The organism is Methylorubrum thiocyanatum, from assembly GCA_014138645.1.
GTDB lineage: Bacteria > Pseudomonadota > Alphaproteobacteria > Rhizobiales > Beijerinckiaceae > Methylobacterium > Methylobacterium thiocyanatum.
In genome coordinates this window covers 395,894-452,108 of sequence record JACJIB010000005.1, presented here as the reverse complement: position 1 = coordinate 452,108, position 56,215 = coordinate 395,894, and the positions used below count along the sequence as shown (strand labels likewise).

General features: G+C 68.0%; 51 protein-coding genes and 1 tRNA gene (2 of these 52 cut by a window edge). 18 read left to right on the top strand and 34 right to left on the bottom strand.

Annotation, left to right across the window (positions count from 1 at the left end; genetic code table 11):
- A protein-coding gene (locus HNR51_RS16555; RefSeq protein WP_182555644.1) for an XdhC family protein crosses the window boundary here: on the bottom strand, positions 1-385 show its 5' portion. 347 nt of this gene lie to the left of the window's left edge; only the first 385 of its 732 coding nucleotides appear in the window; it begins with the start codon at positions 383-385; its stop codon lies off the left edge, out of view.
- Between the two features lie 64 nt (positions 386-449).
- A complete protein-coding gene (locus HNR51_RS16550) occupies positions 450-773 on the bottom strand; it encodes an XdhC family protein (protein WP_012452917.1) in 324 nt (107 codons plus the stop codon).
- 171 nt (positions 774-944) lie between these two features.
- Between HNR51_RS16550 and HNR51_RS16545 the strand changes: the two genes are divergently transcribed.
- Positions 945-2,060: a branched-chain amino acid ABC transporter substrate-binding protein gene (locus HNR51_RS16545; protein ID WP_182555643.1), complete on the top strand. Its 1,116-nt coding sequence runs from the start codon at positions 945-947 to the stop codon at positions 2,058-2,060.
- Positions 2,061-2,395: 335 nt separating this feature from the next.
- Positions 2,396-2,671 carry a translation initiation factor IF-1 gene (infA, locus tag HNR51_RS16540; protein ID WP_003600463.1) on the top strand — a complete coding sequence of 92 codons (276 nt, stop codon included), beginning with the start codon at positions 2,396-2,398 and terminating at the stop codon, positions 2,669-2,671.
- A gap of 75 nt (positions 2,672-2,746) precedes the next feature.
- On the opposite strand, the gene parC is transcribed toward infA, so the two are convergent.
- Positions 2,747-4,993: a DNA topoisomerase IV subunit A gene (parC, locus tag HNR51_RS16535; protein WP_182555642.1), complete on the bottom strand. Its 2,247-nt coding sequence runs from the start codon at positions 4,991-4,993 to the stop codon at positions 2,747-2,749.
- 121 nt (positions 4,994-5,114) lie between these two features.
- On the bottom strand, positions 5,115-5,855 hold the full coding sequence (recO, locus tag HNR51_RS16530; RefSeq protein ID WP_012452920.1) for a DNA repair protein RecO: 741 nt from the start codon (positions 5,853-5,855) through the stop codon (positions 5,115-5,117).
- 128 nt (positions 5,856-5,983) lie between these two features.
- Here recO and HNR51_RS16525 point away from each other — a divergent pair, with 128 nt between their 5' ends.
- Positions 5,984-6,376, top strand: coding sequence for a hypothetical protein (locus HNR51_RS16525; RefSeq protein WP_182555641.1), 393 nt, complete (start codon positions 5,984-5,986; stop codon positions 6,374-6,376).
- A gap of 229 nt (positions 6,377-6,605) precedes the next feature.
- A complete protein-coding gene (locus tag HNR51_RS16520; RefSeq protein WP_182555640.1) occupies positions 6,606-7,301 on the top strand; it encodes a gamma-glutamylcyclotransferase in 696 nt (231 codons plus the stop codon).
- 100 nt (positions 7,302-7,401) lie between these two features.
- Here the strand turns inward: HNR51_RS16520 and HNR51_RS16515 are convergent, their stop codons facing one another.
- From HNR51_RS16515 to HNR51_RS16395, 25 genes are all read right to left on the bottom strand, one after another.
- Positions 7,402-8,187, bottom strand: coding sequence for a lytic murein transglycosylase (locus tag HNR51_RS16515; RefSeq protein ID WP_012452923.1), 786 nt, complete (start codon positions 8,185-8,187; stop codon positions 7,402-7,404).
- A 240-nt stretch (positions 8,188-8,427) separates the two neighbouring features.
- Positions 8,428-11,949 carry a DNA polymerase III subunit alpha gene (dnaE, locus tag HNR51_RS16510; protein WP_012452924.1) on the bottom strand — a complete coding sequence of 1,174 codons (3,522 nt, stop codon included), beginning with the start codon at positions 11,947-11,949 and terminating at the stop codon, positions 8,428-8,430.
- 431 nt (positions 11,950-12,380) lie between these two features.
- Complete coding sequence (locus HNR51_RS16505; protein WP_012452926.1) at positions 12,381-12,683, bottom strand: helix-turn-helix domain-containing protein; 303 nt, start codon at positions 12,681-12,683, stop codon at positions 12,381-12,383.
- On the bottom strand, positions 12,680-13,027 hold the full coding sequence (locus tag HNR51_RS16500) for a type II toxin-antitoxin system RelE/ParE family toxin (RefSeq protein WP_052300023.1): 348 nt from the start codon (positions 13,025-13,027) through the stop codon (positions 12,680-12,682). Before HNR51_RS16500 ends, HNR51_RS16505 begins: the two co-directional genes overlap by 4 nt.
- A 45-nt stretch (positions 13,028-13,072) precedes the next feature.
- Entirely contained in the window at positions 13,073-13,783 is a 711-nt protein-coding gene (locus tag HNR51_RS16495; RefSeq protein WP_182555639.1) for an ABC transporter ATP-binding protein, read from the bottom strand.
- Positions 13,784-13,797: 14 nt separating this feature from the next.
- Complete coding sequence (locus HNR51_RS16490) at positions 13,798-15,117, bottom strand: lipoprotein-releasing ABC transporter permease subunit (protein WP_012452928.1); 1,320 nt, start codon at positions 15,115-15,117, stop codon at positions 13,798-13,800.
- A 12-nt stretch (positions 15,118-15,129) separates the two neighbouring features.
- On the bottom strand, positions 15,130-16,455 hold the full coding sequence (proS, locus tag HNR51_RS16485; RefSeq protein WP_182555638.1) for a proline--tRNA ligase: 1,326 nt from the start codon (positions 16,453-16,455) through the stop codon (positions 15,130-15,132).
- A gap of 434 nt (positions 16,456-16,889) precedes the next feature.
- A complete protein-coding gene (locus HNR51_RS16480; protein WP_141950590.1) occupies positions 16,890-17,228 on the bottom strand; it encodes a DUF1467 family protein in 339 nt (112 codons plus the stop codon).
- Between the two features lie 174 nt (positions 17,229-17,402).
- The gene (gene mce, locus HNR51_RS16475; protein ID WP_012452931.1) at positions 17,403-17,807 is read right to left on the bottom strand and encodes a methylmalonyl-CoA epimerase; all 405 of its coding nucleotides are present in this window, start codon (positions 17,805-17,807) and stop codon (positions 17,403-17,405) included.
- 54 nt (positions 17,808-17,861) lie between these two features.
- A complete protein-coding gene (locus tag HNR51_RS16470) occupies positions 17,862-19,535 on the bottom strand; it encodes a ribonuclease J (RefSeq protein ID WP_141950591.1) in 1,674 nt (557 codons plus the stop codon).
- Between the two features lie 19 nt (positions 19,536-19,554).
- Positions 19,555-20,400 (bottom strand): biotin--[acetyl-CoA-carboxylase] ligase, encoded by an 846-nt coding sequence (locus HNR51_RS16465; protein ID WP_182555637.1) that lies wholly within the window; start codon positions 20,398-20,400, stop codon positions 19,555-19,557.
- Between the two features lie 6 nt (positions 20,401-20,406).
- Complete coding sequence (gene nuoN, locus HNR51_RS16460; RefSeq protein ID WP_141950592.1) at positions 20,407-21,846, bottom strand: NADH-quinone oxidoreductase subunit NuoN; 1,440 nt, start codon at positions 21,844-21,846, stop codon at positions 20,407-20,409.
- Entirely contained in the window at positions 21,843-23,426 is a 1,584-nt protein-coding gene (locus HNR51_RS16455; protein ID WP_012452935.1) for an NADH-quinone oxidoreductase subunit M, read from the bottom strand. The genes nuoN and HNR51_RS16455 overlap by 4 nt, the downstream gene beginning before the upstream one ends.
- Entirely contained in the window at positions 23,426-25,555 is a 2,130-nt protein-coding gene (gene nuoL / locus HNR51_RS16450; RefSeq protein WP_182555636.1) for an NADH-quinone oxidoreductase subunit L, read from the bottom strand. The genes HNR51_RS16455 and nuoL overlap by 1 nt, the downstream gene beginning before the upstream one ends.
- A gap of 62 nt (positions 25,556-25,617) precedes the next feature.
- Positions 25,618-25,923, bottom strand: coding sequence for an NADH-quinone oxidoreductase subunit NuoK (nuoK, locus tag HNR51_RS16445; RefSeq protein ID WP_003598182.1), 306 nt, complete (start codon positions 25,921-25,923; stop codon positions 25,618-25,620).
- A gap of 5 nt (positions 25,924-25,928) precedes the next feature.
- Positions 25,929-26,549, bottom strand: coding sequence for an NADH-quinone oxidoreductase subunit J (locus HNR51_RS16440; RefSeq protein ID WP_012452937.1), 621 nt, complete (start codon positions 26,547-26,549; stop codon positions 25,929-25,931).
- Positions 26,550-26,756: 207 nt separating this feature from the next.
- On the bottom strand, positions 26,757-27,245 hold the full coding sequence (gene nuoI, locus HNR51_RS16435; protein ID WP_012452938.1) for an NADH-quinone oxidoreductase subunit NuoI: 489 nt from the start codon (positions 27,243-27,245) through the stop codon (positions 26,757-26,759).
- A gap of 13 nt (positions 27,246-27,258) precedes the next feature.
- Positions 27,259-28,281 carry an NADH-quinone oxidoreductase subunit NuoH gene (nuoH, locus tag HNR51_RS16430; protein WP_012452939.1) on the bottom strand — a complete coding sequence of 341 codons (1,023 nt, stop codon included), beginning with the start codon at positions 28,279-28,281 and terminating at the stop codon, positions 27,259-27,261.
- A gap of 12 nt (positions 28,282-28,293) precedes the next feature.
- A complete protein-coding gene (gene nuoG, locus HNR51_RS16425) occupies positions 28,294-30,360 on the bottom strand; it encodes an NADH-quinone oxidoreductase subunit NuoG (RefSeq protein WP_182555635.1) in 2,067 nt (688 codons plus the stop codon).
- 34 nt (positions 30,361-30,394) lie between these two features.
- Positions 30,395-31,696: an NADH-quinone oxidoreductase subunit NuoF gene (nuoF, locus tag HNR51_RS16420; protein WP_182555634.1), complete on the bottom strand. Its 1,302-nt coding sequence runs from the start codon at positions 31,694-31,696 to the stop codon at positions 30,395-30,397.
- A gap of 10 nt (positions 31,697-31,706) precedes the next feature.
- Complete coding sequence (gene nuoE / locus HNR51_RS16415) at positions 31,707-32,945, bottom strand: NADH-quinone oxidoreductase subunit NuoE (RefSeq protein ID WP_182555633.1); 1,239 nt, start codon at positions 32,943-32,945, stop codon at positions 31,707-31,709.
- Positions 32,946-32,964: 19 nt separating this feature from the next.
- Positions 32,965-34,155 (bottom strand): NADH-quinone oxidoreductase subunit D, encoded by a 1,191-nt coding sequence (locus tag HNR51_RS16410; RefSeq protein ID WP_012452943.1) that lies wholly within the window; start codon positions 34,153-34,155, stop codon positions 32,965-32,967.
- Between the two features lie 11 nt (positions 34,156-34,166).
- Positions 34,167-34,826, bottom strand: a complete 660-nt coding sequence (locus HNR51_RS16405; protein WP_182555632.1) for an NADH-quinone oxidoreductase subunit C — start codon at positions 34,824-34,826, stop codon at positions 34,167-34,169.
- A 12-nt stretch (positions 34,827-34,838) separates the two neighbouring features.
- Entirely contained in the window at positions 34,839-35,426 is a 588-nt protein-coding gene (locus HNR51_RS16400; RefSeq protein WP_182555631.1) for a NuoB/complex I 20 kDa subunit family protein, read from the bottom strand.
- 52 nt (positions 35,427-35,478) lie between these two features.
- On the bottom strand, positions 35,479-35,844 hold the full coding sequence (locus HNR51_RS16395) for an NADH-quinone oxidoreductase subunit A (RefSeq protein ID WP_003598200.1): 366 nt from the start codon (positions 35,842-35,844) through the stop codon (positions 35,479-35,481).
- Positions 35,845-36,376: 532 nt separating this feature from the next.
- Between HNR51_RS16395 and HNR51_RS16390 the strand changes: the two genes are divergently transcribed.
- Together HNR51_RS16390 and HNR51_RS16385 are read left to right on the top strand one after the other, a co-directional pair.
- Positions 36,377-36,453 (top strand) — tRNA-Asp (locus HNR51_RS16390).
- A 223-nt stretch (positions 36,454-36,676) separates the two neighbouring features.
- Complete coding sequence (locus tag HNR51_RS16385) at positions 36,677-37,165, top strand: CAP domain-containing protein (RefSeq protein WP_182555630.1); 489 nt, start codon at positions 36,677-36,679, stop codon at positions 37,163-37,165.
- Between the two features lie 43 nt (positions 37,166-37,208).
- Here HNR51_RS16385 and HNR51_RS16380 read toward each other — a convergent pair whose 3' ends face one another.
- Entirely contained in the window at positions 37,209-37,643 is a 435-nt protein-coding gene (locus HNR51_RS16380) for a pseudoazurin (RefSeq protein ID WP_182555629.1), read from the bottom strand.
- A gap of 296 nt (positions 37,644-37,939) precedes the next feature.
- On the opposite strand from HNR51_RS16380, the gene carB reads away from it, so the two are divergent.
- The 10 genes from carB to aat all read left to right on the top strand — a co-directional run bounded on the left by carB (position 37,940) and on the right by aat (position 49,288).
- A complete protein-coding gene (gene carB / locus HNR51_RS16375; protein WP_182555628.1) occupies positions 37,940-41,413 on the top strand; it encodes a carbamoyl-phosphate synthase large subunit in 3,474 nt (1,157 codons plus the stop codon).
- 136 nt (positions 41,414-41,549) lie between these two features.
- Positions 41,550-42,026, top strand: a complete 477-nt coding sequence (gene greA / locus HNR51_RS16370; RefSeq protein ID WP_173807981.1) for a transcription elongation factor GreA — start codon at positions 41,550-41,552, stop codon at positions 42,024-42,026.
- 5 nt (positions 42,027-42,031) lie between these two features.
- Positions 42,032-42,523: a hypothetical protein gene (locus HNR51_RS16365; RefSeq protein ID WP_141950600.1), complete on the top strand. Its 492-nt coding sequence runs from the start codon at positions 42,032-42,034 to the stop codon at positions 42,521-42,523.
- A gap of 33 nt (positions 42,524-42,556) precedes the next feature.
- The gene (locus HNR51_RS16360) at positions 42,557-43,642 is read left to right on the top strand and encodes a mitochondrial fission ELM1 family protein (RefSeq protein ID WP_012452951.1); all 1,086 of its coding nucleotides are present in this window, start codon (positions 42,557-42,559) and stop codon (positions 43,640-43,642) included.
- 165 nt (positions 43,643-43,807) lie between these two features.
- Positions 43,808-44,782 carry a thioredoxin-disulfide reductase gene (gene trxB / locus HNR51_RS16355; protein ID WP_182555627.1) on the top strand — a complete coding sequence of 325 codons (975 nt, stop codon included), beginning with the start codon at positions 43,808-43,810 and terminating at the stop codon, positions 44,780-44,782.
- A 358-nt stretch (positions 44,783-45,140) separates the two neighbouring features.
- Complete coding sequence (locus HNR51_RS16350; RefSeq protein WP_012452953.1) at positions 45,141-46,031, top strand: LysR family transcriptional regulator; 891 nt, start codon at positions 45,141-45,143, stop codon at positions 46,029-46,031.
- A 115-nt stretch (positions 46,032-46,146) separates the two neighbouring features.
- Entirely contained in the window at positions 46,147-46,602 is a 456-nt protein-coding gene (aroQ, locus tag HNR51_RS16345) for a type II 3-dehydroquinate dehydratase (protein ID WP_012452954.1), read from the top strand.
- 18 nt (positions 46,603-46,620) lie between these two features.
- Positions 46,621-47,097, top strand: coding sequence for an acetyl-CoA carboxylase biotin carboxyl carrier protein (gene accB, locus HNR51_RS16340; RefSeq protein ID WP_012452955.1), 477 nt, complete (start codon positions 46,621-46,623; stop codon positions 47,095-47,097).
- 10 nt (positions 47,098-47,107) lie between these two features.
- On the top strand, positions 47,108-48,475 hold the full coding sequence (gene accC / locus HNR51_RS16335; protein ID WP_012452956.1) for an acetyl-CoA carboxylase biotin carboxylase subunit: 1,368 nt from the start codon (positions 47,108-47,110) through the stop codon (positions 48,473-48,475).
- A gap of 138 nt (positions 48,476-48,613) precedes the next feature.
- On the top strand, positions 48,614-49,288 hold the full coding sequence (gene aat / locus HNR51_RS16330) for a leucyl/phenylalanyl-tRNA--protein transferase (RefSeq protein ID WP_041371081.1): 675 nt from the start codon (positions 48,614-48,616) through the stop codon (positions 49,286-49,288).
- A 119-nt stretch (positions 49,289-49,407) separates the two neighbouring features.
- Here aat and HNR51_RS16325 read toward each other — a convergent pair whose 3' ends face one another.
- Positions 49,408-50,031 carry a TetR/AcrR family transcriptional regulator gene (locus tag HNR51_RS16325; RefSeq protein WP_182555626.1) on the bottom strand — a complete coding sequence of 208 codons (624 nt, stop codon included), beginning with the start codon at positions 50,029-50,031 and terminating at the stop codon, positions 49,408-49,410.
- Positions 50,032-50,078: 47 nt separating this feature from the next.
- Here HNR51_RS16325 and HNR51_RS16320 point away from each other — a divergent pair, with 47 nt between their 5' ends.
- The gene (locus HNR51_RS16320) at positions 50,079-50,549 is read left to right on the top strand and encodes a monooxygenase family protein (protein WP_182555625.1); all 471 of its coding nucleotides are present in this window, start codon (positions 50,079-50,081) and stop codon (positions 50,547-50,549) included.
- Between the two features lie 6 nt (positions 50,550-50,555).
- Here HNR51_RS16320 and HNR51_RS16315 read toward each other — a convergent pair whose 3' ends face one another.
- The 3 genes from HNR51_RS16315 to HNR51_RS16305 form a co-directional block, all read right to left on the bottom strand.
- Positions 50,556-51,215 carry a DUF2155 domain-containing protein gene (locus HNR51_RS16315; protein ID WP_012452960.1) on the bottom strand — a complete coding sequence of 220 codons (660 nt, stop codon included), beginning with the start codon at positions 51,213-51,215 and terminating at the stop codon, positions 50,556-50,558.
- Between the two features lie 100 nt (positions 51,216-51,315).
- Positions 51,316-52,413 (bottom strand): SMP-30/gluconolactonase/LRE family protein, encoded by a 1,098-nt coding sequence (locus tag HNR51_RS16310; protein WP_182555624.1) that lies wholly within the window; start codon positions 52,411-52,413, stop codon positions 51,316-51,318.
- A gap of 91 nt (positions 52,414-52,504) precedes the next feature.
- The gene (locus tag HNR51_RS16305) at positions 52,505-52,921 is read right to left on the bottom strand and encodes an NADH:ubiquinone oxidoreductase subunit NDUFA12 (RefSeq protein ID WP_012452962.1); all 417 of its coding nucleotides are present in this window, start codon (positions 52,919-52,921) and stop codon (positions 52,505-52,507) included.
- Positions 52,922-53,438: 517 nt separating this feature from the next.
- Between HNR51_RS16305 and HNR51_RS16300 the strand changes: the two genes are divergently transcribed.
- On the top strand, positions 53,439-56,215 hold the 5' portion of the coding sequence (locus tag HNR51_RS16300) for a vitamin B12-dependent ribonucleotide reductase (protein WP_182555623.1). Its footprint extends 955 nt past the window's final position; 2,777 of the gene's 3,732 nt are visible here — the first part of the coding sequence; its start codon is at positions 53,439-53,441; its stop codon lies beyond the right edge, outside the window.

Here is a 56,215-nt window from a genome sequence, read left to right as displayed (position 1 = left end):
CCTTGTCCGGCCATTCGGCGATCAGGCGCACGCCGGGAAAGCGCTCGGGGCTGGCGAAGGCGGTGCGGGGATCGATCACCGCGAGGTCGAGGCCGAGTTGGCCCGCGAGCGGCACCAGCGCCTGGGAGATATGCACGGCCCCCACCACGACGAAGCGCACCGGCGGTGCGTGGACGGCGACGAAGACCGGGCGCCCATCCGGACCCTCGGCGAGCCCGCTGCGGCCGCTGCGCAGGCGCTCGCGCAGCAGAGGGCCGAGCGGATCCGCGTCGATCGCGGCGGCGCGCACGAGGCGCTGGCTGCCGTCGCCGGGATCGGTGACGATCAGGGCGGCGCGGCGCGCCGCGCGCTCCGCATTGAGGGCCGACAGGGTGTCGAGGCGCATGGGGTCTGTCGTTCGATGCGAGGCGGGCCGCTCACGATGGGAGCGGAAGAGGATTTGAGGAAGATCAGTCGATGCGTTCGACGAAGACGCGGATGCGGCCGCCGCAAGAGAGCCCGGCCCGCCACGCGGTCTCGTCGGCGACGCCGAATTCCAGGGTGCGCGGACGCCCGTCCTCGATCACGTCGAGCGCCTCGGTGATGACCTCACCCTCGACGCAGCCGCCGGAGACCGAGCCGAGGAAGCGGCTGTCGCCGTCGATGACGAGATGGCTGCCGACCGGGCGGGGGGCCGAGCCCCAGGTCTCGATCACGGTGGCGAGCGCGACGGCGCGCCCCTCGCGCCGCCAGCCCTCGGCGGCGCGCAGGATGTCGTCCTCGGTGGAGAGCATGGGCAACACGTCCTAAGAAATCTTCGGTTCCGCCGCCCCCGACCGTCCCGTTCCGGAAGAGGTAGGCATGCCGGCCCCTTTCGCAATGCGGCCAACGGTGGCGCTTGCAAGGCCCGCGAGCGGGCCTCATCAAGATTCGGGGATGGTGCGGCGGCCGGACGGGAGCGTGGTGTGACGAAGCGGAGCGCGTTGGCAACCCTTCTCGCCCTGGCCCTCGCGGGCCCGGCGGGTGCCGCCGAGCCGCTGAAGATCGGACTCGCGGCCCCCTTGAGCGGTCCGGATGCCGGCTTCGGTCAGGGGGCGCGGCTCGGTGCCGAGCAGGCGGTCGCCGAGATCAACCGTGCGGGTGGCGTACTGGGCCGCCGGCTCCTGCTCGTGGTGCAGGACGATGCCGCGGACCCGAAACAGGCGGTGGCGGTCGCCCGCCGGTTCGCTTCGAGCGGCGTGCGCTTCGTCGTCGGTCCCCTCACCTCCGGCGCGAGTGCTGCGGCGAGTGCGGTCTACGAGGAGGCCGGCATCGTGTCGGTCATCCCCGGCGCGACCTGGGCGCCGCTGACGCGGCGCGGGGCCGGCCTGCTGTTCCGGCTCGGGGGCAGCGACGCGCAGCAGGGTACGCTCGGCGGCACGCTGCTCGCCGAGCGCTTCCGCGGCAAGCCGGTCGCCATCGTCCACGACAAGACCAGCTTCGGCCGCGGCCTCGCCGACGAGGCCGCCCGCGCGCTGAAGGCCCGCGGCGGGCAGGAGCGGCTGTTCGAGGGCGTCTCCCGCGACGACCGCGAGACCGCCGCCCTGGTCGCCAAGCTCCGGGCACTGGGAATCGAAGCGCTCTATTTCGGCGGCCTGTCCGCCCCGGCCGCGGGGCTGATCCGTGCGATGCGCGAGGCCGGGCTGACCACCACGATGATCGGCAGCGACGGCCTCCTCGACAAGGAGTTTGCACAGGTCCCCGGGGCCGAGGGCACGCTGATGACGGTGCCGTCCGCGCCGCCCCGGCTCCCCGAGCCGAAGGGCGCCGCGAAGGCGCCGCGGAGCCCGGAGGCCGAGATGTTCGCCGGCCCAGCCTACGCGGCGGTGGAGGTCGTGCGGCAGGGGATCGAGGGCGCCCGCTCGGTGGAGCCGGCCCGGGTCGCGGCCTTCCTGCACGGTGGGGCTCCCCTGCGCACCGTGCTCGGCGAGGTGGCGTTCGATGGCAGCGGCGACCTCGTGAAGCCGCCCTTCGCGGTCACCGCGTGGCGCCGGCTCCCGGATGGGCGGCTCGACTTTGCCGGCAACGAAGTCTCGCCATGAGCCCTCGATGAGTTCGCAATGAGGCCGCGCGCGTCGCGAAATCCCGTCCGACGTTGAGGTTAAGCGGCGCTTGCGCGGCGGTTATTCTTGCACAAAGGCCCCCCGACGCTTAAGTCGCAGGCTTGGTGCCCTTCGCGAAACGCCCGTCGTGCCGCCCGCCGGCCGGAGGGAGGACTCCCCGATCCGGGAGTTTCGCGAAAGGCGCCCGACGCCCGGCATCGCTCGCGCCTCTCCGTCAGCGGATCGGACCCGCAGCGCCGCGCGTTTCGCACGACAGACCGATTTTTGATTTTGCCGGAGCGCCCCGTGCAGGCAGCCCGGCCGGAGACAGGTGCATGGCGAAAGAGGAATTGATGCAGTTCGACGGCTTGGTCGTCGAGATCCTGCCGGATGCGCGCTACCGCGTGCAGCTCGACCAGGGTCACGAGATCGTCGCCTACACGGCCGGCAAGATGAAGAAGAACCGCATCAAGACCCTGGCCGGCGATCGCGTCACCGTGGAGATGTCGCCCTACGATCTGGAAAAGGGCCGCCTCGTGTTCCGCCACAAGGACGAGCGTTCCGGTCCCCGTCCGCCCCAGCGCGGCGGCCAGCAGTTCCGCCGCCGCTAAAGTCGCCGGACGGCTCTTCGCTCGATCGAGCCGCTGAGCGGTGCCCCGTGAGGCACCGCCCGAAAGTCCCGAAAACTACTTCCCGAACCGCTCGAATTTCGGGAAGCTGCGGGTCATCAGGGCGCCGGCATCGGACCGGTGGCCCATGAACTTCTCCAGCATGGCCACCTGATAGAGCCGCGCCTGTCCCGAGCCGTCGCGCCAGGGCAGGCCGTCCGCGAGCGTGAAGACGCAGGCGTCCGTGAGCCGGCTCTGGCGGCAGCGCTGCAGGCGCACGCCCTTGCCGCGGCTGAGTTCCGTCACCTCCGAGGCCGGGAAGACCAGCATCAGCTTGTCGGACGAGCAGACGGCGATGTGATCGCCCTCGGCCGGCACCAGCAACGTCGCGCTCGTCCCCTCGTCGAGGCCGAGGATCGCCTTTCCTTTCCGCGTGTTGGCGACCAGCGCGTCCGAGGGCGCGATGAAGCCGCGCCCGTCCGAGCCGGCGACCAGCAGCTTGCTGTCAGCTTTGTAGGGCAGAGCCGCGACGATCTCGGTGCCGTCGTCGAGATCGACCATCAGCCGCACCGGATCGCCGAAGCCGCGCCCACCGGGCAGCTTCGAGGCCTCGATGGTGAAGACCTTGCCGTTCGAGGCGAGCAGCAGGATCTTTGCTGTGGTCTCACTTAGGAAAGAGACCTTGAGCGTGTCGTCGCCCTTGAAGGTGACCCCCGACAGGTCGGCGACATGGCCCTTGAGCGCGCGGATCCAGCCCTTCTCGGACAGGATCACGGTGATCGGCTCGCGCTCGACCATGGCGGCGGTGAAGTCGATACCGGCGGTGTCTGGCGGGTTCTCGAGCGTGGTGCGCCGCTTGCCGAGCTTGGTCTCGGGTCCGAAGGTCTTCTTCACCGCGCGGATCTGCTTGGTGATCTCCGTCCATTGAAGCTTCTCGGAGCCCAGCAGCGCTTCGATCCCCTCCTTCTCCTGGGTCAGCGCCTCGAATTCGCGCTTCAGCTCCATCTCCTCGAGCTTGCGCAGCGAGCGCAGGCGCGTGTCGAGGATGGCGTTGGCCTGGACCTCGGTGAGTTCGAACCGGGCCATCAGAGCGGCCTTCGGCTCGTCCTCCTCGCGGATGATGCGGATCACCTCGTCGAGGTCGAGATAGACGATGAGCAAGCCGCCGAGGATTTCGAGACGGCGCTCGATCTGGCCCAGGCGGTAGCTGGAGCGGCGCTGGAGCACGACGCGGCGGTGATCGACCCATTCCCGCAGGCACTCGGCGAGGCCGATGACGCGGGGCACGACGCCGCCGACGAGCACGTTGAGATTGAGCGGGACCCGCGCTTCCAGCTCCGAGAGCCGGAACAGCGACTCCATGAGCAGCACCGGATCGACCGAGCGCGAGCGCGGCTCCAGCACGACGCGCACGTCCTCGGCCGATTCGTCGCGCACATCGGCGAGAAGCGGCAGCTTCTTTTCCTGAAGCAGGTCGGCGAGCTTCTCGATCAGCCGCGCCTTCGGCACGCCGTAGGGAATCTCGGTGACGACGATGTTCCAGGTGCCGCGGCCGAGATCCTCCTTCGCCCAGCGGGCACGGACGCGAAAACCGCCGCGGCCGGTGCGGTAGGCCTCGCGGATCACGTCGGGGCTATCGATCAGGATGCCGCCGGTCGGGAAATCCGGCCCCTGCACGAAGGTGCAGAGCTGCTCGGACGTCGCCTCGCGGTTCTGGATCAGGTAGAGCGCCGCGTCGCAGAGTTCGGCGGCGTTGTGCGGCGGGATCGAGGTCGCCATGCCGACCGCGATGCCCTGCGAACCGTTGGCCAGAAGGTTCGGGAAGGCCGCCGGCAGGACGACGGGCTCCTCCTTCTCGCCGTTGTAGGAGGGGCGGAAATCGACCGTGTCCTCGTCGATCCCGTCGAGCAGGAGGCGGGCGACCTCGGTCAGCCGCGCCTCGGTGTAGCGGTAGGCGGCCGGACCATCGCCGTCGATGTTGCCGAAATTCCCCTGGCCGTCGACCAGCGGGTAGCGCTGGGCAAAATCCTGGGAGAGGCGCACCAGCGCGTCGTAGATCGCCTGGTCGCCGTGCGGGTGGAAGTCACCCATCACGTCGCCAACGATCTTCGCGCACTTTTTAAAAGCCGCGGTCGGGTTGAGACGCAGCAGGTTCATGCCATGTAGGATGCGCCGGTGCACCGGCTTGAGGCCGTCGCGGGCATCGGGCAGCGCGCGCTGCATGATCGTGGAGAGCGCGTAGGCGTAGTAGCGCTCTTCCAGCGCCGTCTTCAGCTCGACGCTCTCGATGCCGTCGCCCGGCGGCGGCAGGACGGGCTGGCCCATCACTCACTCCACATCGTCAGTTTTCGTCCGAAGGCCGATGCTCACCGGCCTCCCACCCGCAACCCGTCAGGACGGATCACGGCCTTCCCGTGAGACTGGCAGGAACATAGCACGAACATCCTCAGCGCTGGCCAGTGCCGAGTGCGACGAATCGTGCCCGCTCCTCCGGCGTGTCCTGCGCCCTCGGGCGCCAGACATGCTGATCGAGGAAGTAGCCCGTCAAGGTAAACCCCTCCCGAACGTCGTGGGCGTCGGGGGTGCGCCAGCCGCTTCCGGGCTGGTCGCGGTCACGCAGGAAGGGCGGCAGGGCCAGCAGGCGATCGCGGAACGGCTCGCCCGCCGAGGCGCTGACCGCGCGCCCGCTCTTCGGCGAGACGTAGACCAGAGCGTCGTTGGCCCCCGTGGCGGCACAATGGGACAGGTCGAGGCCGAAGCCGAGCCCGGCAAGCAGGGCGAGTTCGAACCGCACCATCAGCGCGGGGGCGATCTCGGGCTCGTCGAGATGGGCGATCAGAACCTGCGCGGCCTCGTAGAGCGCCGGATGCGGGTCGCGCTCGGGCAGGAGGCGCAGCAGCGTCGAGAGATGGCCGATGCCGTAGAGCGCGAGGCCCGAATCCATCAGCCGCGAGGCGTTCAGGGTCAGGGGCTCGACCGCGTAGGAGCCGAGCGCCCCGTCGAGCCGCGCCCGCCACGTCGCGCGCAGCGTATTGCCGGGCTGGAGCATCGGCTGCATCCGCCGCGAGCGGCCGCCATGGACGAGCCCGAGATGACGCCCGTGCTCCAGCGTCATCAGTTCGAGCACGACCCCGGTCTCACCGTGCTTGCGCAGGCCGATCACGAGGCCTTCGTCGATCCATTGCATGGGGGAGAGATAAGCATGTTTTCGCCCCGCAGGAGCAGGGCCGGACGCAGGACCGCGATGTGGGCGTCGGGCCGTTTCCCGCTCTGATGGAAATTGCTACGCCTTCACCCGCAACAGGAGATTCGGCGATGCTCGGGGGGCGCGGGGGCATGGTGTTGGCGGTGGCCGTGACCGCCGCCGGATGCTCGGTGCGCGCGGCGCCGCCCTCCGCCGCCACGCCCATGGGCAGCGTGCGCGAACGGATTGCGGCGCTCGCCCGTGGCCAAGTCGCGTTCGGCTCGGTCTCGCTGCTTCCGGTGCGGTTCGAGCGAAGCCGGATCGCCGGCCCGTTCGAGGATGGCGGACGCCGGCTCTACTGCGTCTCGACCCGCATGAAGGGCCGCAGCCTCGACACGCCGGAACGGCCCAAGCTGGTGCTGCGCGAGGAAGCGGGCGCGCTCACGATCCTGCGCGAGGAGGAAGAGGTCTGCGAGGGGCACCGCAGCGAGCCGTTTCCGGAGTTGGACTCAGCGGCCGGCTGAACCGGATGTTGCCCGCTCTGGGCAGACCGTCTGGGGAAGAGCGGCGCCCATGCCTTCTCCGTCATCCCGGGGCCGCATCGCGGAACCCGGGATCCATCCGTGATGCGGCGCTGAAATCGGAGGTCGCGGCCCATCGTGGATTCCGGATTCGCCTGCGGCGCTCCGGAACGACGAGGGAGGAGCGAAACGGGTTGCACTCACGCCCCCAAAAATGGTCCGTTCGGGCCCGATGACCCCACCGCCCCTGTCCCTTTCCCTCGACCTCATCGCCCGTGCCCATCCCGACGCCATCCCCGACGATGAAACAGCGCTGACGCTGCTCTCCGACGAGGACCTCGCGCCCGAACTCGAAGCGATGCTGGCGCGGCGGGCCTCGCCCGACGGCGGCCTGTGGGTGTTCGCCTACGGCTCGCTGCTGTGGAGCCCGGAATTCACCGTCACCGAGCAGCGGCTCGGTACGCTGCGGGGCTGGCACCGCCGCTTCTGCCTGCTGCAGCGGCGGTTTCGCGGCACGCCGGAGAGTCCCGGCCTCGTGCTCGGGCTCGACCGGGGCGGCGTCTGCCGCGGCGTCGCCTTCCGCCTCGCCGACACCGACCCGCACGCGACCCTGATGCCGGTCTGGCGGCGGGAGATGAAGGGCAAGGGCTACGAGGGCCGCTGGGTCAGGGTGGAGACGGAAACCGGGCCGGTCACGGCGCTGACCTTCATGGTGAACCGGGCGAGCGACCGCTATACCGGCCGCCTGTCCGACGCCGAGATCGCGGACAGGATCGCGGCGGCCTGCGGGCATCTCGGGCCCAGCGCCGAGTACCTGTTCCGCACCGTGGAGGCCTGCGCCCGGCTCGGCATCCACGACCGGCACCTGTGGTCGCTCCAGGCCCTCGTGGCCGAGCGCCTGCACGAGCGGCGCGCGGCCTGCGCCTAGTCTCGCCTTCGTCAGCGCGAGGCGGAGCGATCCGGAGCGCCACCCTCTTCGGAAGGGTCGCGCCGCGGGACGGCCCGCTCCGCTCGCCGTGACGGACGGATTACTGCCCGTCGATCCGGGCGCCGAGGAGCGCGATGGCGCGCTGATAGACGCCGGCGGCGTTCCAGCCCTGGATCGCAGCGAAGTTCGGCTCGCCGGGCTGGTAGCCCGCGCCCCGCTGCCAGCCGTGGCCCTTCAGGAAGTTGGCGGTGGAGTTCAGCGCGTTCGGGGCGCTGTCGAGGCTGCCGCCGACGCCGTAGGTCAGGACGTTCTTGGGCAGGAACTGGGTGTGGCCGACCTCGCCATGGGCGGCGCCGCGGGTCGCAGGCGTCAGCACGCCGCTGTCGACGAGCTTGAGCGCGGCGTAGAGCTGGTCGGTGAAGTAGGCCGAGCGGCGGCAATCATAGGCGAGCGTGGCCACCGCCGAGAGGGTGTTGACGTTGCCCTTCACCGCGCCGAAGCCGGTCTCCATGCCCCAGATCGCCAGAAGCGGGCCCGGCGGCACGCCGTAGCGCTGCTCGATCGAGGCGAAGAGCGCCGCGTTCTGCGCCTTGAGCGCGCGTCCGCGGGAGACGATGGTGTTGCCGCCGCGCTTGGCCAGGAACTGGTCGAGCGAGAGCTTGAAGCTCTTCTGACCGCGATCCGCCGAGATCGTCGCCGTGGAGTAGGAGGTGTTGGCGAGCGCGGCCAGCGCCGCCGGGCTCGCACGGCCCTTGGCCTCGGCGGCGAACTCGTCCTTCCACGCCTCGAAACCGGCGGCGGTGTTGCCGCACTGCGCCGCCTGCGCCGTGCCGGCCAGCCCCACCAGGGCGGCGGCCGCGATCATTCTCAAACCGTGTCCGGTCATTCCACACTCCATCAGCGGCAGCCTTGTACGGCGCCGCGGCAATCGCAGGGCTTCGGTCGCCGCGCGGAGCCGGACGAACTCCGCCAACCGGAGTCCCCATCCGCCACCTTGGGTTTGGCCGAACCTTACCTTGGCAGAATCACCGAGCTGTGGCGGCGGTGAGGCACGACAGGTGCTGTCACGCCCATATCCTGCGAAGCTCATCGGATTGGTTACCTGAGCGTTGGGATCGAGACCGCCTCAGTTCACCTCGACCTGCACCACCCCCGGCACGGCGCGAAGCGCGCCCGCCACCTGCGGGGTCGCCTGATAACGGTCCTTCAAGCGGACCTCGACCTCGCGCTCGCCGCCGTCGAGGATCAGGATCAGCGAAACCTCGCCCTCGCCGCGCAGGGTCAGGCGCTGCTGCACCGAACTGAGCGCCCGGTCGTCGCGCAGGAAGATGCGCATGCCCTTCTGGTGGCGGGCGGCGGCCTGATCGAGGGGCTCGGCGGTGGTGATGCGGGCGCGCACGTCCTCGCCCTCCAGATTCGCCTGGATCGTCAGCACCAGCGGGCGGCCGGGTTCGAGGATGTCGCGGTACTGGTTCAGCCCCTCGGAGAAGATGATCGCCTCGAAGTGGCCGGTCTGGTCCGAGAGGATGACGATGCCGAGCTTGTTGCCGCTCTTGGTGCGCCGCTCGGAGCGGTCGAGCACCGAGGCCGCGATCCGCCCGACGCTGGCCGAGCCCGCCCGCACCGCCCGGCAGAAATCGGCCCAGGACTGGACCCGCAGCTTCTCGAGGATCGGCCCGTACTCGTCGAGCGGATGGCCCGAGAGGAAGAAGCCGATGGCGTCGCACTCGCGCTTGAGCTTGTCGGTATGGGTCCAGAATTCGTGCGGCGGGATGCGCAGGGCCACGTCGGCGGAGGCGACGCCGCCGAACATGTCGGTGATGCCCGACGTCTCGGCCTCGGCCGCGCCTTGGGCCATCTTCATCATCGGCTCGACCGCGGCCCAGGCCCGGGCCCGGTCCGGCTCGATGCAGTCCAGCGCCCCGGCCGCGATCAGGTTCTCGAGCGTACGCTTGTTAACGTGGCGCGGGTTGAGGCGCCGGGCGAAGCAGGCCAGGTCCTTGAACGGCTTGTCCCCGCGGGCGGCGACGATCGACTCGACCGCCGAGCGGCCGACGCCCTTGATCGCGGCGAGCGCGTAGAGGATGCGCCCCTCCTTCACGTCGAAGACGACGCCCGACGTGTTCACCGAGGGCGGCTCGACGGTGATCTTCAGGCGTTGCGCGTCCTGGCGGAATTCGGCGAGCTTGTCGGTGTTGTCGATGTCCAGCGTCATGGCCGCGGCCAGGAACTCGACCGGATAGTTCGCCTTCAGATAGGCCGTCTGGTAGGTCACGAGCGCGTAGGCCGCCGCGTGGGACTTGTTGAAGCCGTAATCGGCGAACTTGGCCAGAAGGTCGAAGATCTCGTTGGCCTTGGCCTGAGCGATGCCGCTCTCGAGGCAGCCCTTCACGAAGCGGTCGCGCTGGGCGTCCATCTCCGCCTTGATCTTCTTGCCCATGGCGCGGCGGAGCATGTCGGCTTCGCCCAGGGTGTAGCCGGCGAGGACTTTCGCGACCTCCATCACCTGCTCTTGGTAGACGATGATCCCGAAGGTCTCCTTCAGGATCGGCTCGAGCATCGGGTGCGAGTACCAGCTCGCCTCGTTGCCGGCGTCGCGCCCGAGCTTGCGCTCGCAATAGACCGGGATGTTGGCCATCGGGCCCGGCCGGTAGAGTGCCACCAGCGCGATGATGTCCTCCAGGCGGTCGGCCTGCATCTCGCACAGCGCCTTCCGCATGCCGGCGGATTCTACCTGGAACACCGCGACCGTCTCGCCGCGCCCCATCGGCTCGTAGGTCTTCTTGTCGTCGAGGGGGATCTGGGCGAGATCGACCTCGATGCCGCGCTGCTTCAACAGGTCGGTGCAACACCGCAGCATCGTCAGGGTCTTGAGGCCGAGGAAGTCGAACTTCACCAGCCCCGCCTGCTCGACCCACTTCATGTTGAACTGGGTCACCCGCATGCCCGTCTTCGGGTCTCGGTAGAGCGGCACCAGCTCTTCGAGGGGGCGGTCGCCGATCACCACGCCGGCCGCGTGGGTCGAGGCGTGGCGGTGCAGGCCCTCGAGCTTCTTCGAGATCTCGATGAGCCGGGCGACGATCGGCTCCTCCTCGATCGCCTGCTGAAGCTTGGGCTCGCCCTCGATGGCTTGCGCCAGCGTCACGGGGTTGGCCGGGTTCTGCGGCACGAGCTTGGTCAGCTTGTCGACCTGCCCGTAGGGCATTTCCAGCACGCGGCCGACATCGCGCAACACGCCGCGGGCGAGCAGCGTACCGAAGGTGATGATCTGCCCGACCTGCCGCTCGCCGTAGCGCTGCTGCACGTAGCGGATCACCCGCTCGCGGCCCTCGACGCAGAAGTCGATGTCGAAGTCCGGCATCGAGACGCGTTCGGGATTGAGGAAGCGTTCGAACAGCAGGCCGAAGCGGAGGGGATCGAGGTCGGTGATGAGGAGCGACCACGCCACCAGGGAGCCCGCGCCCGAGCCGCGGCCCGGGCCGACCGGGATGTCGTGGTCCTTGGCCCACTTGATGAAGTCCGAGACGATCAGGAAGTAGCCCGGGAACTTCATCTTGACGATGACGTCGAGCTCGAACTTTAGGCGCGCGCGATAATCCTCCTCCGAGAAGCCCGGCGCGGTGCCGTGCTGCTTCAGGCGCAGCTCCAGCCCAGCCTCGGCCTGACGGCACAGCTCGGTCGGCTCGTCGGCGGCGACCGCCTGAACCGGCGCATCGGCGGCCTCGGCCAGCGCCTCGGCCATGGGCGGCGCCTCGCCCGCGGCGACGCTGGCGAAGTTCGGCAGGATCGGCTTGCGGGTGCGCGCCCGGACGGCACAGCGCATGGCGATCTCGACGGAGGCCGAGAGCGCGTCGGGCAGATCGCGGAACAGCTCCATCATCGCGGCACGCGTGGTGAAGGCGTGGCGCGGGGTCAGCCGCCGGCGGCGCTCGTCGGAGACGAGGCGGCCTTCGGCGATGGCGAGCAGCGCGTCATGGGCGTCGTAATCGCCGGGCTTGGCGAAGAACGGCTCGTTGGTGGCGACGATGCCGAGGCCGTTGCCGTCGGCGAGCCGCAGCAATTCGCGCTCCACCGCGCGCTCGTCGTCGAGACCGTGGCGCTGGATCTCGACGTAGAGGCGATCTTCCCCGAAAGCGTCTTTCAGGACCTCCAGGCGGCGCGCCGCCTGGTCGGCGCGGCCGGCGCGCAGGCTGGTGTCGAGCGGCCCCGTCAGGCCGCCGGTCAGACCGATCAGCCCGTCGACATTGCCCTCCAGCGCCGAGACGGCGAGGTTGGGGGCGGCGCCGAGCGGCCCGTCGAAATGGGCCCGGCTGCCGAGCCGCAGCAGGTTGCCGTAGCCGGTCTCGTCCTGGGCCAGCAGCACGATGTTGGCGCAGCCGGCCTGCGGCATCCGCGCCATCGGGTCGGGCGCCTCGAAACAGACCGTGAGCTGGAGCCCCGCGATCGGCTGGATGCCGGTGCCGGCGGCCTTTTCCGAGAATTCGAGCGCGCCGAACAGGTTGTTGGTGTCGGTGAGCGCGAGCGCCGGCTGCCGGTCGGCGGCCGCCGCCTTGACGAGGTCGGCGACCTTCACGCCCCCTTCGAGCAGCGAGTAGGAGGAATGGACGTGGAGGTGGACGAAGCCGACTTCTTTGAGCGTGCGCGCCATCGGGATCTTTTTGCTCGGCCTCACGGGGCCGGCCAGGATCCCGATTCAAGGTTACGGAGTCGATGCGCTTCGGCGCATGGGCCGGGGATATCCACCGCCCGTGCCCTGCCTGCATCAGATCCGGCGGTCGATTTCCCGCCTTCGGCGCAGGGGCCACACTTTCCTGTGCATCCCCCGCCGCCGCAGGGAACGAAACAGGATCGATTAATGGATCGGCGCCAAGGCTACCGCCCAGAGCGCGACCGCACCGAAGAGCAGGCCGAAGGCAGTGAACTCGACGACGCTGGTGAGGAACACACGCTTGGTCATGGCTTCCACTCCGTGTTGGTGGAGTGATTTTTGTTCCTGTTTTGTTCTGTGTAAAGCCCTGAGAACGGCGCCGATCGGGATCGTGGTTAAAAACCTCCTACTGTGTCTTTGCAGCGGAAGGTTCAGGCCGCCGGCCGCTCGCGAAGCGTGACGGAGACATCAACCTGCTGTCCAAGGCGATTGAGGATGCTCATGAGACGATCGACTGTGAAGCGATCGAGCTTAGCCCGCCGGATTCGTGAAAAGTCGGCCGTCGCGATTCCCGTAGCCTCTCTCGCGGCCTGGCCCGTCAGATGACGCCGATCGAGACAAGCGATGATCTGAGCGGCCAGCAGGGCCTTGAGCTGCTCGGCATCCGCATCCTCGCGGTCAAGATCACGAAAGACATTGCCGGTTCCGCGAATGAGTTCGAAGTCCTCGCTCATGCAAGAGCCTCCTTCAGGCGCTTCAAGCGCTCACGCACGACATCGATTTCGTGCTGCGGCGTCTTGATCCCACTGATTGATTTCTTCTGAAAGGCGTGCACGACCCATAGATCGGCATCGATCTGTACGGCGTAAACGACCCGAAAGGCATCGTTGCGATGACGCAAAACGACCTCCCAGATGCCGGAGCCCAATCCCTGCAACGGCTTGACGATATCCGCCCGCTCCCCCTCCGCAGCAATGGTGAGGGCCCTCAGGCACTCGTCCTGCGCGTCACGCGGGAACGTCTCGAAAGCTTTCCGAGCCGCCTTGATCCATGAAATCGGGCGGGTTCGTCGCGCCATGCGGACGATGTTGTCATATTTGACAACGATAGCAAGCCCGCTTGTCTAAGCCAACGGCTCGATCATCCCATCGCGGATCGTCACCCGGCGGTCCATGCGCGCGGCAAGCTCCATGTTATGGGTCGCGATCAGGGCCGCGAGGCCGGAGGCGCGCACGAGTTGGAGCAGGATGCTGAAGACCCGGCCCGCGGTCTGCGGGTCGAGGTTGCCGGTGGGCTCGTCGGCGAGCAGCAGGCGCGGGCCGTTGGCCACCGCACGGGCGATGGCGACGCGCTGCTGCTCGCCGCCGGAGAGTTCGGCCGGGCGGTGCGGCAGGCGGTCCTTGAGGCCGAGAAAGCTCAGGAGTTCGGCGGCCCGCGCCTCCGCTTCCCGGCGGGCGAGTCCGCGGATGAGCTGGGGCAGCACCACGTTCTCCAGCGCCGAGAACTCCGGCAGCAGGTGGTGGAACTGGTAGACGAAGCCCATCTCCTCGCGCCGCAGACGGGTGCGCTCGGCATCCGACATGCCGGCGGTCGGCTGGCCGCCGATATAGACCTCGCCGCCGTCCGGGCGCTCTAAGAGGCCGGCGACGTGGAGCAGGGTCGATTTGCCGGCCCCCGAGGGCGCCACCAGGGCGACCAGCTCGCCCGGCCAGATCGCCAGATCGGTGCCGCGCAGGATCTCGAGCGCGCCATCGGCCTGCGCGTAGCGGCGTTGGACGCCCGCGAAGAACAGGGCCGGCACGGGCTGAGCGCCGCCGGCATTCGTCTGAGCCATATCGGGGCGTTCCGTCAGCCGTAGCGCAGAGCCTGCACCGGATCGAGCCGGGCGGCGCGCCAGGAGGGATAGAGGGTCGCCACCAGCGACAGCAGGATCGAGGTGATCACGATAATGACGACCTCGCTCGTGTTCATCTCCGCCGGGATCTCGGCGAGGAAGCGCACGGTGGGGTCCCAGGCCGTGGGAAACAGGGTGCGCTGGATCGGCTTGATGTTGAGGGTGAACAGCACGCCGCCGACGAGGCCGATCGCCGTACCGACAAGGCCGATCAGCGCTCCGTTGATGAGGAAGACCCGCATGATCGTGCCCGGCGTCGCCCCCATGGTGCGCAGGATCGCGATGTCCGAGGACTTGTCGCGCACGAGAAGGATAAGACCTGAGATGATGTTCAGGGTCGCGACGATGACGATGAGGTTGAGGATGAGGAACATCACGTTCCGCTCCACCTCGAGCGCCCCGAAGAAGGTGCGGTTGGTCTGGCGCCAGTCGGTGAGCAGCACGGGGCGCTCGGCCGCCATCTCCAGGGGCTCGCGCATCTCGCCGACCGCGTCGGCGTCGTCGAGATAGATCTCGATCACGCTGACGTCGCCGTCGCGGTTGAAGAAGGCCTGCGCTTCGGCCAGCGGCATGAAGGCCATGGTGGTGTCGAAATCGGTCACGCCGATCTCGAAGATCGCCTTGACGGTGTAGGTCTTGGTGCGCGGCGCGGTGCCGAACGGCGTGCTCGCGCCCTTCGGCGTCGACAGCGTGACCTGATCGCCCGCCTGGAGGCCGAGGGCGTCGGCGAGCCGCTTGCCCAGCGCCACGCCCTGGCCGTCGTCGAAGCCCTCCAGCGTGCCGCTCTTGATCGCGCCGGAGACGGCCGGGATCTTCGGCAGGTCGGATTCGCGCACGCCGCGCACGAGCACGCCGGAGCCGCCATAGGGCGAGGAGGCGAAGGCCTGCCCCTGCACCATCGGCACGACGGCGCGCACGCCCGCGACCTTTTCCAGGCGCTCCGAGAGATCGACGTAATCGGTGAAGAGCCGATCGATCGGCGCGGCGAAGACGTGGCCGTTGAGCCCGATGATCTTGGAGCGCAACTCGGTGCGGAAGCCGTTCATCACCGAGAGCACGATGATGAGGGTCGCCACGCCGACCGCGATGCCGAGCACCGAGAACAGGGCCACCACCGAGACCCCGCCGCCCCGGCGGCGGGCGCGCAGGTAGCGGCCGGCGATGATCCACTCGAATCCGGCGAAAGGCGGCGTCGAGGCGCTCGCGCGGGCATTCTTCAGCCGTTCCAGGGCGCCTCTCAAGGAGACGCCGCCCTTGCCCAACGCGAGTGCCATCGCGGCCGGTCCTCAGACGCGCCGGATGCGGGCGGGAAGATCGACGGGATCGAGGGTCTCGCGCTCCCCGCTGGCGCGGCGCTTCAGCTCGATCTTGCCCTCCGCCAGACCCTTCGGGCCGACGATCACCTGCCAGGGCAGGCCGATGAGATCCGCGGTGGCGAACTTGGCGCCCGGCCGCTCGTCGCGGTCGTCGTAGAGCACCGAGAGGCCGGCGGTCTCGAGCCCCGACTGGATCTCGGCGCAGGCGGCATCGCACGCAGCGTCACCGACCTTGAGGTTGATCAGCGCCACATCGAAGGGGGCGATGGCGTCCGGCCAGATGATGCCGGCCTCGTCATGGCTCGCCTCGATGGTCGCGGCCACGAGCCGGCTCGGGCCGATGCCGTAGGATCCCATATGGACCGGCCGTTCCTGCCCGTCGGGGCCGGTGACGACCGCCTTCATCGGGGTCGAGTACTTCGTGCCGAAATAGAAGATGTGGCCGACTTCGATGCCGCGGGCGGAGAGGCGCGAGGCTTCCGGCACCTCGGCGAAGACCGCCTCGTCGTGCATCTCGTCGGTGGCGGCGTAGTGCGAGGTCCAGGAATCGACCACGCCCTGCAGGCCGGCGACGTCGTCGAAATCGACGGACGGGGGCGGCACCGGCATGTCGAGATAGGCGCGGTCGCAGAAGACCTCGCTCTCACCGGTCTTGGCCAGGATGATGAACTCATGGCTGAGATCGCCGCCGATGGGGCCGGTATCGGCGCGCATCGGAATCGCCCGGAGGCCCAGCGTCTCGAAGGTGCGGAGGTAAGAGACGAAGACCTTGTTGTAGGAGTGGCGCGCGGCGGCCTGATCGAGGTCGAACGAGTAGCCGTCCTTCATCAGGAACTCGCGCGAGCGCATGGTGCCGAAGCGCGGGCGCACCTCGTCGCGGAACTTCCACGAGATCTGGTAGAGGTTTTTGGGCAGATCCTTGTAGGAGCGGGCGCTCGCGCGGAATATCTCGGTGACGACCTCTTCCGCCGTCGGGCCGTAGAGCAGCTCGCGCTCATGCCGGTCCTTCAGCCGCAGCATCTCCTTGCCGTAGGCCTCGTAGCGGCCGGATTCACGCCAGAGATCGGCGGCCTGGATCGTCGGCATCAGGATCTCGACGGCGCCGGCGCGGTCCTGCTCGGCGCGGATCACGTCGCAGACCTTGTTGAGGACGCGCAGACCCAGCGGCAGCCACGCGTAGATGCCGGCGGCCTCCTGGCGGATCATGCCGGCGCGCAGCATCAGGCGGTGCGAGACGATCTCCGCTTCCTTGGGCGTCTCGCGCAGGATCGGCAGGAAGTAGCGGGAGAGACGCATCGTTCGACCTTGGAAGACGGCGGGCGCAGCCGGGGAGGAGCCAGGCCGGCATGCGAGGGCACACAACACATTGCCCCTGCAAAATACAAGCGCCCTACGAACACAGGATCGACCTGCAATAAGGCGGAACGAAGCCGGCGAAGCGGTGACGCGCCTCGACCTTCGCGCCCGGCGGAAGCCGTTTGCCACGCGCCCTGCAAAAAAACGCTGCGAACCGTCTCTCCCCTGATGACAAAGGGAAATCTTCTTCCTATAAGCAGCGCCGTGATGGTCGCAGCCCACGAGGCAGCGCACGGTCCGGGTCTTGGGAGGAACAATCAGCCAACGCGCCGCAAGAAATGCGCGATATAATTAGGCTGGAAATACTTCGGTTATCCAAAGCAAGGCCTCGTGCCTTGCTTTTTGTTTTGGAGCTGTGCGGTGCCGCGGCTTCGTCAGAGCCGGGCGAGCGGGAAGATCAGCAGGGCCGCGAAGAACGCGACGGCCGCTAGGACCGTCGTCAGCAGGGCCTTCTCGCGCAGGCGCGGGCTCGCAGGCGCTCCCGGATCCTGGCCCGGCACCAGCCGCTGCGGATCCGCCTCGGCCGCGTTGCCCAGCGGCAGGATCGCGAACAGGAAAGTCCACCACAGCACGAAGTAGAGCGCCAGCGCGCCGAACACCGTCAGGTCGAAGCCCTTCACCGCCACCGTGGCGAAGAGCGCGATCAGCACCGCCACCGTCAGGAGGGTCAGGGGCGTCGAGGCGGTGAGGGTGCGAAGGGGCGAGCGGGTCATCGTCTGCAAACGGTCATGGAAAAACGGCCGGGCTGAGACCCGGCCGGACTTGAGCCGAACAGGGCCTGTCAGACCAAATCCGATTGATCCCTTGGGAATGGCGGATCTGGTCTTCGCTCAAGCGCCGCGCGGGCTCGCCGATCCGGTTTCCGCTTTGATCGAGCGGAAGCCGGATCAGACCTGCTCCAGCTCCACCAGCGTTCCCAGGAAGTCCTTGGGGTGGAGGAAGATCACCGGCTTGCCGTGGGCACCGATCTTCGGCTCGCCGGTGCCGAGCACGCGGGCGCCGGCCGCCTTCATCTTGTCGCGGGCGGCGATGATGTCCTCGACCTCGTAGCAGACGTGGTGGATGCCGCCGGCCGGGTTCTTGTCGACGAAGCCCTGAATGGTCGAGTTCTCGCCAAGGGGCGACATCAGCTCGACCTTGCTGTTGGGCAGTTCCACGAACACCACCGTCACGCCGTGCTCGGGCTGCGGCAGCGGCTCGGTCACCTTGGCGCCGAGGGTGTCGCGGTAGATTGCGGTCGCCGCGTCGAGATCCTTCACCGCGATGGCGACGTGGTTGAGCCGTCCGATCATTGTTCTTTCCCTCCCTGCCCGTCGGTCTCCTCCCCTGGGGGAGGAGACCCTGCTTCACACCTCCACCACCTGCACGTGGCAGGCGGGCTTTTTGCCCCAGGCCTCGTTGACGGCGGAGCGCACGGCGCGATCGACCGCGTTCTCCACGGCCTCCGAGTCCTTCATCTTGCCGCGCGACAGGCCGTTGATCGTCCGGTTGACCGTATCGACCACGGTGTCGAGCAAGGGCTCGCCGCCGCGCCCGCGATTGGGCAGGCCCATGATGTCCACCGCCGGCTCACCGGCCATCTCGCCGCGCTCGTCGATGGCGAGCGCCACCGAGACGATGCCGGTCTGCGAGAGCTTGCGCCGCTCCGGGATCGCCCGGTCCTTGGAGTCGATGAGGACGTTGCCGTCCTTGTAGAGCCGGCCGGCGCGGACGTGCTCGACCACCTCCGGCTTGCCCGGAGCGAGGCGGACCACCGCGCCGTTGCGGGCCTTCACCACCGACTCGACGCCCTGCGAGCGGGCGAAGCGCGCGTGCTCGTCGAGGTGCAGCGCCTCGCCATGGACCGGCACCACCGCCTTCGGCCGCGTCCACGAATACATCGCCACCATCTCCTCCCGGCGCGGATGGCCGGAGACGTGGACGAGTTCGGTGCGGTCGGTGATGACCTCGATGCCGTCCTCGATCAGGTCGTTGATGATGGCTCCGACATCGCGCTCGTTGCCGGGAATGGCGCGCGAGGAGAAGATCACCCGGTCGCCGGCCGTCAGCGAGATCGCCGGATGGTCGTGGCGCGAGACCCGCGACATCGCCGCCCGCGGCTCGCCCTGCGAACCGGTGAGCAGGCAGACCACCTTGTCGCGCGGCAGGTGCGAGTAGGAATCGGCCGAGAGGAAATCCGGCAGACCGTCGAGATAGCCGCACTCGCGGGCGACATCGATCACCCGGTCCATGGCGCGTCCGACGGCGATCACCTGCCGGCCGCAGGCCTGGGCGGCCTCCGCCACGGCGCGGATGCGAGCGACGTTGGAGGCGAAGGTCGTCACCGCGACGCGGTGGGGCGCGTTCTCGATCAGCTTACGCAGTGTTGCGGAGACCTCGGTCTCGCTCGGCGAGCGGCCCTCGCGCAGCACGTTGGTCGAGTCGCAGACGAGCGCCAGGATGCCCTCGTCGCCGAGCGCGGTGAAGGCCTCGGGCGAGGTCGAGTCGCCCGCGACCGGCGTGTCGTCGAGCTTCCAGTCACCGGTATGCAGCACAAGGCCGTGCTCGGTGCGGATCGCCACCGCGTTCGATTCCGGGATCGAGTGCGCCACCGGCACGAACTCGATCTCGAACGGCCCGACCGTCACGCGCCGGCCCGGCTTGATCTCGCGCAGGTCGACCTTCGGCGCGCCGGGCTCGGAGAGGCGGCGGGTCTCCAGCAACTGCTTGGCAAACCGCGTGGCGTAGACCGGGGCCTTGATCCGCGGCCACAGTTCCGAGATCGCGCCGATATGGTCCTCGTGCGCGTGGGTGATGAAGATGCCGAGAAGGTCCTTCTTGCGCTCCTCGATGAAGGTGAGGTCGGGGAACATCAGATCGATGCCGGGCAAGCCTTCCTCGCCGGCAAACCCCATCCCGCAATCGACCATGATCCACTTGCGCTGCTTCTCGGGTCCGATCCCGTAGAGGCCCGCGTTCATCCCGATCTCGCCCACGCCGCCGAGCGGCACGAAGACGAGTTCGTCCTGCCGTGTCGTCATCTTGTTCGTCTATCCAGTCTCAGGCCGCCGTCGCGGCACGTCCGAAATGCACCTCGCCCGCCGTCACGGTTCGTCGGGTTCCATCCGGGGCGAGGATCACGAGCCGCCCCCCCTCGTCGATCGTTTCAAAGATGCCCGTCAGCGTGACTTCGGCCATGCGAACCGACACGGGGGCCCCTACCCCCGCCGCGCGCTCCAGCCACTGCCGCCGGATATTCGAGAATCCGCGCCCCTTGTTCCAGATCCGGACGGCTTCGACAAACCGTTCCGACAGGAATTCGAGCAACCTCGGCGCATCCGCCGCGGAAAAAGCCGAAAGTGCGGCTGCGGGATAGGGCAAACCCTCGGGCGCCGCCGCGACGTTGACGCCGAACCCGACCACCACGGCCCGTCGCCCGCCCGGAAGCGTCTCGGCCTCCAGCAGGATGCCGGCGAGTTTCCGGCCGTCGGCGAGGACGTCGTTGGGCCACTTCAGATGGATGGCGGCGTGGGCAGCGGCAATGCCCTGCGGCAGCGCATCCCCCTCCCCTGCCTGCGGGGAGAGGGGGGAAGGGTCCAGACGGCACGCATCCCTGATCGCATCGACCAACGCCACGCCCGCAACGAAGCCGAGCGTGGCCACCATCTCCGGTGCGACACCCGCCACCGGCAGCAGCAGGCTCGCGGCGAGGTTGCCCTCCGGCGAGGTCCAGGCGTTGCCGCGGCGGCCGCGGCCCGCCTCCTGGCGCCGGGTCGTGACCCAGAGCGGGCCGGCCTCGCCGCCATGAGCGAGGCGCATCGCCTCGCTGTTGGTCGAATCGAGCCGGTCGTGGCTGTGGAGCCGATGTCCCTCGGACCGGGCCGCTTGGCTTAAGCGGAACTGCATCCGCCTTTAGAACAGCGACTTCGCGGCGTCGCCCGCCGCGGCGACGAGCGGCGCCGGGATCAGGAAAAACAGCACCACGACGGCGCTCGATACGCCGAGCACGATGGCCGAGCCCGGCGGGATCCGCTCGTAGGGGGCCTTGGCCTCATCGAAGTACATCACCTTGACGAGGCGCAGGTAGTAGAACGCGCCGACCACCGAGGTCACCACGCCGACGACCGCGAGCGTCACCAGACCCGCCTGGATCGCGGCGGAGAAGACGTAGAACTTCGCGAAGAACCCGGCGAGCGGCGGGATGCCGGCGAGCGAGAACATCATCGCGGCAAGGCAGAAGGCCAGCCAGGGATGGGTGCGCGAGAGGCCCGACAGGTCGTCGATCGTCTCGAACATCCTGTCCTTGCGGCGGAGCGACAGCAGCACGGCGAAGGCGCCGAGCGTCATGGCGAGGTAGATCACCATGTAGATGACCACGCCGCGCACGCCCTCCTCCGAGCCCGCGGCGAGGCCGATCAGGGCGTAGCCGACATTGCCGATGGAGGAATAGGCCATCAGGCGCTTGATGTTGCGCTGGCCGATAGCGGCGAAGGAGCCGAGCGCCATCGAGGCGATCGAGACGAACACGATGATCTGCTGCCAGACCGCGGTGACGTCGGGAAAGGCGCCGATGAAGACGCGCACCGTCATCGCCATCGCGGCGACCTTCGGCGCGGAGCCGAAGAAGGCGGTGACCGGCGTCGGCGAGCCCTCGTAGACGTCCGGCGTCCACATGTGGAACGGCACGGCAGCGAGCTTGAAGGCGACGCCGGCGGCCACGAACACGATGCCGAGCACGATGCCGAAGCTCGTCGGGCCGTTGAGCGCCGTGACAATGCCAGGGAAGGAGACCGTGCCGGTGAAGCCGTAGACCAGCGAGGCGCCGTAGAGCAGCATGCCGGAGGAGAGCGCGCCGAGCACGAAGTACTTCAGGCCGGCTTCCGTGGACTTCACGTCGTCGCGATGGAAAGCGGCGATGACGTAGGCGGCGAGCGACTGCAGTTCGAGGCCCAGATAGAGCGAGATCAGGTCGTTGGCCGAGGCCATCACCAGCATACCGATGGTGCAGAGCACGATCAGGATCGGGTACTCGAACCGGTCGATGCGCTCGCGCTGGAAGTAGTCGCGCGAGAGCAGGATAGTCGCCGCCGAGCCGATCAGGATCAGCGCCTTCATCACCCGTGCGAACGGGTCGGCGATGAAGGCGCCGTTCAGCGTCGTCACGTTGCCCGTCTGCGAGACGACGAGGAAGAAGGTGAAGATCAGCAGGATCAGCGCGCCGACATTCACGCCCTCGGACGAGCGCTCGCCGCGCCATGCCCCGTAGAGGACGAGCAGCAGAGCGCCGATGCTCAGGACGATCTCCGGCAGGACCGGCGTGATCGCCGGCAGGACGGACTGGATCGGGGTCATCGCGCGGCGGCCTCGACGGTTTTCTGGGAGGCGAGAACGGCTGCCTTCTCCGCCGCGGCGGATTGTGCGGCCTTGGCTGCGGCCTCGGCGGTCTGGGTATTGGCGAGCGCGGCCCGCATGTTCTGCATCAGCGCCTCGGTGGAGGGCGCGAAGGTGTCGAGCACGGGGGCCGGGTGGACGCCGTACCAGATCGTCAGCGCGACGAGCGGCGCGATGATGATCTTCTCGCGGTTATCGAGATCGAGAATGCCCTGGAGGTTGGGCTTGTCGAGCTTCCCGTAGATCACCCGGGCATAGAGCCACAGCGCGTAGCCGGCCGAGAGGATGATGCCGAAGACCGAGAAGAAGGCCACGGTCGGGTTGGCGCGGAAGGCGCCCATCATCGCCAGGAACTCGCCGACGAAGCCCGACGTGCCCGGCAGGCCGACATTGGCCATGGTGAAGACCATCATCGCCGCGGCGTAGAGCGGCATCCGCTTCACGAGGCCGCCATAGGCGGCGATCTCGCGGGTGTGCATCCGGTCGTAGACGACGCCGACGCAGAGGAAGAGCGCGCCCGAGACGATGCCGTGGGAGATCATCAGGAACAGCGCGCCCTGGATGCCCTGCTCGTTGAGGGTGAACAGGCCGAGCGTCACGAAGCCCATATGCGCCACCGACGAGTAGGCGATCAGCTTCTTGATGTCGGTCTGCATCATCGCGGTAAGCGAGGTGAAGATGATCGCGATCACCGACAGCGCGAAGACGAGCGGCGCGAAGGAGGCGGAGGCATCCGGCAGCATCGGCAGCGAGATCCGGATGAAGCCGTAGCCGCCCATCTTGAGCAGGATACCCGCCAGGATCACCGAACCCGCGGTCGGCGCCTCGACGTGGGCGTCGGGGAGCCAGGTATGGACCGGCCACATCGGCATCTTCACCGCGAAGCTCGCGAAGAAGGCGAGCCACAGCCACCATTGCAGGCCGACGGGGAAGCGGTGGGCCAGCAGCGTCGGGATGTCGGTGGTGCCGGCCTCCCAGTACATCGCCATGATGGCGAGCAGCATGAGCACCGAGCCGAGCAGGGTGTAGAGGAAGAACTTGAAGCTCGCGTAGATGCGCCGCTTGCCGCCCCAGATGCCGATGATGAGGAACATCGGGATCAGGCCTGCCTCGAAGAACAGGTAGAACAGCACGAGATCGAGGGCGCAGAACACGCCGATCATCGTCGTCTCGAGGACGAGGAAGGCGACGAAGTACTCCTTGACCCGATTCTCGACCGAGAGCCACGACGCCCCGATGCAGAACGGCATCAGGAAGGTGGTCAGCAGGATCAGCGGCATCGAGAAACCGTCGACGCCGAGCTTGAACCGGATCGTCTCGGCAAGCCACGCATGGCTCTCGACGAGCTGGAAGCTCGGGGACGCGATGTCGTAGCGGGCCCAGGCCACCAGCGAGAGCAGGAAGGTGACGACCGTCGTGATCAGCGCGGCCCAGCGGGCGTTGCGCTTCACGGCTGCCGTCTCCTCCCCCAAGGTCAGGATGAAGGCGGCGCCCGCGAGCGGAACGATCAGGAGCCCGGAGAGAAGACCGAGGCCGAGCATCAGTGGGTCCCTCCAACCGTTCCCGCCGGCACGCCGGAGACGAGGTACCACGTGATCAGGCCGGCGACCCCGACGAGCATCACGAAGGCGTAGTGATAGACGTAGCCGGTCTGGAGGCGGACCACGCCACGGGTGATGTCCACGACCCGGGCCGAGATGCCGTTGGGACCGAAGCCGTCGATGATGCGGCCGTCACCCTCCTTCCAGAGGAACAGGCCGAAGTTCTTCGCCGGCCGCACGAAGATCCGGTCGTAGATCTCGTCGAAGTACCACTTGTTGAGCAGGAAGCGGTACAGGATCGGCTGAGACTCCGCGAGGCGGTGCGGCATGTCGGGCCGGCGGATGTACATCCAGAAGGCCAGGAGGAAGCCGAGCACGAGCATCACGAAGGGCGAGGCGGCGACCCAGCCCGGCGCGTCGTGGATCTTGTGCATGATGTCGTTGCCGGACCCGTGCGGGAGCGCGTGGCCCCAGAACTTGTCCATGTCGTGCCCGATGAACCGCTCCTTGAAGATCAGGCCGGCGAACAGGGCGCCGAAGGCCAGGATCGCGAGCGGGATCGTCATCACGAGCGGGCTCTCGTGCGGCGTGTGGGCGTGGTCGTCGTGGTGCTCGATCGCGCTGTGCGAGGCGGGCTCGACGTCGTGGCCCTTGTCGTCGTGAGCGACGCCCTCGTGATGCCCCGGTGCGCCATCGGCTTGGTGGGACGAGGCGGTGTGCGCGGTCGCGGCATGGGCATGGTCATGCGCGTGATCGTCGTGACCGTGGGCGCCGTGGGCCACCCAGCGCTGAGGTCCCTCGAAGGTGAGGAAGAACAGGCGCCAGGAATAGAACGAGGTCATCAGCGCGGCGATCACGGTGGCGAGGAACGCCAGAACGTGGCCGGGGCGGTCGGACATGTAGGCCGCCTCGATGATCGCGTCCTTGGAGTAGTAGCCGGAGGTGAAGGGGAAGCCGATCAGCGCGATCGTGCCGATCGTCATCATCGCCGTGGTGAAGGGGATGTAGCGGCGTAAGCCCCCCATGTTCCGCATGTCCTGCTCGTGGTGCATCGCGTGGATGACCGAGCCGGCGCCGAGGAACAGCAGCGCCTTGAAGAAGGCGTGGGTGAAGAGGTGGAACACGCCGGTGGCGTAGGCGCCGACGCCGAGGCCGACGAACATGTAGCCGAGCTGCGAGCAGGTCGAGTAGGCGATGACCCGCTTGATGTCGTTTTGCACGAGGCCGACGGTCGCCGCGAAGAAGGCGGTGATGCCGCCGATGACCGTGACGACGGTGAGCGCGGTGGGGGCCAGCTCGAAGAGCGGCGACAGGCGCGCGACCATGAACACGCCGGCGGTCACCATGGTGGCGGCGTGGATCAGCGCCGAAACCGGGGTCGGGCCTTCCATGGCGTCGGGGAGCCAGGTGTGCAGCAGGAACTGCGCCGACTTGCCCATGGCGCCCATGAACAGCAGCAGACAGGCGAGCGTCAGAGCGTGCCAGTCATGGCCGAGGAAGTGGAAGGTCGCGTCCTTCAGCTCCGGGGCCTTGGCGAAGATCGCCTCGAAGCCGACCGAACCGGTGAGGACGAAGACGAGGAAGATGCCGAGCGAGAAGCCGAAATCGCCGACGCGGTTGACGATGAAGGCCTTCATCGCCGCGGCATTGGCCGAGGGCTTCTCGTACCAGAAGCCGATCAGCAGGTAGGAAGCCAGGCCGACGCCCTCCCAGCCGAAGAACATCTGCACGAGGTTGTCGGCCGTCACCAGCATCAGCATGGCGAAGGTGAACAGCGACAGGTAGGCGAAGAAGCGCGGCCGGTGCGGATCCTCGTGCATGTAGCCGATGGAGTAGAGGTGCACGAGCGTCGAGACCGAGGTCACGACGACGAGCATCACCGCGGTCAGCGTGTCGACCTTGAAGGCCCAGTCGACCACGAGGTCGCCGGCCGAGAACCACTGCGCGACGGGCACGGTCTCGGCGCGGCCGTCGCCGGTCACGAGGAAGAAGGCGCCCCAGGACAGTAGCGCCGCGAAGGCGAGGCAGCCCGTCGTCACGAGCTCGCTCATCCGTGCGCCGATCAGCCGGCCGAACAGGCCGGCGATCAGGGCGCCGATCAGCGGGAAGAAGACGATCGCGTGATACATGGGTCGGTCGTGCCTCGCAGCAGGCGGACGAAGGGGACGGGGCTCTCTTCGGGGAGGGAGCGTCAGCCCTTCATCATGCTCACGTCCTCGACGGCGATGGAGCCGCGGTTGCGGAAGAACACCACCAGGATCGCCAGACCGATCGCGGCCTCGGCCGCGGCCACCGTCAGCACGAACAGGGCGAAAACCTGCCCGGTGATGTCGTTGAGATGGGTCGAGAAGGCGACGAGGTTGATGTTCACGGCAAGCAGGATCAGCTCGACCGACATCAGGATGACGATGACGTTCTTGCGGTTGATGAAGATGCCGAGCACGCCGAGCGTGAACAGGATCGCGGCAACCGTGAGATAGTGGCTCAATCCGATCATGGGCCTCAGACCTCCACGCCCTGCCGCGAGGGCACCTTGATGGTATCGACCGCCATCGTCTGGGTGCGGGCGTTCTGCACGGAAATGTTCTGGCGCTTCACGCCGGTGCGCTCGCGCAGGGTCAGCACGATGGCGCCGATCATCGCGACCAGCAGAATCAAGCCGGCGATCTGGAAGGCGTAGACGTAGTCGGTGTAGAGCACGCGGCCGAGCGCCTCGGTGTTGGTGGCGGTCTCGCCATGGGCGGCCCGTCCCAGCGGCGCCTGCACGAGGCCCGGATCGATGGTCCAGGTGCCCACCACCAGCAGCAGCTCGATCAGGAAGATCGCGCCGATCAGCCCGCCGATCGGCAGGTAGCGCTGGAAGCCCTGACGGAGCGCGGCGAAGTCCACGTCGAGCATCATCACGACGAAGAGGAACAGCACCGCCACCGCGCCGACATAGACGACGACGAGGATCATCGCCAGGAACTCGGCGCCCATCATCACGAACAGCCCGGCGGCGTTCACGAAGGCGAGGATCAGGAACAACACCGAGGTGACGGGGTTCCTGGCAGCGATCACCATGAAGCCCGAGGCCACGGCGAGGCTGGCAAAGAGATAGAAGAAGGCGGCGGCTGCGGTCATGCGATTTTCAGCATCGGCCGCTCGGTCGAGCGGCTCCCTTCTGCCTCGGTGGACCCTCGGCCGCAGGCGGCGGCCCGTCTAGCGCGTCCAGAAGGACGCGCTAGGCTCCTTTCTCCGCATCGTCTTTTTCCGAAAGCCGGAGGCCACCTTTCGGGACGGTGCTCTATAGAACTCGGCCTTGCGGCGCACAACCGCGCGCCGGTCGACTCAGCGGTAGGGCGCGTCGATCGCGATGTTGCGGGCGATCTCGCGCTCCCAGCGATCGCCGTTCTCGAGCAGCTTCTGCTTGTCGTAGAGCAGCTCCTCGCGGGTCTCGACCGAGAACTCGAAGTTCGGCCCCTCGACGATGGCATCCACCGGGCAGGCCTCCTGGCACATGCCGCAATAGATGCACTTCACCATGTCGATGTCGTAGCGCGTGGTGCGCCGCGTGCCGTCGTTGCGGCGCGGTCCCGCCTCGATGGTGATGGCTTGGGCCGGGCAGATCGCCTCGCAGAGCTTGCAGGCGATGCAGCGCTCCTCGCCGTTGGGGTAGCGGCGGAGCGCATGCTCTCCGCGGAAGCGCGGCCCGCGATGGCCCATCTCGAAGGGGTAGTTGATCGTGGCCTTCGGCTTGAGGAAGTATTTCATGGCGAGGAAGAACCCCGACACGAACTCCTTCAGGAGAAGGCTTCTGGCGACCTGATCGAGCTTCACGGCGCGATCCTTCTCAAGCGCCCGGCGCGAGGCCGGTGAGTTTCAGGACGAAGGCGACCACCACGACCGAGATGAGCGAGAGGGGCAAAAAGACCTTCCAGCCGAGCCGCATGAGCTGGTCGTAGCGGTAGCGGGGCACCATGGCCTTCACCATGGCGATCATGAAGAACAGGAAGCTCGCCTTCAGCGCGAACCAGATCACGCCCGGCACCCAGGTGAAGGGCACGAACGGGATCGGCGAGAGCCAGCCACCGAGGAAGAGGACCGTGCCGAGCGCGCACATGGTCATGATCGCCACGTACTCGCCGAGCATGAACAGCAGGTACGGCGTCGAGGAATACTCGACCATGTAGCCCGCCACGAGTTCGGACTCGGCCTCCGGCAGGTCGAAGGGCGGGCGGTTGGTCTCGGCGAGCGCCGAGACGAAGAACACGCCGAACATCGGAAACAGCCAGAGCCAGTACCAGCCGAACAGGCCGAGCGCCGTGTCCTGCGCCATGACGATGCGCGAGAGGTTGAGCGAGCCGGCGCAGAGCAGCACGCAGATGATCACGAAGCCGAGCGAGACCTCGTAGGAGATCATCTGCGCCGCCGAGCGCAGCGCGCCGAGGAAGGCGTATTTCGAGTTCGAAGCCCAGCCGCCCATGATGACGCCGTAGACGCCGAGCGAGGAGATCGCGAAGATGTAGGTGATGCCGACATTGATGTCGGCGATCGCCCAGCCGTCGGCGAGCGGGATCACCGCCCAGGAGGCGAGCGCCAGCATCGCGAAGACCAGGGGCGCTAGCAGGTAGATCGCCTTGTTGGCGCCCGCCGGGATCACCGGCTCCTTCAGCACGAACTTCAACAGGTCGGCGAAGGACTGGAACAGACCCCAGGGCCCGACCACGTTCGGGCCGCGGCGCAGCTGCACCGCCGCCCAGATCTTGCGGTCGGCGAGCAGCGCGTAGGCGATGAAGACGAGCAGTGCCGCAAGCAGCACGAAGCTCTTCAGGGCGATCAGGAGGACGGTGCCGAGCACTTCCCAGAAGGTCATCGCGGGCGTCCCTTATTCCGCCGCTTCGAGGGCGCGGCCCCGGGCGAGGCTGGAGCACTCGGCGAGCACCCGCGAGGCGCGGGCGATCGGGTTGGTGAGATAGAAGTCGGCGATCGGCGAGGAGAAGGCGCCCTTGGCCCCCTCTCCCGGCAGCGCCGCGAGCGTGTCGAGGGTGCCCGCCGCGTCGGCAGGCTCGATCTGGCCGACCGCCGCGAGATGCGGATGCTCGGCATACATCGCCTTCCGGAGCGCGGCGAGCGAGTCGTAGGGCAGGCGCTTGCCGAGCACGTCGGAGAGAGCGCGCAGGATGGCCCAGTCCTCGCGGGCATCGCCCGGCGGGAAGCCCGCGCGGTTGGCCATCTGCACCCGGCCCTCGAGGTTGACGTAGGTCGCGCTCTTCTCGGTGTAGGCGGCGCCCGGCAGGATCACGTCGGCGCGGCTCGCGCCGGCATCGCCGTGGGTGCCCTGGTAGATGACGAAGGCGCCCGGCCCGATCACCCGCTCGTCGGCGCCGAGGTTGAACACGACGTCGAGCGCGCCCGGCTCCAGCATCTGCGTGAAGGTCAGACCGCCCTGCCCCGGTACGAAGCCGAGATCGAGGGCGCCGACGCGGGCCGCCGCCGTGTTGAGCACGCCGAAGCCGTTCCAGCCCTCGGCGACCGCGCCGACATCCTTCGCCAGCGCGGCGGCGGCGGCGAGCGCCCCGAGCCCGCCCTCGCCGACGAGGATGAGCGGACGCTCGGCCTTTTTCAGGACGTCGAGGAAGCTGTGCTCACCCTTGGCGATCGAGGCGAGGGTGTCGGTACCGGCGCCGAGATAGGTGTAGGGGTAGGTCAGATCCGGCTGCTCATCGAGGATCAGGCCGATCGAGACCGGGGCCATGCGCCAGCGCTTGCGGATGCGCACGTTGAGCAGCGAAGCCTCGGTGCGCGGGTTGGCACCGACGATGAGGATCGCGTCCGCCTGCTCGATGCCGGGAATGGTCGGCGCAAACGTGTAGGCGGCCCGGCCCCAGGCCGGATCGATCGCCTCAGCCGTTTGACGCGCGTCGAGATTCGTCACGCCGAGCGCGCCCATGAGCTGCTTGAGCGCAAAAATCTCCTCGGCGCCCGCGAGATCGCCGACGAGCGCGCCGACGCGCGCCGGATCCACGCTCTTCACCCTGGCGGCGATCGCCGAGAACGCCTCGCCCCAGGAGGCCGGACGCAGGCGCCCGTTCTCACGCAGGAAGGGGCGGTCGAGGCGCTGCAGCCGCAGGCCGTCCACGACGTGGCGGGTCTTGTCGGAGATCCACTCCTCGTTGATCTCTTCGTTGATGCGCGGCTCGATCTGCATCACCTCGCGGCCGCGGGCATCGATGCGGATCGCCGAGCCGACCGCATCCATCACATCGACGGATTCGGTCTTGTGCAGCTCCCAGGGACGCACGTTGTAGCTCTGCGGCAGGTGGACCAGCGCGCCGACCGGGCAGAGATCGGCGACGTTGCCCTGGAGTTCCGAGCCCATCGCCTGTTCGAGGTAGCTGGTGATCTCCATGTCCTCGCCGCGGCCGATGGCGCCGAGATCCGGCACGCCGGCGACTTCCGCGAGGAAGCGGACGCAGCGGGTGCAATGGATGCAGCGGTTCATCGCCGTGCGCACCAGCGGGCCGATATACTTCTCCTCGACCGCCCGCTTGTTCTCGCTGTAGCGGGTCGAATCGACGCCGTAGGCCATCGCCTGATCCTGCAGGTCGCAATGGCCGCCCTGGTCGCAGATCGGGCAATCGAGCGGGTGGTTGATGAGGAGGAACTCCATCACCCCCTCGCGCGCCTTCTTCGTCGTGCCCGAGCGGGTGAGCACTTCCGGCGGCTCGCCGTTGGGGCCGGGCCGGCAATCCTTGACCGCGTAGGCGCAGGAGGCGACGGGCTTCGGGGCGCCCTTCAGCTCGACCAGGCACATGCGGCAATTGCCGGCGATCGACAGCCGCTCGTGGAAGCAGAAGCGCGGGATCTCCGCGCCCGCGATCTCGCAGGCCTGGAGCAGGGTGTAGTCGGCCGGAACATCGACCTCGGTGCCGTCGATGAGGATTTTGGTCATCGGGTCATCTCGAAGGTGAGCATCGGGGCGGCGCTCACTCCGCCGCCATCGGCACCGCATCCATGTGCGGGTTGGCGCTGTACTGGTCGATCCGCTTCTCGATCTCGGGCCGGAAGTGTCGGATCAGGCCCTGGATCGGCCACGCCGCCGCGTCGCCGAGCGCGCAGATCGTGTGGCCCTCGACCTGCTTGGTGACTTCAAGCAGCATGTCGATCTCGCGCTTCTGCGCCCGGCCGGCGGCCATGCGGGTGAGCACGCGCCACATCCAACCGGTGCCCTCGCGGCAGGGCGTGCACTGGCCGCAAGACTCGTGCTTGTAGAAGTACGAGATGCGGGCGATCGCGCCGACGATGTCGGTCGACTTGTCCAGCACGATCACCGCGGCGGTGCCGAGGCCCGAGCCGAGGTTGCGCAGGGTGTCGAAGTCCATCTTGGCGTCGATGATCTGCTCGGCCGGCACCAGCGGCACCGAGGAGCCGCCGGGGATGGAACACAGGAGGTTATCCCAGCCGCCGCGCATGCCGCCGCAATGCCGGTCGATCAGCTCGCGGAAGGTGATACCGAGCTCTTCCTCGACATTGCAGGGCTTGTTGACGTGGCCCGACACGCAGAACAGCTTGGTGCCGGTGTTGTTCTTGCCCCCTAAGCCCGCGAACCACGCGCCGCCGCGGCGCAGGATCGTGCCCGCCACCGCGATCGACTCGACGTTGTTGACCGTCGTGGGGCAGCCGTAGAGGCCCATATTGGCCGGGAATGGCGGCTTGAGCCGCGGCATCCCCTTCTTGCCCTCGAGGCTCTCGATGAGCGCCGTCTCCTCGCCGCAGATGTAGGCGCCGGCGCCGTGATGGACGTAGATGTCGAAGGGGTAGTCGTGGATGTTGGAGGGACCGACGAGGCGCGCCTCGTAGGCCTCGTCCACCGCGCGCTGCAGCGCGAACTTCTCCGCCACGTACTCGCCGCGGATGTAGATGTAGCAGGCATGCGCACCCATGGCGAAGGACGCCAGCATGCAGCCCTCGATCAGGAGATGCGGATCGTGCCGCATGATCTCCCGGTCCTTGCAGGTGCCCGGCTCCGACTCGTCGGCGTTGACGACGAGGTAGTGCGGGCGCCCGTCGGACTTCTTGGGCATGAACGACCATTTCAGGCCGGTGGGGAAGCCGGCGCCGCCGCGGCCGCGCAGGCCGGAGCCCTTCATCTCGTCGATGATCCAGTCCCGGCCCATCTCGAGCAGGAACTTGGTGCCGTCCCAGGCGCCGCGTTTCTTCGCGGCGTCCAGCTCCGGCGAGTGCTGGCCGTAGAGATTGGTGAAGATGCGATCCTGATCGGAGAGCATTGTCCGCTCCTCAATCCTTGCTGCCGGCGAGATCGGCCGACTGTCCCACCCAGTTCTCCCGGTCGATGCGGCCGGGGAAGGCGAGATAGGCGCTCACCCAGGCGACCTCCTTCGGCGACCACGCGGCGATCTGGTCGTAGTGCCAGATGCCGAGGTCGTTGAGGCGGCGCTGGTTGATCGGGCCGATGCCCTTGATCTTGGTCAGGTCGTCCGGGCGATCCTCGCGCGGGGCGTCGAGCCCCTTCGGCCGGGTGCCGGCGGCGTCGGCGCGGGCTTCCGGATTCTCGCCCTCGGGTACGTCGTCGCCGGCACCGACCGCCGCCGGATGCTGCGGCGGCTCGGTGCGCAGGAGCTTATCCTCCTCGACGGCCGGGTCCTGGGCAGCGGGCGCCTGCGCGTCGCGCGCGTCGGCCTGGTCCTGCGGCTTCACCGGAGTCTCGCCGGCGCTCGCGCGCTCGGCCGGCGCATCGACGGCTTTCGATTCGTTCGCGCGGCCGGCCGAGGGCCGGGCCGGCTTGGTCTCGTCGGCGACACGGGCCTCGGTCGAGGCGGCCTCGTCCCGCTTCGTGCCTTCCTCGCTCGGGCCGGCGCCTTCGGTCTGCTCGAAGCGCTTGCGCCACGCGCCGACGCGCGAGCCGTCGAACAGGCTCGGGTCGGTCAGGGTGTTGACGGCGTCCTTCGGCTCCGAGGAGATCCGGCCGATCTGCGAACCGACCTTGACGGGGCGGCCGGCGGCGAGGTCGTCCATGAGCTTGTTCAGGCTCTCGGGCGTCAGGTCCTCGTAGTAGTCCTGATTGATCTGCACCATCGGCGCGTTGCAGCAGGCGCCGAGGCACTCGACTTCGAGCCAGGAGAAGTTGCCGTCCGCCGAGACGTGGCCGGAGGGGCCGAGGCGGTCGTGCAGGGCGGCCTTCAGCTCCTTCGCCCCGCAGCAATCGCAGGGGACGGTGCCGCAGACCTGGATCCAGTACCGGCCGACCGGCTCGAGGGCGAACATCGTGTAGAAGGTCGCGACTTCCAGCACGCGGATATGCGGCATGCCGAGCTGGTCGGCGACCGCCTCGATCGCCTTCTGCGGCAGCCAGCCGCCGTTCTGCTCCTGCGCCTTCCACAACAGCGGAATCACGGCCGAAGCCTGCCGGCCCTCCGGATATTTCGCGATCTGGCCGCGAGCCCAGTCGGCGTTCTCGGGCGTGAACGCGAAGTCCTGGGGCTGCTCGGCAGCGGGGGCTAGCCTGCGGTTCGCCATGACGTTTCGACCCGTCTCCTCAGCGGTCCACTTCGCCGAACACGATGTCGAGCGTGCCGAGCACGCAGGACACGTCGGCGAGCAGGTGGCCGCGGCACATCCAATCCATCGCCTGAAGATGGGCGAAGCCCGGCGCGCGGATCTTGCAGCGGTAGGGTTTGTTGGTGCCGTCCGAGACGAGGTAGACGCCGAACTCGCCCTTGGGCGCCTCGACCGCGGCGTAGACCTCGCCCTCGGGCACGTGGAAGCCCTCGGTGTAGAGCTTGAAGTGGTGGATGAGCGCTTCCATCGAGCGCTTCATCTCCCGGCGCGGCGGCGGCGCGAACTTTCCGTCGATGGAAGCGATCGGCCCCTGTCCGGACGGCTCGCGCAGCTTGGCGCAGCACTGCCGCATGATCTTCACGGATTCCCGCATCTCTTCCATGCGGATGACCTGACGATCGTAGGTGTCGCCGTTCTTCCCCACGGGGATGTCGAAGTCCATCTCCTCGTAGCACTCGTAGGGCTGCGACTTGCGCAGGTCCCACGGGATGCCCGAACCGCGCACCATCACGCCCGAAAAGCCCCAGGCCATGGCCTCGTCCACCGAGACGATGCCGATGTCGACGTTGCGCTGCTTGAAGATGCGGTTGGCCATGACGAGGTTGTCGAGGTCGTCGACCACCTTCAGGAACGGGTCGCAGAACGCCTCGATGTCATCGATCAGCGCGGGCGGCAGGTCCTGATGGACGCCGCCGGGACGAAAGTAGTTGGCGTGGAGACGAGCGCCGGAGGCGCGCTCGTAGAAGATCATCAGTTTCTCGCGCTCCTCGAAGCCCCACAGGGGCGGCGTGAGCGCGCCGACGTCCATCGCCTGCGTGGTGACGTTGAGGAGGTGGGAGAGCAGCCGGCCGATCTCGCAGAAAAGCGTGCGGATGAGCTGGGCCCGGCGCGGCACTTCGATGCCTGCGAGCCGCTCGATCGCGAGGCAGAAGGCGTGCTCCTGGTTCATCGGCGAGACGTAGTCGAGCCGGTCGAAATAGGGAGTCGCCTGGAGGTAGGTCTTGTGCTCGATCAGCTTCTCGGTGCCCCGGTGCAGGAGCCCGATATGCGGATCGACGCGCTCGACCACCTCACCGTCGAGTTCGAGCACGAGGCGCAGCACGCCGTGCGCCGCCGGGTGCTGCGGACCGAAGTTGATCGAGAAATTGCGGATGTTGTGCTCAGACATGACCGCAGCCCTCAGCTCGACTTCTTCTCATCGCCCGGAAGCACGTAGTCGGTGCCCTCCCACGGCGACAGGAAGTCGAAGTTGCGGAATTCCTGGGTGAGCTTGACCGGCTCGTAGACGACCCGCGCCTCGTCCTGGTCGTAGCGGACTTCGACAAAGCCGGTCAGCGGGAAATCCTTGCGGAGCGGATGCCCCTCGAAACCGTAATCGGTGAGCAGCCGGCGCAGGTCGGGATGGCCCGAGAACAGAATGCCGTAGAGGTCGTAGGTCTCGCGCTCGAACCAGTTCGCCGCCGGGAACACCGGAATCGCGGAGGGAACCGGCGTCGCGGCATCCGTCTGAACCTTCACGCGCACCCGCATATTATGACGCAGGGAGAGCAGGTGGTAGACGACGTCGAAGCGGCGCGCCCGCTGCGGGTAGTCGACGCCGCAGATGTCGATGAAGCAGCGGAAGGCGCAGTTCGGGTCGTCGCGCAGGTAGGTCAGCGCGTAGACGATGTCGCTGCCCTGGACGATCAGCGTCAACTCGCCGTGGGCGATGCTCCAATCGGTGACCGCCGGGCCGAGTGCGCCGGCAATGCGCTCGCCCATGGCCCGCAGGGCATCGTCGCCCTGCGCCGCCGCGACGGTGCGGCGGAGCGTGATGCCGTTGGTGGTGATGGCCTCCATCGCCCGCTCCCCTTACCGCTCGATCGTGCCGGTGCGGCGGATCTTCCGCTGCAGCAGCAGCACGCCGTAGAGCAGCGCCTCGGCGCTCGGCGGGCAGCCCGGCACGTAGATGTCGACCGGCACCACCCGGTCGCAGCCGCGCACCACCGAGTAGGAGTAGTGATAGTAGCCGCCGCCATTGGCGCAGGAGCCCATGGAGATGACGTAGCGCGGCTCCGGCATCTGGTCGTAGACCTTGCGCAAGGCCGGGGCCATCTTGTTGGTCAGCGTGCCGGCGACGATCATCACGTCGGATTGCCGCGGCGAGCCGCGCGGGGCGAAGCCGAAGCGCTCGCAATCGTAGCGCGGCATCGACATCTGCATCATCTCGACCGCGCAGCAGGCGAGGCCGAAGGTCATCCACATCAGCGAGCCGGTCCGGGCCCAGTTGATGAGGTCGTCGGCGCTGGTCACGAGGAAGCCGCGGTCGGCCAACTCGCTATTGATCGACAGGAAGGTCGGATCGTTGGCGCCGATCGGGCGGCCGGTCGCGGGATCGATGATCCCTTTCGGGGCCGGCGCGATATCGGGCGCGCGGGAGAAGGTCGGAGTCAGGGCCATCTCTGCCTCTGAGCGAGTGCGGAAGGGAAACGACGCGAGAGCAGCCGCGCCGCTAGTCCCATTCGAGGGCGCCCTTGCGCCACTCGTAGACGAAGCCGACGGTGAGAACGCCGAGGAAGATCATCATCGACCAGAAGCCGAACCAGCCGAGTTCCCCGAAGGTGATCGCCCAGGGAAACAGGAAGGCGACCTCGAGGTCGAAGATGATGAACAGAATGGCCACGAGGTAGAAGCGCACGTCGAACTTCATGCGCGCGTCATCGAAGGCGTTGAAACCACACTCGTAGGCGGAGAGTTTTTCCGGATCGGGGCTCGAATAGGCCACGATGAACGGAGCGATCAGCAGCGCCACCGCAATGAACAGCGACACGCCGAGGAATATGATGAGCGGCAGGTAATCTGCCAACAGGCCGGTCATGCCGCACCTCTCATGTGGTTGCGCGTGAGGATCATGAACGACGGCCCTCGCGACGGCTTCCAGCACGCGGAATCCCTCGGGTGGAATTCCTCCAATGCCAGACTGAGCGCGGGCGAGGCTTAGACGAGCCCCCCGGGGGAAACAAGGGCATTGCGCGTCGCACAATCACCGCATCGGCTGACAGTCGGGGCGTTCCTTGCACACAACCTCCGGAGGGACGAGCGCAGGCCGCTGCCACGGTTGAGCCTCGCCGTTTCATCCCCGCGCTCCTTCCGCCACCGATCTTGGTATTTGGCATACCAATGACATATCAGCGGCCGCCGTCGCAAGCGAAGCTCGGCCGTTTCCGGAGTCCCAGCCTCTCACTTCCTCTGGGAAGTTGGAGCGGGGCCATCCGGCGATTCGTGAGGCGTTTCGGCGATCCGTCGCCGAACCGTCGCATTTCGCGATTCCGCTGCTTGACAGCCCGAGGCGCCCCACCTAAACCCCGCCTCGTCGCCGACACGAGCCCAGCCGGCCGGCGACACAGAGTGCGGGCGTAGCTCAGTCGGTTAGAGTGCCGGCCTGTCACGCCGGAGGTCGCGGGTTCGAGCCCCGTCGCCCGCGCCATGTCCCCGAGGTCGATCGGACCGGGGCGCAAACGTCAAACTCCTTCTCTGCTAATCGACTCTGCTTCTCGCAGGGCGCGTTCGCCTGCATCGCGTTGGCGCCTCGTGACCGCTGCGCCACAGCCGGCGCGATGTGGAGGCCGCGACGGGCCATCCGCCCCGGTTTCGCCGCAACGGCCGGAGAAGCGGACGCATCCGCTTCAACCGTCGCCCTGCCGCCCCCGATGCCAAATCTGCGCCACTCCGCCGCCGCGGCTCTCATCACGCTGACGCTTGCCGGCTGCGGCGGATCACCCGTCCTCGACGCCGGCGCGCCGACCGTACCGGTGATTCTCGACGAGCAGGCCGCGGCGACCGCGATCTCCCGCTATCGGGCGCAGCATGGCCTGAGTCCCGTCGCGATCGATTCCCGCCTCATCACCGCCGCCTCGTTCCAGGCGCAGGCCAATGCTCGGGCGGGCCGGCTCAGCCACGAACTCGCCGGCAGCTTCGACAGCCGCATGGCGCATGTCGGCTTCGGCAAGCGCTACGCCTCCGAGAATCTGAGCGCCGGCTCCGAGACCTTCGATCAGGTCCTCGCCCGCTGGAAGGCGTCGCCCGAGCACAACCGCAACATGCTGATGCCGCAGCTCCGGCGGATCGGCATCGCCCGGATCGACGCCCCGGCGACGCGCTACAAGCGGTTCTGGGCGCTGGTGATGGCGAGCGATTGAAGCGGCGGCCCGCTGTTGGAAGAAGCCGGGCCGCCCGGGCGGATTACTGGATCTTCTCGAACAGCGGATCGAAGCGCTTCTGGGCGAGCTTGTTGTGCTGAACGCCCTTGGCCGCCTCCAGATTGTCGCGCTTGTCGCCGACCACGACGAGGGCGACCATGCCCATCATGTAATGCGGCGAGCACTTGAAGCCGTAGACGCCCTCCTTGTCGAACTTGACGACAGCTTCTTGCCCGACGGACGATTTCACGTAATCCGCGCCGTCCGGCGCCATGCCCTTGATCGTTTCGACATTGTGCCCCTTGTCGGTCGGTACGAACTTGATGCTGTCGCCGGGCTTCAACGTCACATAGGCAGGGTCGAAGACCATCATCCCACCCGGTCCGCTGTTGAGCATCTTGACCGAAACCTCGTCCGCTGCGGCTGGAAGGGCGATGGCGAGAGCGGTCGCGGCGATGAGAGCTCTGAATATCATCATTCGTTTCCTCGGAATAATTCTGAAGATCATCGACGATTCACGTCGATACCGATCGAATATCTCCTCTCGGTCGAAGCATCAAATCGGCATTTTCTTTCGAAATCGAATAATTATACTTCGGATCACACAATGAATCGCTCATCCGAAAGTGCGGGCGGACCGGCCCTTTCAAACCCGCGCGGCTGCGTGTAAACGCAGGGCTTGACGATCATCCCAGCGCCTGCGCCCCCTTGGCGCCGCCTCGACACCGGCGGTGCGCGAGGGCGAGCGCGCGCGAACTCGATTCAAGGCGCTCAATGCCGAAACGCACCGACATCTCCTCCATCCTCATCATCGGTGCGGGCCCCATCATCATCGGGCAGGCCTGCGAATTCGATTACTCTGGCACCCAGGCCTGCAAGGCCCTGCGGGAAGAGGGCTACCGGATCGTCCTGGTGAACTCGAACCCGGCGACGATCATGACCGATCCGGACATGGCCGACGCCACCTATGTCGAGCCGATCACGCCGGAGGTCGTGGCCAAGATCATCGAGAAGGAGCGGCCCGACGCGCTGCTCCCGACCATGGGCGGCCAGACCGCGCTCAACTGCGCGCTCTCGCTCAAGCGCATGGGCGTGCTCGAAAAGTTCGGCGTGCAGATGATCGGCGCGACGGCGGAAGCCATCGACAAGGCCGAGGATCGCAACCTCTTCCGCGACGCGATGACCAAGATCGGCCTGGAAACGCCGAAATCGGAACTCGCCAACGCCTCCGCCGCCAAGAAGGCCGACCGCGACCGCTACCTCGCCGAGAAGGCCCGCATCGAGTCGGCGCAGTCCGACCCGGCCGCCCGCGAGGCGGCGCTCGCCGAGTTCGAGCGGCAGTGGAGCGGCGGCGAGGGCGACCGCCGCCGCCGCTACATCGAGCATGCGCTGGGCCAAGCGCTGATCGCGCTGGCCGAAGTCGGCCTGCCGGCGATCATCCGCCCGTCCTTCACCATGGGCGGCACCGGCGGCGGCATCGCCTATAACCGCGAGGAATTCCTCGAGATCGTCGAGCGCGGCATCGACGCCTCGCCGACCAACGAGGTGCTGATCGAGGAGAGCGTGCTCGGCTGGAAGGAGTACGAGATGGAGGTCGTCCGCGATAAGGCGGACAACTGCATCATCGTCTGCTCCATCGAGAACGTCGATCCGATGGGCGTCCACACCGGCGATTCGATCACCGTCGCCCCGGCGCTGACGCTCACCGACAAAGAGTATCAGGTGATGCGCGACGCCTCGCTGGCGGTTCTGCGCGAGATCGGCGTCGAGACGGGCGGTTCCAACGTCCAGTTCGCGATCAACCCCGAGAATGGGCGGATGATCGTGATCGAGATGAACCCGCGCGTCTCGCGCTCCTCGGCGCTGGCCTCGAAGGCGACCGGCTTCCCCATCGCCAAGGTCGCGGCCAAGCTCGCCGTCGGCTACACGCTGGACGAGATCGCCAACGACATCACCGGCGGCGCAACCCCGGCCTCGTTCGAACCGACGATCGACTACGTCGTCACCAAGATCCCGCGCTTCGCCTTCGAAAAGTTCCCCGGCGCCGAGCCGACGCTGACCACCGCGATGAAGTCGGTGGGCGAGGCGATGGCGATCGGCCGCTGCTTCGCGGAATCCCTGCAGAAGGCCCTGCGCTCGCTGGAGACGGGGCTGACCGGCCTCGACGAGATCGAGATCGAGGGGCTGGGCAAGGGCGACGATCACAACGCGATCAAGGCCGCGCTCGGCACGCCGACGCCGGACCGGCTGCTCAAGGTGGCCCAGGCCATGCGCCTCGGGATCAGCCACGAGGAGATCCACGCCTCCTGCAAGATCGATCCGTGGTTCCTGGAGCAGCTCCAGGCCATCGTCGATCTGGAGAACCGGGTGAAGGCGCACGGCCTGCCGACGACGCCGGGCGCCTTCCGCCAGCTCAAGGCGGCCGGCTTTTCCGACGCGCGACTGGCTGTGCTGACGGATACCGACGAGGACGCCGTGCGCGCCGCCCGCCGGGCCCTCGGGGTGCGCCCGGTCTTCAAGCGGATCGACACCTGCGCCGCCGAGTTCAAGGCGCCGACCGCCTACATGTACTCGACCTACGTCGCCCCCTTCGCCGGCCAGACAGCCGATGAGGCGTACCCGTCGGACAAGAAGAAGATCATCATCCTCGGCGGCGGCCCGAACCGGATCGGGCAGGGCATCGAGTTCGACTATTGCTGCTGCCACGCCTGCTTCGCGCTGACCGAAGCCGGCTACGAGACCATCATGGTCAACTGCAACCCGGAGACGGTCTCGACCGACTACGACACCTCCGACCGGCTCTATTTCGAGCCGCTGACGGCCGAGGACGTGCTGGAGATCGTCGAGACCGAGCGGCAGGCGGGCCAGCTCCACGGCGTCATCGTGCAGTTCGGCGGCCAGACCCCGCTCAAGCTCGCCCGGGCGCTCGAAGGCGCGGGCGTGCCGATCCTCGGCACCTCGCCGGACGCGATCGACCTCGCCGAGGACCGTGACCAGTTCAAGCGGCTCCTCGACAAGCTCGGCCTCAAGCAGCCGAAGAACGGCATCGCCTTCTCGGTGGAGCAGAGCCGGCTGGTGGCGGCCGAACTCGGCCTGCCCTTCGTCGTGCGCCCGAGCTACGTGCTGGGCGGGCGCGCCATGGCGATCATCCGCGACGAGGCGCAGTTCGCCGAGTACCTGCTCGGCACCCTGCCGAGCCTGATCCCGTCCGACATCAAGGCGCGCTACCCCAACGACAAGACGGGGCAGATCAACACGGTGCTGGGCAAGAACCCGCTCCTGTTCGACCGCTACCTCTCGGATGCCACCGAGGTCGATGTCGATGCGGTCTGCGACGGCGAGAGCGTGTTCATTGCCGGCATCATGGAGCATATCGAGGAGGCGGGCATCCACTCGGGCGATTCCGCCTGCTCGCTGCCGCCCCGCACCCTGTCGCCGGAACTCCTCGCCGAGCTGGAGCGCCAGACCAAGGCGATGGCCTTGGCCCTCAAGGTCGGCGGCCTGATGAACGTGCAATACGCGATCAAGGACGGCACGATCTACGTGCTGGAGGTGAACCCGCGCGCCTCGCGCACGGTGCCCTTCGTCGCCAAGGTGATCGGCGAGCCCATCGCCAAGATCGCCGCGCGGATCATGGCCGGCGAGCGTCTCGACGCTTTCAGCCTCAAGCCCAAGCAGCTCGACCACATCGCGGTGAAGGAGGCGGTGTTCCCCTTCGCCCGCTTCCCCGGCGTCGACGTGCTGCTCGGGCCGGAGATGCGCTCGACCGGCGAGGTGATCGGCCTCGATGCCGGCTTCGGCGTGGCCTTCGCCAAGAGCCAGCTCGGTTCCGGCACGGCGGTGCCGCGCACCGGCACGGTGTTCGTCTCCGTGCGCGACGACGACAAGCCCCGCGTGCTGCCGACGATCCGGCTGCTCTCGGATCTCGGCTTCACCATCCTCGCGACCGGCGGCACGCAGCGCTACCTCGCGGACGAGGGCATCCCGACCCAGCGCATCAACAAGGTGCTGGAGGGCCGTCCCCACATCGTCGATTCGATCAAGAACGGCGACATCGCCCTCGTGATCAACACGACGGAAGGGGCCGGCGCGCTCTCCGACTCGCGCTCGCTGCGCCGGGCGGCCCTCTTGCATAAAGTGCCGTACTACACCACTCTCGCCGGCGCGATGGCGGCGGCCGAGGGGATCAAGGCCTATCTCGAAGGCGATCTCCGGGTGCGTGCCTTGCAGGAATACTTCGCGGCCTAAATAGACGTTCGTGTGCCGGGTGGCCCGCCGCGCGGAGGCGGGCGGCCCGGGGTCACACATCGAGAGCCGTTATCCCGGCCCGGAAGGAGCATGTCGCTCCGGCCGGGCCTCTTCATTGTGGCGCGAGACCATGAGCATCGACAAGCTTCCCATCACGGCCCGCGGCTACGCAGCCCTCGAGGAGGAGCTGAAGCAGCGCCAGCAGGTGGAACGTCCCCGGATCATCCAGGCGATCTCCGAGGCGCGCGCGCTGGGCGACCTCTCCGAGAACGCCGAGTACCACGCCGCCAAGGAGGCCCAGTCCCACAACGAGGGCCGGGTGCTCGAACTCGAGAGCATGATCGCGCGCGCCGAGATCATCGACACCTCGAAGCTGTCCGGCTCCAAGATCAAGTTCGGCGCCCGGGTCAAGCTCGTGGACGAGGACACCGAGGAGGAGAAGACCTACCAGCTCGTCGGCGAGCCGGAGGCGGATGTGCGCGAGGGCCGCGTCTCGATCTCGTCGCCCATCGCCCGCGCCTTGATCGGCAAGGCGGTCGGCGACACCGTGGAGGTCACCACGCCCGGCGGCGGCAAGTCCTACGAGGTCGTCGCCGTCGAGTGGGGAGCCTGACAGGCATGCGCGCCGCCGGCCTCGCGGCCGCGCTCGGTCTCCTCGCCGGGGCCGGTGCGGCCCTGGCTCAGGATTTCGACCGGGTCGGCGGTGTCGTCGTCGATGTCCGGCCGTTGCAGGTCTATGCCCGCGGGCCGCAGACGGAGGTTCTGCGCGCGGACCTGACCGAGGCGATGCGGCGCAGCTTCAGCGACCGCATCGTCCGCGGCGCACCGACGCTGGTGGTGCGTGTGAGCGGCCTGTCGCTCGCGGCTTATGGCGGGGCGCAGGGCGGCGACCGCAGCAGCCTCGGCGGAAGCGGCACGACGGATTACCTCGACGGCGAGGCGCTTCTGGTCGGGCGCGGGGGCGAGATCCTCGCGCGTCACCCCCAGCTCTCGGCCCTGCCCGCGAGTTCGGGGGGCGCATGGTACGACCCGGCCTCCGAGCGGCGGCGCGTCGCCGCGCTGGCCGAGCACTACGCGCAGTGGCTGCGGCGCAGGCTCCCGGCCCCGTAGGCCGGGTTTCGTGGGATCGAAGGTTTGCGTCGCGTGAACGAACAAGGGCCGGTGAAGGCCGACGGCAGCGTACCGCCAGAACTCGCGCGGGCCCGCGCCTGGATCCTCACCGACGGGAAGGCCGGCGACGAGAACCAGTGCATCGGCATCGCCGAAGCGCTCGGCATCCCCTACGAGCGGCGGCGGATCCCCGACGGGCGGCCCCTGACCTGGATGGCCCCCTGGGGACCGATCGACCCGCGGGACGCGCCGGGCCGGGCCGGCGGCCTGCTGCAGGGCCCGCTGCCCGACCTTCTGATCGCGTCGGGACGGCGCGCCGTCCCCTATCTGCGCGCCGTGCGCCGCGCCTCGGACAACAGGACCTTCACCGCCTTCCTCAAGGATCCGCGCACCGGCCACGACACGGCGGACTTCATCTGGGTTCCCGATTACGACGACCTGCGCGGTCCCAACGTCTTCACCACCCTCACCGCGCCCCATCCCGTCTCCCGCGCCCGGCTGGACGCCGCCCGCATCACGCCCGATCCGCGCCTCGCACGCCTGCCCTGGCCGCGCATCGCCGTGCTGATCGGCGGCGACAGCCGGCATCTGCGCTATCGCAAGGCCGACATGCAGCGGCTCGTGCGCGACCTGACCAAGCTCGCCGAGGGTGGCTGCTCGCTGATGCTGACGGTCTCCCGGCGCACGCCGCCGGACCTGCGCGCGGCCCTGGAAAACCTCGTGAAGGACAAGGGCGGCTTCTTCTGGGATGGCAGCGGCGACAACCCGTATATCGGCATGCTGGCGATCGCCGACCACATCGTCGTCACCTCGGATTCGGCCAACATGGTGGGCGAGGCGGCGAGCACCGGCGTACCCCTCCTCCTGTTCGATCTGCCGCGCACCTATATCCGGCACAGGCGGATGTTCGCGGGTCTCGCCATGGCCGGCGCGCTGAAGCCCTTCATCGGCCGCCTGGAGGCCCTGCGCTACGCCCCGATCGACGCGACGCCGGAGATCGCGGCGGCTCTCGCGGAGGCTTACAGGCAGCATCGCGCCCGCTGGGCGAGGGATGAGGCGACGGAATCCTCGGTTCAGCGCTCAGCCGCATCGGCATCCGCGCCGCGTGGGCCGTTCTGAAGGGCGGCGCCGGGGCGAGGCAGGACGATTTCCGTCGTCCGGGCCGTCGTCTTCGGCTTTGGGAAGAATTTTTTGTCGGCCTCGTGTCAGAGTGGGCGCGACGAGAGACAGGATAACGACAGCCGGCCCCCGATCGGGCGCGCCCGCTGACAGGAGACGGCACAGATGGCGCACACGCATGCGAGGCTCGTGATCATCGGCTCGGGGCCGGCCGGTTACACCGCCGCGATCTACGCCGCCCGCGCCATGGTCGAGCCCCTGCTGATCTCCGGCTTCCAGCCCGGCGGCCAGCTCATGATCACCACCGATGTCGAGAATTATCCGGGCTTCGCCGAGGCGATCCAGGGCCCCTGGCTGATGGAGCAGATGCGCCTCCAGGCCGAACATGTCGGCACCAAGATCGTCTCGGAATATATCACGAAGGTCGATCTCAAGGTGCGCCCGTTCCGGCTGGAGGCTGATTCCGGTGAGACCTACACCTGCGATTCGCTGATCATCGCCACCGGCGCCCAGGCCAAGTGGCTCGGCCTGCCCTCGGAGGCGAAGTTCCAGGGCTTCGGCGTCTCGGCCTGCGCCACCTGCGACGGCTTCTTCTTCCGCGGCAAGGACGTCACCGTGGTGGGCGGCGGCAACACCGCCGTCGAGGAGGCCCTGTATCTCGCCAATCTCGCCAAGTCGGTCACCGTCATCCATCGCCGCGGCGAGTTCCGGGCCGAGCGCATCCTGCAGGAGCGCCTGTTCAAGCACGCCAACGTCTCGGTGAAGTGGCACCACGCGGTGGAGGAGATCTGCGGCTCCAACACGCCGCCCTCGGTGACGCATCTGCGTCTCAAGGATCTGCGCACCGGCGAGATCGTCGAGCAGCCCACTGACGGCCTGTTCGTGGCGATTGGCCACCAGCCCGCCACCGGGATCTTCGAGGGCCAGCTGCCGATGCGGCACGGTGGCTACATCACCGTGACGCCGGGCACCACCGCCACCGAGATCCCGGGCGTGTTCGCGGCGGGCGACGTCACCGACGACGTCTACCGTCAGGCGATCACCGCCGCCGGCATGGGCTGCATGGCCGCGCTGGAGGCGGAGAAGTTCCTGGCCAACCTCGATGTCGGCGAGAGCCCGGCCAAGGCCGCCGCCGAGTAGGCGCCGCACGCGAAGACAGCCCGCAGATCGTCGAATGTTCTGCGGGCATTTCAAGTAGTGTTGAAAAGAAGGGTCGCTCCGCCATCGTGTCTGTGGCGGAGACCGGCAGGGAACGGCCGCGATCGAAGCATTCGAATGTTGTCGGTCGCGCATTTCCCTGTTGATGGCTAAAAAGACGCAACGAAATTGCAAGCTTGTCGCCCTAACCTGAATGCTGCGGGAGCCGGCAGGTTTCGCAAGGGAGCCTTCCGCCGGACTCGGCGGGGCAGCAGACTGGCGTCGTGCAACGCCCGAAGGTCGCGACCCCCGTGAGGGGCTGACCGCGACGGGCCGACCTCGACGGGCGGGAGTGACGGCCTTGGATTGGGACAAGATCCGGATTTTCCTCAACGTCGCGGAAGCCGGCAGCTTCACGCGGGCGGGCGACGACATCGGCCTCAGCCAGTCTGCAGTGAGCCGCCAGATCAGCGCCCTGGAGCGCGAGCTGAAGGCGCCGCTGTTCCACCGCCACGCCCGCGGCCTGATCCTCACCGAGCAGGGCGACCTGCTGTTCCGCGCCGCCCGCGACATGAAGCTCAGGCTCGAGAACACCCGCGCCCGTCTCGTGGAGACCAGCGAGCGCCCCTCCGGCGACCTGCGGGTGACGACGACGGTGGGGCTGGGCACCTCCTGGCTGTCGCAGCGCGTCTCCGAGTTCCTCGACCTCTATCCCGACGTGCGCATCGAACTGGTGCTCACCAACGAGGAGCTCGACCTCGCCATGCGCGAGGCCGACATCGCCATCCGCATGCGGCGCCCGGCCCAGCCCGACCTGATCCAGCGCCGGCTGTTCACGGTGCATTATCACGCCTTCGCGAGCCCCGATTACGTCAAGCGCTTCGGCGAACCCAAGACCATCGCCGATCTCGACGAGCATCGGCTCGTCTCGTTCGGCGGCAATGAGCCGTCCTACCTGCTCGCCACCCACTATCTCGCCAGCATCGGCCGCGAGGGCGACGACCGCCGCCCGGTCCACTTCACGGTCAACAACATCGCCGCGCTCCACAAGGCGATGGAGGCGGGCATCGGTGTCGGCATCCTGCCGGACTACGCCGTCGATGGGAACGAGAGCCTCGTGCAGGTGCTGCGCGAGAGCGAGATGCCGACCATGGAGAGCTATCTCGTCTACGCCGAGGAGATGCGCTCGGTCGCCCGCGTCCAGGCGTTCCGCGACTTCCTCGTGAACAAGGCGCAGCGCTGGACTTATTGAAGCTTGGCCGGACGAGCGGCCGACAAGTGCCCTTGTCGCGCCCCGACTCCCTCGTCTAAGACCGCCCCTCCCGCCGGGCGGTTCGCGAAGCCTCCGGCCGACGAAGCCGGACGGCATGATCGCGATCCACTGCCTCAACGGGCCGAACCTCAACCTCCTCGGTCAGCGCGAGCCCGGCATCTACGGCGCGGCGACCCTCGCCGATATCGAGCGCAGCCTGCAGGAACAGGCGGCCCGCCTCGATATCGCCCTGACCTTCCGTCAGACGAATCACGAGGGCGAACTGGTGACGTTCGTGCAGGAGGCGGGCGCCGCCGGGGCCGGAGTGCTCATCAACGCCGCCGCCTACACGCACACCTCGATCGCGCTGCGCGATGCGATCGCGGGGGCGGGCGTGACGGCGGTGGAGATCCACCTCTCGAACGTCCATGCCCGCGAGGACTTCCGCCACGTCTCGCGGATCGCACCGGTCTGCGCCGGTTTGATTTCGGGCTTCGGCGCCCACAGTTACGTCCTCGGGCTCGACGCCCTCGCCCACCTCCTGCGCGGACGCTCCCCGTCCGCCTCCTGACCTCAGAACTACGAGCCGATGGCCAAGAACGAACCCTTCGATCCCGAACTGGTGCGCGAACTCGCCCGGATGGTCGCCGAGACCGATCTGAGCGAGATCGAGGTCGAGAAGGGCGACCTGCGCATCCGCGTCGCCCGCAAGATCGAGGCGGTCTCGGTTCAGGTCGCGCCCGCCGCCCCGGCCGCGCTCGCGGCGGCGGCACCCGTCGCGGCGCCCCCGGCCGCCCTAGCGCCGGCACCCGCTAAATCCGGCGCCGGCCATCCCGGCGCGGTCCCCTCCCCCATGGTCGGCACCGCCTATCTGCGACCGTCGCCCGACGCGAAGCCGTTCATCGAGATCGGCACGAAGGTCCAGGCCGGCGACAAGCTCCTGCTGGTCGAGGCGATGAAGACCTTCAACGAAATCGTCGCGCCCCGCGCCGGTACGGTGACCGCGATCTTCGTCGAGGACGGGATGCCGGTCGAGTACGGCGAAGCCCTCCTCGTTCTCGAGTAGCCTCCCCGCGATGTTCGACAAGATCCTGATCGCCAACCGCGGCGAGATCGCGCTCCGCATCCTGCGGGCGGCGAAGGAGCTCGGTATCGCCACCGTCGCGGTCCACTCGACCGCCGACGCCGACGCCATGCATGTGCGGCTCGCCGACGAGAGCGTCTGCATCGGCCCGCCGGCCGCCCGCGACAGCTACCTCAACATCCCCCAGATCATCGCCGCCTGCGAGATCACCGGGGCCGACGCGGTCCATCCCGGCTACGGCTTCCTCTCGGAGAACGCCCGCTTCGCCGAGGTTCTGGCCCACCACAACATCGGCTTCATCGGCCCCAAGGCCGAGCACATCCGGGTGATGGGCGACAAGATCGAGGCCAAGCGCACCGCCAAGCGCCTCGGCATCCCGTGCGTGCCGGGCTCGGAAGGCGGCGTCTCCGATCCCGACGAGGCCAAGCGCGTGGCGGCCGAGATCGGCTATCCCGTGCTGGTCAAGGCGGCCTCCGGCGGCGGTGGTCGCGGCATGAAGGTCGCCCGCTCGGAAGCCGAGCTGGAACAGGCCCTCGACATGGCCCGCACCGAGGCCAAGGCCGCCTTCGGCGACGACGCGGTCTACCTCGAGAAGTACCTGACCAAGCCGCGCCACATCGAGGTACAGATCCTCGGCGACGGGAAGGGCCACGCGGTGCATCTGGCCGAGCGCGACTGCTCGCTCCAGCGGCGCCACCAGAAGGTCTGGGAAGAGGGCGGCTCGCCCGCCCTCAACGCCGAGATGCGGGCCGAGATCGGCGGCATCTGCGCCAACGCCATGCGCGAACTCGGCTATCTCGGCGCCGGCACCATCGAGTTCCTCTACGAGGACGGGCGGTTCTACTTCATCGAGATGAACACCCGGATTCAGGTGGAGCATCCGGTGACCGAGATGATCACCGGGATCGACCTCGTGAACGAGCAGATCCGTGTCGCCGCCGGCGGCGGGCTGTCGGTCGCCCAGGAGGACATCAAGGTCGAGGGGCACGCCATCGAGTGCCGGATCAACGCCGAGCACCCGGCCACATTCCGCCCCTCCCCGGGGCTGATCACCTATTTCCATCCGCCGGGCGGTCTCGGCGTGCGGGTCGATTCGGCCGCTTTCCAGGGCTACCGCATCCCGCCGCATTACGACTCGCTGATCGGCAAGCTGATCGTGCACGGGCGCACCCGCAACGAGTGCCTGATGCGCCTGCGCCGGGCGCTCGACGAGTTCGTGGTCGACGGCATCGACACGACGCTGCCGCTGTTCCGCACCCTGGTGCGCAACGCCGACGTGCAGAACGGCCAGTACGACATCCACTGGCTCGAAGGCTTCCTGGAGCGCGAGGGCCTGTCGGAGACCGATCAGCGACGCTGAACGCCGGCCCCGTCCTCACGAGCAACAGCCGGTCCCGTCGCGGGGCCGGCTTTTTTCGTATCCTCGGCCGTCTTCCGCATCCAGATCGCGGCGCGAGGGGGGCTGGCGTTCCCGCGCCGCCGGAGCGACAACGCTTCGATGCATGATAGGCCGCCCGTGGACATCACGCCCGATATCCTGCTCAAGGCCTACGCCGCGGGGATCTTCCCGATGGCCGAGGATGCGGACGACCCGACGATCTACTGGGTCGAGCCCCGCGCCCGAGGGGTGCTGCCCCTCGACCGCTTCCACGTGCCGAAACGGCTCGCCCGGACCGTGCGATCCGACGTGTTCGAGGTCGTCAGCGACCGGGATTTCGATGCTGTCATCGACGGCTGCGCCGCCCCGCGTCGGGACACCGCCCGCACCTGGATCAATGCCCGCATCCGCGATCTCTACGGCGCCCTGTTCGATCTCGGCCATTGCCACACGATCGAGGTCTACCACGAGGGGCGCCTCGCGGGCGGCCTCTACGGCGTCTCGCTCGGAGCAGCGTTCTTCGGCGAGAGCATGTTCCACGAGGTACGCGACGCCTCCAAGGTGGCGCTGGTCCACCTCGTCGCGCGGTTGCGGGCGGGCGGCTTCCAGCTCGCCGACACGCAGTTCCTGACCGATCACTTGAGCCAGTTCGGCGTCGAGGAAGTGCCGCGCCACATCTACAAGCGCCAGCTCGCCGCCGCGATCACCGAGCGCGCCGAATGGGGCCCGCCGGAGCGGATTTTTCGTGGAAGTGAGGCGCTGGCCGCGCTTGGTATCGGCAGCGCAGTCGCCTGATCTGGGTTTCGAAAGGACGAGTCCTTTCGCCGGTCCAGGGCGGAGCCCTGGAAAGACATCGGGGCGCTGCCCCGATGCCCCGCCAAAGGGATGATCCCTTTGGGATCTCGGTCTCTTCACTATCCTACGATGGGTTCGAGCCTCAACAAGCGGCTCGCAAGGGCTGCCGCCGCCTGCGGATCGCTGCGCACCGCCTCGCCGACCATGCCGTCGATGACGAGCGAGGCGATGCCGTGGACCAGGGCCCAGGAGCGCAGGGCTTCCTCCGCAGCCGACGCCGCCGGCACCAGGGTGGCGACGCGGTCGGACAACACCGCGTAGGCGGCCGCCGAGGCTTCGCACAGGGTCGCGGGACGCGATCCGCCGGAGCGGGCCGAGAACATCAGCCGGAACAGACCGGGCTGCGCGCAGGCGAAGGCGACGTAGGCCGCTCCCTGGGCGTAGAGCGCCTCCCGCGCGTCTGCATCACCCTCCCCTCCCCCGTCGGCGGCTTGCAGCGCACATCGCAGCCGCTCGAACCCGACGGTGGCCACCGCAGCCAGCAGCGCGTCCTTGTCGGGGAAGTGCCGGTAGGGCGCCATGGCCGAGACGCCGGCGCGTCGCGCCGCCTCGCGCAGTCCCAGGGCGGAGGCATCGCCGCCCTCCTCCAGAATCGACAGGCCGGCTGCGACGAGCGCCGCGCGCAGCTCGCCATGATGGTAGCCGCCCTTGCCTGGATCGGATCCCGGCCTCGATGCTGACACTGTAAACGCCCAACCTATGATTACGGTGCAAACATGGAGTCGATGCCATGCGGAAGTTGGACGCGCAAGGGCCACACCCTCGGCGTGAATCGGTCGATCTCTCGGCCTATCCCGGCCTCGTGGTCGTCTATCTCGGTTTCCGGGTCGGCCGGCTGCGAGGCTTGAAGACGCTGCTCGGCATCGGGCGCGGCTTGGCGCAGGTGCAGCGGGACATGCCCGATGGCCTCCTCGCGCATGAGAATCTCGTCTACGGCCTGAACCATGTCGGCATGCGGCAGTATTGGCGGGATCTGGAGAGCCTGGAGGCCTTCACCCGCTCGGAGCCGCACAAGACGTGGTGGCGGGCATTCGGCCGCGATCCGGCCGGAAACGGCTTCTGGCACGAGGCCTACCGTCTCTCCGGCGGGATGGAAGCGATCTATGTCGGCATGCCGAACCCGATCGGACTCGCCGCCTTCGCCGCCGCGCGTCGGCCGGAGGGACCATTCATGACGTCGCGGCAGCGGCTGGCGCCGTAGGGGCGATTACCGGAAGATCGCGTCGAAGATCGATTGCGGCTCGCGCGGGGGCGGCGGAGCCGGTGCCGGGCCCTCGTTGTTCGGGAAGAACTTTCGCGAAGGCTTCTGCTTGGGCTGGACCGGCACGCCACGCGGCCCCTCGACATCCACCTGGCCGTTCTGGTTGACTTGGCTGGCGGTCTTGGTCGGGTCCGCGCCCTTCTTCTTCGGCTTCTCCTGGCGGGAGGCGAGCGCGGGCACGTCCTCCTGCTCCTTCGCCTCGGCGATCACGTCGGTGCCGCCCTTACAATCGGTCAGCCACACGTCGTAGATCGGGTGCTCGATGGCGTGGAGCCCCGGGCTCGACGCGAACATCCAGCCCGTGAAGATGCGCCGGTACTTGCTGTCCAGCGTCACCTCGTCGACCTCGAGGAAGGCGGTGGTCTTCGGCGTCTCGGTCGGCGGGCGCGAGTAGCAGACCCGCGGCGTCATCTGCAGCGCGCCGAACTGCACCGTCTCGTCGATGGCGACCTCGAAGGTCACGATCCGGCCGGTGATCTTGTCGAGGCCGGAGAACACGGCGGTCGGGTTCTTGATCTTGTCGGCCGAGGCCGGCAGCACCGAGAGCGCCAGGGCGAGCGTGCCGAGCGCGGTCCGGCGCAGGATCGTTGCGGGGATGCGGCTCAAGGCGCCCTCTTGAGTCTGGAGCCGGCCGTCGCGGCCGGGAAACGTCCGGCCGTTCCAACACCCGAAGGGTGGTGGAAAAAGGGCGGCCGGACCCTCCCTCCTAGTTCCGCACGGGCTTGGCGCCAATCGACATGCGGAAGATCGTCGTCGGAAACGCGATCTTCGACGTGCCGCCGTTCATGCCCTTGCTGCGGTTCATCTGCGCCGCCGGAAGCCAGAGGCCGCCCTCCTCGTCGATCCACATCGCATCGACCCACACGAGCCGCGGATCCTGCACCAGGGTCGTCTGCGTGCCGTCGGGCGCGAACTTCAGGATCCGGAGATTATCGGTATCGGAGGCGTAGATGTTGCCCTCGGCGTCGATGGCGGTGCCGCCGGTCGAGACGGTGGCGGCGAACAGTTCGACATGCTTGCCCCGCTCCGCATCGCTCGCCCCCGCGTCGTCGAGCCACTTGGTCTCGATCCGGTAGAGCGGACCGGTGCAGGCTTGGTAGGTGAACCACTTCCCATCCGGCGAGACTTCGAGCTGGTCGGCGTGGATCGCGATCGGCTTGTCCTTCGCATCGAGCAGCACCTTGTTCTCGCCGGTGAGCGGGCGCTGCGCCACCGTGGAGGGATGCCCGTCGAGCACGCGCCGGAGCGTGCCGTCGTCGAGGTCGAGCACGAGGATGCCAGGCTGGCCGGCATCGGTCAGGTAGACCTTGCGGCCGTTGAAGCGGAAATCGTCGATGAAGCTCTTGTCCGTGGTCGCCTTCTCCAGCGGGAAGACCTTGCGGACCTTGTTCGCCGAGAGATCGATCTGCACGAGCTTCGGCCCGCCGGGCAGCGGCGTCCCGCCGAGTTCGGCCGCACCCTTGTCGACGACCCAGAGATCGCCGTCCGGGCCGATACGGATCGCGTTGACGCCGACAAAGGCCCTTGCGGCGTCCTCCCCGGTCTTCCAGCCGTTCCAGGCGGCATCGGGATAGGGTTGCGGCTTGCCGTCGATCCACTCGCCGAGTTCGAGTCCCTTGTCCTTCTGCTGACGCTGGAAGGGGGAGAACAGCCGCCCGTCCTTGGAGCGGGTGACGCCGTTGAAGACGAGGCTTTCGGATTTCAGGACCGGTGTCAGCTCGGCCTGTGCCTGCGCATCGGCCTCCTGGGCTCGCGCCGCCGTCGCACCGAGACAGAGCAACAGGGCCAAAGTCGTCGCTCGCATGGGTCTTGCCCCTTCATCCTTCGATGCAGAGACAAGGCCCGGCACGCCGATCCGTTCAGACTAACGGCTGGAGCAGGCGATCACGGATCGTCTACTCGCCCGGCGTCCACGGCACGTAGTCGCCGGTGGCGGCAGGGCGGGCGCCCCAGGAGAGCTGGGAGCCCTTCGGCCGGTAGGCCGCCGCCGTACCGGTGAGGTTCTCCTCGTGGGCCTTCTGCCACTCGCGAGGCGTGTAATCCTCCTCGCTCGGGGCAACGTCGCCGTTGTGGCACAGCCACGCGCGCCAGCCCGGCGGAACGCGGGAGGCGTCAGCGTAGCCGTTATAGACCACCCAGCGCCGCTCCGGGCCGACCGAACGGTCGATCAGCGGGCCTTGCGCCTTGTAGTACTTGTTGCCGAGTTCGTCCGAACCGACGAACTGGCCGCTGCGTGCCGTGTAGAGCGCGAGCGACATCGTCTGCCCGTTCCACCACGTGAAGATGCGCAGCAGCGTGTCCTTGAGGGCCATGGTTCCTCCGGCGGGCGACGGGTCCGCGGCGCCGTCGCCGGGCCGTTATGGTCGTCACGCGCGCGCGAGTCCAGCACCCCGCGCCGCTGTCGCATTTTCGGCACGCCTCCCCTGTCTCGCGCGCCCGTTAACCCTGTTCGATCCCGCCGAGGGCGGCCGGAACCATGCCGTCGCCTGTGGACCGAAAAAATTTTCCGGCGGATTCGCTGAAGCCGAACGGCCACTTAGCGAACCGTTCCGGATATCCACAGGATTATCCCGCAGAACACAACATCTAGCGCGGAACACGGGTAGCCGGCACTAGTTATTGACGCAGATGGCCACCCGGACGTAAGGTCCAGGCATCGCTTCGGAGGGTTCGGCGGGGTTTGCAGAAGACCCCGTTTCCGCGTGACGGACAGGCTCCCACGCATCGCATGCGGGGCCACGAACCGGCTGAGGGCATTCCGGCTTTTCATCCATGAACCGCGGCCCGCGCCGCGGCACGGGGTCGCTTGGCTCCGAGGGAGAGGGATTCATGCGGTTCGAGCGGCGCTACACCACGTCAGGCCAGTCTCCCTATGCATCCATCGCCTTCCGCAAGGCGGTGAGCGAGATCCGCAACCCGGACGGATCGATCGTCTTCCGGCTCGACGGCATCTCGGTGCCGGAGAGCTGGAGCCAGGTCGCCGCCGACGTGCTGGCGCAGAAGTATTTTCGCAAGGCCGGCGTCCCCGCCCGCCTGAAGCGGGTCGAGGAGAACAGTGTTCCCTCGTTCCTGTGGCGCTCGGTGCCGGATGAGGCCGCACTGGCCGAGCTGCCCGAGGAGGAGCGCTATGTCTCCGAGATCTCCTCGACCCAGGTGTTCGATCGCCTGGCCGGCTGCTGGACCTACTGGGGCTGGAAGGGCGGCTACTTCTCGTCGGAGGAAGACGCCTCGGCCTTCATGGACGAGCTGCGCTTCATGCTCGCCCGCCAGATGGTGGCGCCGAACTCGCCGCAATGGTTCAACACCGGCCTGCACTGGGCCTACGGCATCGACGGCCCGAGCCAGGGCCATTTCTACTGCGACCCGAAGACCGGCGCGCTGACGAAGTCGGCCACGGCCTACGAGCATCCGCAGCCGCATGCCTGCTTCATCCAGTCCGTGCAGGACGACCTCGTCAACGAGGGCGGCATCATGGACCTGTGGGTGCGTGAGGCCCGCCTGTTCAAGTACGGTTCGGGCACCGGATCCAACTTCTCGATGCTGCGCGCCGAGAACGAGCGGCTCGGCGGCGGCGGCAAGTCGTCCGGCCTGATGTCCTTCCTCAAGATCGGCGACCGGGCGGCGGGCGCGATCAAGTCCGGCGGCACCACGCGGCGGGCCGCCAAGATGGTCATCGTCGATATCGACCACCCCGATATCGAGGCCTTCATCGACTGGAAGGTGAAGGAGGAGCAGAAGGTCGCCGCGCTGGTGACCGGCTCCAAGGTCGTCTCGAAGCACCTCACCGCGGTGATGAAGGCCTGCATCCAGTGCGAGGCAGAAGGCGACGCCTGCTTCGACGCCGAGCGCAACCCGGCGCTCAAGCGCGAGATCAAGGCCGCCCGCAAGGCGATGGTGCCCGACGCCTACATCAAGCGCGTCGTGCAGTTCGCCCGCCAGGGCTTCACCAAGATCGAGTTCCCCGTCTACGACACCGACTGGGATTCGGAGGCCTATCTCACGGTCGCCGGCCAGAACTCCAACAACTCGGTCTCGCTGACCGACACGTTCCTGCGCGCCGTCGAGGCCGATGGCGACTGGAGCCTGACCGCCCGCACGACGGGCAAGGTCAGCAAGACCCTGAAGGCGCGCGACCTGTGGGAGAAGATCGGCGAGGCGGCCTGGGCCTCGGCGGATCCGGGCCTGCACTTCAACACGACGATGAACGACTGGCACACCTGCCCGACCGGCGGGCGGATCCGGGCCTCGAACCCGTGCTCCGAGTACATGTTCCTCGACGACACGGCCTGCAATCTCGCCTCGGCCAACCTGCTGACGATGTACGACCGTCAGGCGAAGCATTTCGACGTCGAGGCGTTCGAGCACCTCAACCGTCTCTGGACGGTGGTCCTCGAAATCTCGGTGATGATGGCGCAGTTCCCGTCCAAGGAGATCGCCGAGCTTTCCTACAAGTACCGGACGCTGGGCCTCGGCTACGCCAATATCGGCGGCCTGCTGATGACCATGGGCCTGCCCTACGACTCCGATCAGGGCCGGGCGCTGGCCGGCGCGCTCACCGCGATCATGACGGGCGTGGCCTACGCCACCTCCGCCGAGATGGCGGCCGAACTCGGGACCTTCGAGGCCTATCCTGAGAACGCCGACCACATGCTGCGGGTGATCCGCAACCATCGCCGTGCGGCGCATGGCGAGGCCACGGGCTACGAGGGTCTGAACGTCGCCCCCGTGCCGCTCGACCACGCCAACATCCCGCAAGGCGACATCGGCGCCCATGCCCGCGCGGCCTGGGATCGCGCGCTGTCGCTCGGCGAGCAGCACGGCTACCGCAACGCGCAGGCCACCGTGATCGCGCCGACCGGCACGATCGGTCTCGTGATGGATTGCGACACCACCGGCATCGAGCCCGACTTCGCCCTGGTGAAGTTCAAGAAGCTCGCCGGCGGCGGCTACTTCAAGATCATCAACCGCGCCGTGCCGGACGCTCTCCGGGCGCTGGGCTACCGCGAATCCGAGATCGCCGAGATCGAGGCCTACGCCGTCGGCCACGGCTCGATGGGTCAGGCGCCCGCGATCAATCCCGGCTCGCTGCGCGCCAAGGGTTTTTCCGACGACAAGATCGCGGCGGTGGAAGCCGGGTTGAAGTCGGCCTTCGACATCAAGTTCGTGTTCAACCGCTGGACCCTCGGCGACGATTTCCTCAAGGACACCCTCAAGGTGCCGGCGGAGAAGCTCGCCGACCCGACCTTCGAGCTGCTGCCGTTCCTCGGCTTCTCGAAGAAGGAGATCGAGGCCGCCAACACCCATGTCTGCGGGGCGATGACGCTGGAGGGCGCGCCGTTCCTCAAGCGTGAGCACTACGCGGTGTTCGACTGCGCCACCCCCTGCGGACGCACCGGCAAGCGCTACCTCTCGGTCGAGAGCCACATCCGCATGATGGCGGCGGCGCAGCCCTTCATCTCGGGGGCGATCTCCAAGACCATCAACATGCCCAACGACGCCACGGTCGAGGATTGCAAGGCGGCCTACCTGCTGTCCTGGCGCCTCGCCCTCAAGGCCAACGCCCTCTACCGCGACGGCTCCAAGCTGTCGCAGCCCTTGAACGCCGC

Bases quoted from the DNA above. Each gene is read 5' to 3' on its own strand.
- HNR51_RS16400 (WP_182555631.1), bottom strand. From the start codon at position 35,426: ATGGCCCTGACTCCGACCTTCTCCCGCGCGCCCGATATCGCGCCGGCC.
- infA (WP_003600463.1), top strand. From the start codon at position 2,396: ATGGCGAAAGAGGAATTGATGCAGTTCGACGGCTTGGTCGTCGAGATC.
- dnaE (WP_012452924.1), bottom strand. From the start codon at position 11,949: ATGGCGCGCACGCTCAAAGAAGTCGGCTTCGTCCACCTCCACGTCCAT.
- HNR51_RS16520 (WP_182555640.1), top strand. From the start codon at position 6,606: ATGACCCCACCGCCCCTGTCCCTTTCCCTCGACCTCATCGCCCGTGCC.
- HNR51_RS16440 (WP_012452937.1), bottom strand. From the start codon at position 26,549: ATGACCGCAGCCGCCGCCTTCTTCTATCTCTTTGCCAGCCTCGCCGTG.
- nuoL (WP_182555636.1), bottom strand. From the start codon at position 25,555: ATGTATCACGCGATCGTCTTCTTCCCGCTGATCGGCGCCCTGATCGCC.
- HNR51_RS16470 (WP_141950591.1), bottom strand. From the start codon at position 19,535: ATGACGACACGGCAGGACGAACTCGTCTTCGTGCCGCTCGGCGGCGTG.
- HNR51_RS16410 (WP_012452943.1), bottom strand. From the start codon at position 34,155: ATGTCTGAGCACAACATCCGCAATTTCTCGATCAACTTCGGTCCGCAG.
- HNR51_RS16515 (WP_012452923.1), bottom strand. From the start codon at position 8,187: ATGACCGGACACGGTTTGAGAATGATCGCGGCCGCCGCCCTGGTGGGG.
- nuoK (WP_003598182.1), bottom strand. From the start codon at position 25,923: ATGATCGGATTGAGCCACTATCTCACGGTTGCCGCGATCCTGTTCACG.
- HNR51_RS16455 (WP_012452935.1), bottom strand. From the start codon at position 23,426: ATGCTCGGCCTCGGTCTTCTCTCCGGGCTCCTGATCGTTCCGCTCGCG.
- HNR51_RS16500 (WP_052300023.1), bottom strand. From the start codon at position 13,027: ATGGCGCGACGAACCCGCCCGATTTCATGGATCAAGGCGGCTCGGAAA.
- HNR51_RS16365 (WP_141950600.1), top strand. From the start codon at position 42,032: ATGCGCGCCGCCGGCCTCGCGGCCGCGCTCGGTCTCCTCGCCGGGGCC.
- HNR51_RS16305 (WP_012452962.1), bottom strand. From the start codon at position 52,921: ATGGCCCTCAAGGACACGCTGCTGCGCATCTTCACGTGGTGGAACGGG.
- aroQ (WP_012452954.1), top strand. From the start codon at position 46,147: ATGATCGCGATCCACTGCCTCAACGGGCCGAACCTCAACCTCCTCGGT.
- mce (WP_012452931.1), bottom strand. From the start codon at position 17,807: ATGATCGGACGGCTCAACCACGTCGCCATCGCGGTGAAGGATCTCGAC.
- nuoH (WP_012452939.1), bottom strand. From the start codon at position 28,281: ATGACCTTCTGGGAAGTGCTCGGCACCGTCCTCCTGATCGCCCTGAAG.
- accB (WP_012452955.1), top strand. From the start codon at position 46,621: ATGGCCAAGAACGAACCCTTCGATCCCGAACTGGTGCGCGAACTCGCC.
- HNR51_RS16480 (WP_141950590.1), bottom strand. From the start codon at position 17,228: ATGACCCGCTCGCCCCTTCGCACCCTCACCGCCTCGACGCCCCTGACC.
- carB (WP_182555628.1), top strand. From the start codon at position 37,940: ATGCCGAAACGCACCGACATCTCCTCCATCCTCATCATCGGTGCGGGC.
- HNR51_RS16310 (WP_182555624.1), bottom strand. From the start codon at position 52,413: ATGCGAGCGACGACTTTGGCCCTGTTGCTCTGTCTCGGTGCGACGGCG.
- proS (WP_182555638.1), bottom strand. From the start codon at position 16,455: ATGCGTCTCTCCCGCTACTTCCTGCCGATCCTGCGCGAGACGCCCAAG.
- accC (WP_012452956.1), top strand. From the start codon at position 47,108: ATGTTCGACAAGATCCTGATCGCCAACCGCGGCGAGATCGCGCTCCGC.
- HNR51_RS16525 (WP_182555641.1), top strand. From the start codon at position 5,984: ATGCTCGGGGGGCGCGGGGGCATGGTGTTGGCGGTGGCCGTGACCGCC.
- parC (WP_182555642.1), bottom strand. From the start codon at position 4,993: ATGGGCCAGCCCGTCCTGCCGCCGCCGGGCGACGGCATCGAGAGCGTC.
- nuoF (WP_182555634.1), bottom strand. From the start codon at position 31,696: ATGCTCTCCGATCAGGATCGCATCTTCACCAATCTCTACGGCCAGCAC.
- HNR51_RS16465 (WP_182555637.1), bottom strand. From the start codon at position 20,400: ATGCAGTTCCGCTTAAGCCAAGCGGCCCGGTCCGAGGGACATCGGCTC.
- HNR51_RS16495 (WP_182555639.1), bottom strand. From the start codon at position 13,783: ATGGCTCAGACGAATGCCGGCGGCGCTCAGCCCGTGCCGGCCCTGTTC.
- HNR51_RS16385 (WP_182555630.1), top strand. From the start codon at position 36,677: ATGCCAAATCTGCGCCACTCCGCCGCCGCGGCTCTCATCACGCTGACG.
- HNR51_RS16490 (WP_012452928.1), bottom strand. From the start codon at position 15,117: ATGGCACTCGCGTTGGGCAAGGGCGGCGTCTCCTTGAGAGGCGCCCTG.
- HNR51_RS16320 (WP_182555625.1), top strand. From the start codon at position 50,079: ATGCGGAAGTTGGACGCGCAAGGGCCACACCCTCGGCGTGAATCGGTC.
- HNR51_RS16395 (WP_003598200.1), bottom strand. From the start codon at position 35,844: ATGACCGGCCTGTTGGCAGATTACCTGCCGCTCATCATATTCCTCGGC.
- HNR51_RS16505 (WP_012452926.1), bottom strand. From the start codon at position 12,683: ATGAGCGAGGACTTCGAACTCATTCGCGGAACCGGCAATGTCTTTCGT.
- HNR51_RS16380 (WP_182555629.1), bottom strand. From the start codon at position 37,643: ATGATGATATTCAGAGCTCTCATCGCCGCGACCGCTCTCGCCATCGCC.
- HNR51_RS16550 (WP_012452917.1), bottom strand. From the start codon at position 773: ATGCTCTCCACCGAGGACGACATCCTGCGCGCCGCCGAGGGCTGGCGG.
- recO (WP_012452920.1), bottom strand. From the start codon at position 5,855: ATGCAATGGATCGACGAAGGCCTCGTGATCGGCCTGCGCAAGCACGGT.
- trxB (WP_182555627.1), top strand. From the start codon at position 43,808: ATGGCGCACACGCATGCGAGGCTCGTGATCATCGGCTCGGGGCCGGCC.
- nuoE (WP_182555633.1), bottom strand. From the start codon at position 32,945: ATGGCGAACCGCAGGCTAGCCCCCGCTGCCGAGCAGCCCCAGGACTTC.
- HNR51_RS16405 (WP_182555632.1), bottom strand. From the start codon at position 34,826: ATGGAGGCCATCACCACCAACGGCATCACGCTCCGCCGCACCGTCGCG.
- nuoG (WP_182555635.1), bottom strand. From the start codon at position 30,360: ATGACCAAAATCCTCATCGACGGCACCGAGGTCGATGTTCCGGCCGAC.
- nuoN (WP_141950592.1), bottom strand. From the start codon at position 21,846: ATGACCCCGATCCAGTCCGTCCTGCCGGCGATCACGCCGGTCCTGCCG.
- aat (WP_041371081.1), top strand. From the start codon at position 48,614: ATGCATGATAGGCCGCCCGTGGACATCACGCCCGATATCCTGCTCAAG.